36 protein-coding genes and 2 tRNA genes are annotated in these 48,709 nt (G+C 45.2%); 26 read left to right on the forward strand and 12 right to left on the reverse strand.

The genetic code is table 11. The features are described from left to right. From AC4MRV_RS14595 to AC4MRV_RS14610, 4 genes are all read left to right on the forward strand, one after another. A partial coding sequence (locus AC4MRV_RS14595) for a S1 RNA-binding domain-containing protein (RefSeq protein ID WP_491188064.1) occupies positions 1 to 335 on the forward strand: 335 nt, incomplete at its 5' end. Between the two features lie 122 nt (positions 336 to 457). Then, complete coding sequence (gene nlpI, locus AC4MRV_RS14600; RefSeq protein ID WP_491188065.1) at positions 458 to 1,375, forward strand: lipoprotein NlpI; 918 nt, start codon at positions 458 to 460, stop codon at positions 1,373 to 1,375. A gap of 103 nt (positions 1,376 to 1,478) precedes the next feature. Next, positions 1,479 to 1,889 (forward strand): MarR family winged helix-turn-helix transcriptional regulator, encoded by a 411-nt coding sequence (locus AC4MRV_RS14605; RefSeq protein WP_491188066.1) that lies wholly within the window; start codon positions 1,479 to 1,481, stop codon positions 1,887 to 1,889. Positions 1,890 to 1,931: 42 nt separating this feature from the next. Continuing rightward, the gene (locus AC4MRV_RS14610; protein WP_491188067.1) at positions 1,932 to 3,269 is read left to right on the forward strand and encodes an MATE family efflux transporter; all 1,338 of its coding nucleotides are present in this window, start codon (positions 1,932 to 1,934) and stop codon (positions 3,267 to 3,269) included. Positions 3,270 to 3,318: 49 nt separating this feature from the next. On the opposite strand, the gene AC4MRV_RS14615 is transcribed toward AC4MRV_RS14610, so the two are convergent. From AC4MRV_RS14615 to AC4MRV_RS14625, 3 genes are all read right to left on the reverse strand, one after another. Next, complete coding sequence (locus tag AC4MRV_RS14615) at positions 3,319 to 4,197, reverse strand: U32 family peptidase (RefSeq protein ID WP_491188068.1); 879 nt, start codon at positions 4,195 to 4,197, stop codon at positions 3,319 to 3,321. A 20-nt stretch (positions 4,198 to 4,217) separates the two neighbouring features. Continuing rightward, positions 4,218 to 5,231, reverse strand: coding sequence for a ubiquinone anaerobic biosynthesis protein UbiU (gene ubiU, locus AC4MRV_RS14620; RefSeq protein WP_491188069.1), 1,014 nt, complete (start codon positions 5,229 to 5,231; stop codon positions 4,218 to 4,220). A gap of 117 nt (positions 5,232 to 5,348) precedes the next feature. Further along, positions 5,349 to 7,388, reverse strand: coding sequence for a sensor domain-containing protein (locus AC4MRV_RS14625; RefSeq protein WP_491188070.1), 2,040 nt, complete (start codon positions 7,386 to 7,388; stop codon positions 5,349 to 5,351). A 198-nt stretch (positions 7,389 to 7,586) separates the two neighbouring features. Between AC4MRV_RS14625 and ubiT the strand changes: the two genes are divergently transcribed. From ubiT to truB, 10 genes are all read left to right on the forward strand, one after another. Next, a complete protein-coding gene (gene ubiT / locus AC4MRV_RS14630; protein WP_491188071.1) occupies positions 7,587 to 8,114 on the forward strand; it encodes a ubiquinone anaerobic biosynthesis accessory factor UbiT in 528 nt (175 codons plus the stop codon). Further along, the gene (locus AC4MRV_RS14635) at positions 8,098 to 8,601 is read left to right on the forward strand and encodes a GNAT family N-acetyltransferase (RefSeq protein WP_491188072.1); all 504 of its coding nucleotides are present in this window, start codon (positions 8,098 to 8,100) and stop codon (positions 8,599 to 8,601) included. The genes ubiT and AC4MRV_RS14635 overlap by 17 nt, the downstream gene beginning before the upstream one ends. A gap of 282 nt (positions 8,602 to 8,883) precedes the next feature. Further along, positions 8,884 to 9,216 (forward strand): preprotein translocase subunit SecG, encoded by a 333-nt coding sequence (gene secG, locus AC4MRV_RS14640; protein WP_005472784.1) that lies wholly within the window; start codon positions 8,884 to 8,886, stop codon positions 9,214 to 9,216. A gap of 29 nt (positions 9,217 to 9,245) precedes the next feature. Next, a tRNA-Leu gene (locus AC4MRV_RS14645) sits at positions 9,246 to 9,329 on the forward strand. Between the two features lie 56 nt (positions 9,330 to 9,385). Further along, positions 9,386 to 9,462, forward strand: a tRNA-Met gene (locus tag AC4MRV_RS14650). A 210-nt stretch (positions 9,463 to 9,672) separates the two neighbouring features. Then, complete coding sequence (gene rimP / locus AC4MRV_RS14655) at positions 9,673 to 10,128, forward strand: ribosome maturation factor RimP (RefSeq protein ID WP_491188073.1); 456 nt, start codon at positions 9,673 to 9,675, stop codon at positions 10,126 to 10,128. A gap of 24 nt (positions 10,129 to 10,152) precedes the next feature. Beyond that, positions 10,153 to 11,640 (forward strand): transcription termination factor NusA, encoded by a 1,488-nt coding sequence (nusA, locus tag AC4MRV_RS14660; protein WP_491188074.1) that lies wholly within the window; start codon positions 10,153 to 10,155, stop codon positions 11,638 to 11,640. A 22-nt stretch (positions 11,641 to 11,662) separates the two neighbouring features. After that, positions 11,663 to 14,353, forward strand: coding sequence for a translation initiation factor IF-2 (gene infB, locus AC4MRV_RS14665; protein ID WP_491188075.1), 2,691 nt, complete (start codon positions 11,663 to 11,665; stop codon positions 14,351 to 14,353). Positions 14,354 to 14,467: 114 nt separating this feature from the next. Continuing rightward, the gene (rbfA, locus tag AC4MRV_RS14670) at positions 14,468 to 14,875 is read left to right on the forward strand and encodes a 30S ribosome-binding factor RbfA (RefSeq protein ID WP_491188076.1); all 408 of its coding nucleotides are present in this window, start codon (positions 14,468 to 14,470) and stop codon (positions 14,873 to 14,875) included. Further along, positions 14,875 to 15,825: a tRNA pseudouridine(55) synthase TruB gene (gene truB / locus AC4MRV_RS14675; protein WP_491188077.1), complete on the forward strand. Its 951-nt coding sequence runs from the start codon at positions 14,875 to 14,877 to the stop codon at positions 15,823 to 15,825. The genes rbfA and truB overlap by 1 nt, the downstream gene beginning before the upstream one ends. 70 nt (positions 15,826 to 15,895) lie before the next feature. Here the strand turns inward: truB and AC4MRV_RS14680 are convergent, their stop codons facing one another. The 5 genes from AC4MRV_RS14680 to gltB (AC4MRV_RS14700) all read right to left on the reverse strand — a co-directional run bounded on the left by AC4MRV_RS14680 (position 15,896) and on the right by gltB (AC4MRV_RS14700) (position 28,771). Then, entirely contained in the window at positions 15,896 to 16,324 is a 429-nt protein-coding gene (locus AC4MRV_RS14680; protein WP_491188078.1) for a DUF1499 domain-containing protein, read from the reverse strand. Between the two features lie 103 nt (positions 16,325 to 16,427). After that, positions 16,428 to 17,840, reverse strand: a complete 1,413-nt coding sequence (locus AC4MRV_RS14685) for an FAD-dependent oxidoreductase (protein ID WP_491188079.1) — start codon at positions 17,838 to 17,840, stop codon at positions 16,428 to 16,430. 21 nt (positions 17,841 to 17,861) lie between these two features. After that, positions 17,862 to 22,325 carry a glutamate synthase large subunit gene (gene gltB / locus AC4MRV_RS14690; protein ID WP_491188080.1) on the reverse strand — a complete coding sequence of 1,488 codons (4,464 nt, stop codon included), beginning with the start codon at positions 22,323 to 22,325 and terminating at the stop codon, positions 17,862 to 17,864. Positions 22,326 to 22,754: 429 nt separating this feature from the next. Next, the gene (locus AC4MRV_RS14695) at positions 22,755 to 24,224 is read right to left on the reverse strand and encodes a glutamate synthase subunit beta (RefSeq protein ID WP_491188081.1); all 1,470 of its coding nucleotides are present in this window, start codon (positions 24,222 to 24,224) and stop codon (positions 22,755 to 22,757) included. Then, the gene (gene gltB, locus AC4MRV_RS14700; protein ID WP_491188082.1) at positions 24,224 to 28,771 is read right to left on the reverse strand and encodes a glutamate synthase large subunit; all 4,548 of its coding nucleotides are present in this window, start codon (positions 28,769 to 28,771) and stop codon (positions 24,224 to 24,226) included. Before gltB (AC4MRV_RS14700) ends, AC4MRV_RS14695 begins: the two co-directional genes overlap by 1 nt. 534 nt (positions 28,772 to 29,305) lie before the next feature. Between gltB (AC4MRV_RS14700) and mnmL the strand changes: the two genes are divergently transcribed. The 4 genes from mnmL (at position 29,306) to AC4MRV_RS14720 (ending at position 34,996) form a co-directional block, all read left to right on the forward strand. Beyond that, positions 29,306 to 30,250, forward strand: coding sequence for a tRNA modification radical SAM protein MnmL/YtqA (gene mnmL, locus AC4MRV_RS14705; RefSeq protein ID WP_491188083.1), 945 nt, complete (start codon positions 29,306 to 29,308; stop codon positions 30,248 to 30,250). 67 nt (positions 30,251 to 30,317) lie between these two features. Then, positions 30,318 to 32,069, forward strand: a complete 1,752-nt coding sequence (locus AC4MRV_RS14710) for a sensor domain-containing diguanylate cyclase (protein WP_491188084.1) — start codon at positions 30,318 to 30,320, stop codon at positions 32,067 to 32,069. Between the two features lie 115 nt (positions 32,070 to 32,184). After that, complete coding sequence (arcB, locus tag AC4MRV_RS14715; RefSeq protein WP_491188085.1) at positions 32,185 to 34,548, forward strand: aerobic respiration two-component sensor histidine kinase ArcB; 2,364 nt, start codon at positions 32,185 to 32,187, stop codon at positions 34,546 to 34,548. 1 nt (position 34,549) lies between these two features. Then, a complete protein-coding gene (locus tag AC4MRV_RS14720; RefSeq protein ID WP_491188086.1) occupies positions 34,550 to 34,996 on the forward strand; it encodes a hypothetical protein in 447 nt (148 codons plus the stop codon). A 71-nt stretch (positions 34,997 to 35,067) separates the two neighbouring features. On the opposite strand, the gene tolC is transcribed toward AC4MRV_RS14720, so the two are convergent. After that, complete coding sequence (gene tolC / locus AC4MRV_RS14725) at positions 35,068 to 36,378, reverse strand: outer membrane channel protein TolC (protein WP_491188087.1); 1,311 nt, start codon at positions 36,376 to 36,378, stop codon at positions 35,068 to 35,070. Between the two features lie 233 nt (positions 36,379 to 36,611). Between tolC and nudF the strand changes: the two genes are divergently transcribed. The 6 genes from nudF (at position 36,612) to parC (ending at position 43,512) form a co-directional block, all read left to right on the forward strand. Beyond that, entirely contained in the window at positions 36,612 to 37,241 is a 630-nt protein-coding gene (nudF, locus tag AC4MRV_RS14730; protein WP_491188088.1) for an ADP-ribose diphosphatase, read from the forward strand. Beyond that, positions 37,229 to 37,669, forward strand: coding sequence for a DUF1249 family protein (locus AC4MRV_RS14735; RefSeq protein ID WP_491188089.1), 441 nt, complete (start codon positions 37,229 to 37,231; stop codon positions 37,667 to 37,669). The genes nudF and AC4MRV_RS14735 overlap by 13 nt, the downstream gene beginning before the upstream one ends. Then, positions 37,638 to 38,498: a 3',5'-cyclic-AMP phosphodiesterase gene (gene cpdA, locus AC4MRV_RS14740; RefSeq protein WP_491188090.1), complete on the forward strand. Its 861-nt coding sequence runs from the start codon at positions 37,638 to 37,640 to the stop codon at positions 38,496 to 38,498. The genes AC4MRV_RS14735 and cpdA overlap by 32 nt, the downstream gene beginning before the upstream one ends. Before the next feature lie 9 nt (positions 38,499 to 38,507). Continuing rightward, positions 38,508 to 39,089 (forward strand): esterase YqiA, encoded by a 582-nt coding sequence (gene yqiA / locus AC4MRV_RS14745; protein ID WP_491188091.1) that lies wholly within the window; start codon positions 38,508 to 38,510, stop codon positions 39,087 to 39,089. Positions 39,090 to 39,345: 256 nt separating this feature from the next. Next, the gene (gene parE, locus AC4MRV_RS14750; RefSeq protein ID WP_491188092.1) at positions 39,346 to 41,226 is read left to right on the forward strand and encodes a DNA topoisomerase IV subunit B; all 1,881 of its coding nucleotides are present in this window, start codon (positions 39,346 to 39,348) and stop codon (positions 41,224 to 41,226) included. A 3-nt stretch (positions 41,227 to 41,229) separates the two neighbouring features. After that, positions 41,230 to 43,512 (forward strand): DNA topoisomerase IV subunit A, encoded by a 2,283-nt coding sequence (gene parC, locus AC4MRV_RS14755; protein WP_491188093.1) that lies wholly within the window; start codon positions 41,230 to 41,232, stop codon positions 43,510 to 43,512. A gap of 65 nt (positions 43,513 to 43,577) precedes the next feature. On the opposite strand, the gene degS is transcribed toward parC, so the two are convergent. The 3 genes from degS to zapG form a co-directional block, all read right to left on the reverse strand. Further along, positions 43,578 to 44,639, reverse strand: a complete 1,062-nt coding sequence (gene degS, locus AC4MRV_RS14760) for an outer membrane-stress sensor serine endopeptidase DegS (protein ID WP_491188094.1) — start codon at positions 44,637 to 44,639, stop codon at positions 43,578 to 43,580. 139 nt (positions 44,640 to 44,778) lie between these two features. Then, complete coding sequence (locus AC4MRV_RS14765; RefSeq protein ID WP_491188095.1) at positions 44,779 to 46,146, reverse strand: DegQ family serine endoprotease; 1,368 nt, start codon at positions 46,144 to 46,146, stop codon at positions 44,779 to 44,781. A gap of 120 nt (positions 46,147 to 46,266) precedes the next feature. Next, a complete protein-coding gene (gene zapG, locus AC4MRV_RS14770) occupies positions 46,267 to 46,722 on the reverse strand; it encodes a Z-ring associated protein ZapG (protein WP_491188096.1) in 456 nt (151 codons plus the stop codon). Between the two features lie 152 nt (positions 46,723 to 46,874). Here zapG and zapE point away from each other — a divergent pair, with 152 nt between their 5' ends. Both zapE and rplM read left to right on the forward strand, forming a co-directional pair. Then, positions 46,875 to 47,978: a cell division protein ZapE gene (zapE, locus tag AC4MRV_RS14775; protein WP_491188097.1), complete on the forward strand. Its 1,104-nt coding sequence runs from the start codon at positions 46,875 to 46,877 to the stop codon at positions 47,976 to 47,978. A gap of 245 nt (positions 47,979 to 48,223) precedes the next feature. Then, complete coding sequence (rplM, locus tag AC4MRV_RS14780; protein WP_038139704.1) at positions 48,224 to 48,652, forward strand: 50S ribosomal protein L13; 429 nt, start codon at positions 48,224 to 48,226, stop codon at positions 48,650 to 48,652. Positions 48,653 to 48,709 lie beyond the last annotated feature (57 nt).

Below are 48,709 nucleotides of genomic sequence, written 5' to 3' on the forward strand. Positions count from 1 at the left end.
CTGCAACTGAAGGTACAGCTGCGAAAGAAGCAATCCGTCGTATCGAAGAGATCACTGCTGAAGTTGAAGTGGGCCGTATCTACACAGGTAAAGTTGCTCGTCTAGCTGACTTCGGCGCATTCGTTACGATTCTTCCAGGTAAAGATGGTCTAGTACACATCTCTCAAATCGCTGACAAGCGCGTGGAGAAAGTGTCTGACTACCTAGCTGAAGGTCAAGAAGTTCAAGTTAAAGTACTTGAAATCGACCGCCAAGGCCGCGTTCGTCTAAGCATGAAAGAAGCAGTAGAAAAGACTGAAGAAGCAGCTGAAGAAAAACCAGCAACTGACGCTTAATTTAGTCAACAATAGGCGTATTAGCCTATTGTGCTAAAAGCATGTTATAAAGGGAGCACTACGCTCCCTTTTTTATTGCGGACTAAACTAAGCGAGTAGCTTAGCGACAGGAGTACATATTTGTGAAATGGTTTCAAACCGCAGCTATAGGCTTAACATTACTGGTTACTGCTGGCTGTGCCTCTAACTCAAGTCAAAAGGCTGAGTGGCTTTACCCGCCAATGGCGGTACCTTTGCAGGCTAGTGTGCAGCAGGAAGTACAGATTGCTCGTTTAAGCCAATTGCTTCAGCGCCCTGATTTGACGAATGAAGTACGCGCTAAGATGTTTTATGAACGGGGTAATTACTACGATAGCGTAGGCCTTAGAGATTTAGCTCGTTTAGATTACAACCAGTCTTTGGCTCTGAATCCTGCTCAACCGGACCTATTCAACTTACTTGGCGTCTATTTCACTCAAGTGGGTGAGTTTGATGCAGCCTACGATGCATTCGACTCGACGTTGGAACTTGATCCAGAAAACTCTTATGCAGCAAGAAATCGCGCGATTGCACTCTACTATGGCGATCGTATTGAGTTAGCGTTAGAAGATATGCGAAAGCATTTTGCGCAAGATCCTACGGATCCATTTCGAGCACTATGGCTTTATTTGATCCAAGCCGAAAATGAGCCAGAGGTTGCGCGCCAGCAATTGATAGAGCGCTATCAAGCTCGCGATGAGCAGTGGGGCTGGGTATTGGTTGCAATTACATTAGGTGATGTCTCTGAAGAGCAAGCATTTAAAGCGATCTTATCAGGGACACGTGATAATACTTTACTCGCTCAGCGTTTAACTGAGGCATACTTCTATTTGGGTAAGCGTTATCAAAGTGAAGGGGATTTTGCGAGCGCGATTTCGCTGTACAAACTCGCCATCTCATTTAATGTGTATGAATATGTTGAACATCGCTACGCTTTCCTTGAATTGACTAGAATTTATAATGAAGTCAAAGAGCAACAGCTCGCTAAAGCTAAGTTGGAGCAGCTACAGGCGTCTAATTAAGCCGATGAATTAGGAAGAGCCACTGTCATACAGTGGCTTTTTTTGTTGCCAAATAATCTGATTTCAATAAAATGGTTAGCCTTGCTAACTAAAAGTGAGTCTCATGAGTTTAGAAAGTTATTTAATGGAACTGGAGCGTTTTTGCGCTAAAGCATGGCGAGTGCATGCAAAAGAGGACTCGCTCTCAGGGCTTAGCTTTAATGAGTACGACTATTTAAAGCTCATTGAAGAACATCAACAAGGCATTCGTATTACCGACTTAGCGGATGAGATGAAGGTAACCAAACCATCAGCATCAAATATGGTGGCGAGGTTGGAAAAAAAAGGCTTGGTGAAGCGAGTTTCTTGTGCTGAAGATGGTCGAGCGAAGCGAGTGAAATTGACTGAACAGGTAGTCAAAGACCTTTCCTATGAACAGGTGGTATATCAACGTATTGCTGAAAAAATGGGGAAAAAGCTAACGAGTGAAGAAGTTAGTTCACTGGTCAGATTGCTAGAAAAATCTTTAAAGTAAAATTTATCTATTTAGTTAGCCTGGCTAACTTGTGGTGAGAGCATGCAAACTTCGATTTATAAACAATTTTGGCGTTATACCATTCCAACAGTAGCGGCTATGTTAGTTAATGGTCTCTATCAGGTGGTTGATGGTATTTTTATTGGACGCTATGTCGGAGCTGATGGATTAGCAGGTATTAATGTCGCTTGGCCAGTAATTGGCTCCATTCTTGGTATTGGTATGCTGATAGGTGTGGGGACGGGGGCGCTTGTCTCGATTCGTCAAGGGGAGAGTGATTCACCAGGAGCGAAGCAAATATTAGCAACCGGTATCACTTTACTGTTTGCGCTAATGCCGCTGGTATCTGGAGTATTGTTTTTCTTTGCTGAAGACTTTCTCTATTGGCAAGGTGCCGAAGGGCGTGTGTTTGAACTCGGCCTTCAGTATCTGCATATATTGATTGGGGCGTGTGCTTTTACGCTAGGCTCGATTGCTATGCCATTTTTGTTACGCAATGACGATAGTCCTAATCTGGCGACTATGCTGATGGTGGTCGGTGCCGTTATCAATATTGTGCTCGACTACCTGTTTATTGCTTGGTTGGATTGGGAACTAACTGGTGCAGCGTTAGCGACTGCTATCGCGCAGTTAGTTGTGACTGCGCTTGGATTGATTTACTTCTTCTCTGGCAAAGCCAATTTACGCCTTTGTTGGAGTGAGTTGAGGCTTAAGCTGGATGTGATACCGAAGATTTTTGCTATTGGCACTTCGAGCTTCTTTATGTACGCCTACGGTTCAATGATGGTGGCACTGCATAACGCATTGTTTGCGCAATATGGTGACCAACTGATGATTGGAGCATACGCGATCTTAGGCTATATCGTTACGGTTTATTACTTAACTGCTGAAGGAATTGCTAACGGCATGCAGCCCTTGGTTAGCTACAACCACGGCGCACGTAACCAAGATAATATTCGGAAGTTACTCAAAGTTGCGATGTCGAGCTCGGTATTAATAGGGCTAGGCTTTGTGGTGTTGCTTAACGTATTCCCAACGGAGTTTGTATCAGTATTTAATAAAGGTAACGCCCAGTTAGTGGAGCACACGGTATTGGGGATCCGCCTGCATATGTTTGCTTTGGCGTTAGATGGTTTCTTAGTTGTCGCAGGTGCGTATTATCAAGCGATTAATAAGGGCAGCAAAGCGATGTTTGTTACGGTGGGTAATATGCTGATTCAGCTTCCATTCCTATACATTATGCCGAAGTTATTTGGTGTGCCTGGGATCTGGATTGCGTATCCGCTGTCAAACATTGCCTTGAGTCTTGTGGTTATTTTGCTCCTGGTTAAGGATGTTCGTCGTTATCAAAATCAGCATACTCAGGTAGCACATGCATAGAAAAAGGGCTCTTTGAGCCCTTTTTTTAATACTCTAGATTGATATACGCCTAGATATTTTTTACTTCTAATCCAGCAAGTTGATGCCAATAGCCATTACATTGCCTGTTATTGATTGGCATCGGTTTTTGGCCTGTTTCATTGGCGCGGAAGTTATCTAACTCGGAGAAAGTATCAATACCGAGCGGGCTTAATCGAACCACATCAACTAAGCCTTTCATATTTGGTAGATCATTGATTAAGTTATAGCAATAGCCAGATTGAGTTTGAATGCCGTTTAGGTTGAACACCTTTTGGCCTTCTTGGCTGCTCACTTGAATACCGGTTGGGTACTTGATACAGCACGTCTCACAATCGTCTTTCGCTTTGTTCTCTGCTCGCGCGGTAAAGCAACGCGCAGAATAGGCGAGAGGCAGATAACCGTGGCTAAATACTTCAACCTCAAACTGACCTTTTATGCCGATATCTTCACATTGAGTAAGCACGTTGCTTAGCCATTCACGTGACAGTTCAACAGGCATACACCAGCGAGTCATCCCTTGTTTTAAGAACAGGTTTAACGTGTGGGCATTGTAGGTATTGACTGCAGGACCAACCACAAACGGTACTTTGCTTTGACTCGCCAGTTGAATTGCGGAAACATCATTGGCTTCAATGGCGAAGTCACCATTATCGATGTACTTCTTCATGATGTTGACTTCGCTTGGAGCCTCAAGCAGTGCCATGGTAGACAGCACAACTTGTTTGCCCGTTTGGCTTAGCTCTTTAGCGATATCAAACCAATGAGCAGGCTTCATTTCTCGACGCTTTGAGCAAACACTTTCACCCAGATAAATAATATCGGCTGAGCTAGATTTTGCTTGTTGATAAAAGTCTTCAACGTTTTGCTTTGGCCAGAAGTAAAGTAGTGGGCCAAGTGCGTATTTCATATTATTTTCCATCCTGACCTCTACTGCCACTTTCTATGGTAAGCGCCAAGTGTCGTTTGGGTACCTTCAGACACATTTGCTAATGTCGCGTTCCAACTTGGCTCAACTTGATAGTTTTCAGGGTTGTCGAGGTAGCGATCGATCGCTGCACGCCAGGTTCGTGTCACTTGTTCGACATAAGCAGGGCTGCGTTGACGGCCTTCAATTTTCACTGAAGCAACGTTAGCTGCAAATAGATCTGGAAGCATTGATAGGGTGTTTAAACTGGTTGGCTCTTCGAGTGCGTGGTAAGCCTTGGTTTGCTCTTCTAAATCTGCTGTGAAGCGACCCTTACATAACGTTGGGTAGCCAGCGTTTTCACCATCGCTGTAGCGATCGATGAGAATATCATTAAGGCGAGACTCTAAGCCCTTGTTTGTTTCTTGCCAACGAACGTATTTTGCTGGTGAGCAAGCCCCGACAGTGTTTGGTGATTCACCTGTCATATAAGATGATAAGTAACAACGTCCTTCAGACATAATACAAAGACTACCGAACGCAAATACTTCTAGCTCAACATCGCGGGTGATATTGCGTGACAGCTGTTTGACTTGGTGAATAGACAGCACTCGAGGGAGAACAACACGCTTTACATTGAAGTTATTCTTGTAAAAATCGATAGCTGCTACATTGGTAGCAGAAGCTTGAACGGAGAGGTGTAACTCCAAATCTGGGTGCTTACGCGCAGCATAGTCAAGAACGGCAATATCAGCCACAATCAATGCATCGACGCCATTATCGGCTGCTCGGTCTACAGCGTCAGGCCAACGTTCAAAGCCATCAGGATGAGCAAAGGTGTTAAGTGCTACGTGGATCTTTTTGTTGTGGTCGTGAACGTACTGAACTGCTTTTTCTAGCTTCTTACCAGTGAAATTTAAACCTGCAAAGTGACGGGCGTTAGTATCATCTTTAAAACCGATGTACACCGCATCTGCGCCACAATCAATGGCTGTTTTTAATGCAGGAAGGTTACCTGCAGGGCATAGGAGTTCCATTGCTCTTACCAAGACTGTCTCTTCAAAAATTGCTGAGCATTTTATGAAGAATTATGAATGGCAAATTTGATGTAAGGCAGGTTTGGGTGACTTTCTAAGTGAAATACTCACTTGGAGTTAGTTTTTGTGGCGACGGTTTTGTGCAAACAGCTCTTCAACTTCTTGTTTTGGTTGAGGGCGATAGAAGTGGAAGCCTTGAATTGAGTTACAGTTTAAGTTGGAAAGCAGTGTCGCTTGTTGCTGTGTCTCTACCCCTTCAGCCACCACGGTGAGGTTTAGGGATTTTCCGAGGTTGATGATGTTCTCGATGACAGTAACCTGCTTAGGTAGAGTATCAATGTCAGTGATAAACGCACGGTCAATCTTAAGCTCATCAAGTGGAAAACGCGCCAGATAAGATAAAGAAGAGTAACCCGTACCGAAGTCATCAATGGATAGCGAAAACCCCAGTTTCTTAATTGCATTTAGCATTTGTAATGTATGGTCACTGTCACTCATTACAGCGCTTTCCGTTAACTCAAATGTGATGCAACTAGGATCAAGTTCAGTAGAGCGGAGAAGCTTCTCCATATAATCGATGAGCTTTGGATTTCCAAATTGTTCAGGTGACAGGTTGATAGCGACTCGCCCTGGTAAAATCCCTTGCAGCTTCCAACGTTTTACTGTGCTGAATACCTCTCGCATAACCACACGGCCTAAATGTTCAATCAGGCCTGCACGCTCTGCGACAGGAATAAATGCGGCTGGACTAATGTAGCCTTCAACGGGGTGCTTCCAGCGAATAAGAGCTTCAGCACCATTGATACTGAAATCTCTTGCGTTTACTTTTGGCTGATACCAGACCTCTAACCCGTTTTGCTGTAAGGCTTTTTGCAGTTCAATTTCCAACCAAAGGCGCATACGAGCTTCTTTGTTCATTTGGTCATTGAACTTAATCAACCTGTTACGGCCGCGATCCTTTGCTTCGTACATTGCTGTATCTGCATTTTGCAGAAGAATTCGCGCGTCGTTGCCATCACCAGGGTAAGCAACGCTGCCAATTGAACAAGCTAATCGCTTACTAAAATGGTGCAGATCGAATGGTTGGTTAATCAAAGAGATGATTCTCTCAGAGAGCATCTCCGCCATGCGATTGTTTTCTGGCTCAGGCAATATCAAACCAAATTCATCTCCTCCTAAATGCCCTAATACCGCTTGTTGAGGTAAAAGGCGCTTAAGACGAGAAGAAACCTCTTTAATGACTTTATCGCCGATGTGATGGCCTAATGAATCATTGATGTTCTTAAAGTTATCAATGTCCAAGTAGAGCATGATTAATGGTGTGTCATTTTGGATCAGCTGCTCTAGCCTTTTGGTAAAACCAAAGCGGTTGTAGAGCCCGGTTAGAGAATCTATATGTGCATCTTCTTGAGCTGCATTTGAGAGTAACTTGGGTGTTGCTTCCGCATCTTGGATTAAAATCAACTGCGAGTTGCTGCCAAGTACCATGGTGGAGTCTGCATTGAGCTGCACGCGACGTTCAAATCCGCAACGAGGTCCCGTGAGGCACATTAATGGCGCCTCACCTAAGGTTGAGCCTAGTGTGTCTGAAAAGACGGTTTTGGTTTTCTCATCTACAAATAATCGAGAAAAGCTTTCACCGAGTAAATCTCTAGTGGATTCAAAACCTAGCAATCGAATAGCAGCAGGGTTGGCGGAGATTATGCAGTCATCTTCCACTAGCAATAAGCCATCTGGTAGCAAGGACGTTAAAGTTGAGAAACGTCCCTCAGACTCTTCTAAAGAACGAATAAGAATGTGTTTTTCTGATGTGTCGATGGCGTGAAAAATAACATGTTCGACACCATTCTCACCTGAAATAGGAGAGAGACTAAAGTGGAGGCTTGTCTCTATGTCGTTTCCGCTTAGAGTTACCTCTGCTTCAAGCGACTCCCCGCTAAACGTTCGCTCATAGTAAGGCTTTAACAGGCAATAGAATTGTTCGCCTAATATTTGGGAGTCGTTCATGCCGACCAGTTCATTAGGGGACAGACCCGCGATATCACAATAGCGACCATTAACCAGAGCATAGTTATGCTGGTTATCTAGGATCGCGAAAAAAAACGGACTGTTATCCGTTATTTTTGCAAACCAGTGCTGAAGTTGTTGCGATAGCATCAAGGTGTTACCGATATTCCCTAAGAGCTGTGAGTTCCATTAGGCTAGTGGATAGTCCTACCCTATTAATATAACTGGCATTGACGTGATATTAAAGAGTTAGCTGTTAACGCAGATTCTTTGATAAATAACATAAATCCACATTTGAACATCCACTATGATGGGCTATTCAAGTAAACAAGTTAACGGATAACTCGCGTGATTAACAAGATTCGCACCCAACTAGTTCAAAACGCCGCATCAATTTTGCGATCTCCAGTCCACTTATTACCGCAATCTGTACAAAAAAAAGCCTTGTTAGAAGGGCTTAAAACTGTTTTTAAAGAAGCATTAGAAGATGGTGACTTTGAGTTCTTGGAAGAAAAATGGCTCAAAGTAGAAGTGAAGGATATGCAGTTAAGTTGGTATATCAGTTATGAAGATGAGCGTTTAGTGGTTGCGGATAAACCCGTTCAGGAAGATGTAGCGTTTAGTGGCAATCTAAATGATCTAGTGCTTATAGCAGGACGCAAAGAAGACCCTGACACATTGTTCTTCCAACGTCGCCTATCGATTGAAGGGGACACGGAGCTCGGTCTCGAGGTTAAGAACTTAATGGATAGTGTTGATTTGGATTCCTTGCCAAAGGCGTTACAAAGTTTATTAAATCAACTAGCCGAGTTTGTGCAGAAAGGCTTACAATCGCCTTCGACACAAAGTGAGGTAGTAAATGCTTATTCGAACTGAAGCGCCAGCTGATATTCTAGCCGTAGACAGATTACTAAAGTCTGCATTTGAAACAGAAGCTGAAGCAGACTTAGTAATGAAGCTAAGAGAAAACGGTCACCGTTCATTGTCATTGGTGGCATCAACGGATGACGGTGAAGTTGTTGGTTATCTATTGTTTAGTCCGGTAACTTTAGATGGAGAAGATCTAAACTGGCAAGGTTTAGCTCCTCTTGCAGTAAAAGAAGAGTTTCGCTGCCAAGGTATTGCAAAACAACTGATTGAAGAGGGCATGGCATCGTTGTTTGAATTAGGTTACCCAGCATGTGTTGTGTTAGGTGACCCTGCCTATTATTCACGTTTTGGTTTTGCGGCGGCAGAGCTACACGAGATGCGCTGTATATGGGATGTGCCAAAAGGGGCGTTTCAGGTCAAAGCGTTAGCAGAAGGTGAGTTCCGTGGTCGTAGTGGATTAATTGAATATTGTTCCGAGTTCAACCAACTTTAACTTTAAGCAAGTCGCGATCTAGCTGACATAAAGTGTGAACTTAGAGTGAGTTAGCTATATATAACCTCGCAAAGCATTAGAAGAGTGCTATTTTGCCCTTTTTTTGACCGTTTGATGCTTTAGCGGTGTTTTTTTGTAAATTATCTCTTGTCAGCGTCATAGCGTTTCGCTAGTATTGCTCGGCCTTCGGAAAGGAGGTCGCTAGCCTTGTTCTAAAACCGTATTTTCATGTAAAGTTTTCGAGCGGCGCTGGCTCAACAATTTGGAACATAGGTGGAAATCATGTTTACAGTTCTACTTGTGATTTACCTGTTGGCAGCGGTTGGTGTAATCGGCCTAGTGTTGATTCAACAAGGTAAAGGCGCAGATATGGGAGCCTCATTCGGTGCAGGCGCATCAAACACAGTGTTTGGCGCAAGCGGCTCAGGTAACTTCCTAACCCGAATGACTGCAATTTTTGCAACAGTATTTTTCATCCTTAGCTTAGTGCTTGGTAATATGTCTACACATAAAACTGAGTCACAATGGGTTGACCCGACTCAAGGTCAGATCATCCAGCAAGCTGATGATGCGAGTGAAATTCCAGCCCCTCAAGGCGACGAAATTCCTCAATAAGCTATTCTAGCTTTTAGATAGATTTAGCTGCCGAGATGGTGAAATTGGTAGACACGCTAGCATGAGGTGCTAGTGCCTTAGGTGTGAGGGTTCGAGTCCCTCTCTCGGCACCATTGATTTACAAACTTGTAAAACACCTTGGAGAGCGTATAATGCTCGACAAGTCGGACGCGGGGTGGAGCAGCTTGGTAGCTCGTCGGGCTCATAACCCGAAGGTCGTCGGTTCAAATCCGGCCCCCGCAACCAAATCCTTTCAGGATTTAGGCAAGTTTGCGCAGTAGCAATACTGCGAGTTAAGCGGCATCGATATCGCTTGACGTATCAGGGTCCAGCAACAAAAAACCCCGACTTTTCGGGGTTTTTTGTTATCTAAATTTTCCGTTTTGGAAAGTTTAGTGTGTTGCTTGGAATTTAAATTGGGCTCTGAGCCCTTTTTTTGTTTCTGGAGTGGTTTAAATGACTGGTTTAGAAAGACAACTTACTGAAATGCTTGAAGCTCCTGTAGCGGCATCAGGTTATGAGTTAGTTGGATTAGAATTTATTCGCGCAGGCGAGCACTCAACGTTACGTATCTTTATTGATCACGAAAACGGCATTAACGTCGAAGATTGTGCTGAAGTTAGCCGCCAAGTAAGCGCGGTTATGGACGTTGAAGATCCAATCACAGTGGCTTACAACCTTGAAGTGTCTTCTCCTGGCTTAGAAAGACCACTTTTCAAAGCAGCGCACTATGAACAATTTATTGGTCACGAGGTAAGCCTCGTTTTGAAGATGGCTGTAGGCAACCGTCGTAAGTGGAAAGGCGTTATCCACTCAGTTGATGGTGAAACGATTTCAGTTACTGTTGATGGTAACGAAGAAGAGTTTGCGCTTAGCAACGTCTCAAAAGCGAACCTCATCCCTAAATTTTAATTAAAGTCTTAGAGGCTATTTAAAATGAGTAAAGAAATTTTAGCGGTAGTAGAAGCGGTATCGAACGAAAAAGCCGTACCTCGTGAACGTATCTTTGAAGCCCTAGAAATTGCTCTTGCAACATCTACGAAAAAGAAACACGAGATCGAAATCGATGTACGTGTTGAGATCGACCGTAAAACTGGTGAGTTCGAAACGTTCCGCCGTTGGTTGGTAGTAGAAGAAGTTGAAAATCCAACAAAAGAAATCTCTTTGGAAGCTGCTCAATATGAAGATGCAGAAATCCAATTAGGTGACTTTGTTGAAGATGATATCGAGTCAGTGACATTTGACCGCATCACAACGCAAACAGCTAAGCAAGTAATTGTACAAAAAGTACGTGAAGCTGAGCGTGCGCAAATCGTAGAACAGTTCATCGACAATGAAGGTGAGCTAGTAACAGGTGTGGTTAAGAAAGTTAACCGTGAAACTGTTGTTCTAGATTTGGGTAACAACGCTGAAGCTGTGATCCTACGTGATGACCAACTTCCTCGTGAAAACTTCCGTCCAGGTGACCGTGTTCGTGGTCTCCTGTACAAAGTTGCTCCAGAAGCTCGTGGCTTCCAGCTGTTTATCACTCGCTCTAAGCCTGAGATGCTAGCTGAACTATTCCGCGTGGAAGTGCCTGAGATCGCTGAAGAAATCATCGAACTTAAAGGTGCAGCACGTGATCCAGGTTCGCGCGCTAAGATTGCTGTGAAAACTAACGACAAGCGTATCGACCCTGTTGGTGCGTGTGTTGGTATGCGTGGTGCACGTGTACAAGCTGTATCTGGTGAGCTTGGTGGTGAGCGTATCGATATCGTGCTTTGGGACGATAACCCGGCTCAATTCGTTATCAATGCAATGGCGCCAGCAGATGTTGCATCTATCATCGTTGATGAAGACGCACACTCAATGGATATCGCTGTCGAAGCGGATAACCTAGCGCAAGCTATTGGCCGTAATGGTCAAAACGTACGTCTAGCCTCTCAGCTAACTGGTTGGGAACTAAACGTTATGACAGTAGCGGATCTTCAGAAGAAACACGCTGAAGAGTCTCAAGCTGCAATTGAAAGCTTCATGAAGCACCTAGATATTGAAGAAGATTTTGCTCAACTGCTTGTTGAAGAAGGCTTCTCAACTCTAGAAGAAGTAGCTTACGTTCCAGTAAATGAGCTACTAGAAGTTGACGGTCTTGATGAAGACCTAGTCGAAGAACTACGTAATCGTGCGAAGAATGCATTAACCACTCTTGCTCTTGCTCAAGAAGAATCTTTTGAAGGTGTTGAACCAGCAGAAGACCTACTTGGCCTTGAAGGTCTAGAGCGTGAGATGGCATTTAAGCTGGCTGCTAAAGGTGTTGCAACGCTGGAAGACCTAGCAGACCAAGGCATTGATGACCTAGAAGGTATCGAAGGCCTAACTGAAGAACGTGCGGGTGAGCTAATTATGGCAGCTCGTAACATCTGTTGGTTCGGCGAAGACGCATAATATTCAGCAAGGAGGAAGCGGCATGACACAAATTACTGTTAAGGCACTGAGTGAAGAAATTGGAACTCCAGTGGACCGCTTAATTGAACAACTTGCTGACGCTGGAATGAAGAAAGCGAGTAGTGATCAAGTTTCTGATGAAGAAAAACAGAAGCTTTTGACTCACCTTAAGAAAGAGCATGGCGACACTTCTGGTGAAGCTGAGCCTACTCGTTTAACGCTACAGCGTAAGACTCGCAGCACACTAAGCGTTAATGCTGGTGGCGGTAAGAGTAAGGATGTTCAAGTAGAAGTGCGTAAAAAGCGCACTTACGTGAAGCGCAGCACTATCGAAGACGAAGCAAAACGCGAAGCTGAGGAAGCAGCTAAGCGTGAAGCCGAAGAGCTTGCGAAACGTGAAGCTGAAGAGCAAGCGAAACGTGAAGCTGCAGAGAAAGCACAACGCGAGGCCGAAGAAAAAGCGAAGCGAGAAGCGGACGCAAAACGTGACGCTGAAGAGAAGGCAAAACGCGTACAAGCTGATAAGGCTAAGAAAGAAATGAATGCAAAGAACGCAGAAGCGAACACGCAAGCGAAGCAAGAAGCTGATGAACTGAAACGTCGTCAGGAAGAAGAAGCGAAGCGTAAAGCCGAACAAGAAGCTGCAAAGCTTGTTGAAGAAGCGCGTAAGCTAGCGGAAGAAAACGAAGCTCGCTGGAGCGAAGAAGAGAAGAAGAAGAAAGAGTTAGAGAACTCTGACTATCACGTAACGACTTCTTCTTACGCTCGTGAAGCTGAAGATGCAGCTGATCGCAAAGAAGAAGGCGGTCGTCGTAAGAAGAAGAAAAAAGCTTCTAGCAACGACGACCAAAACCGTGGTGGCCGTAATCAACGCGGTGGCAAAGGCCGTAATAACCGCGGTAAACTGGCTAAGCCTACTTCAATGCAGCAAGGCTTCGATAAAACAGCAACAGTTGCAAAAGCTGACGTTGTTATCGGTGAAACAATTGTTGTTTCTGAGCTTGCTAGCAAAATGTCTGTTAAAGCAACAGAAGTTATCAAAGTGATGATGAAGATGGGCGCTATGGCGACTATCAACCAAGTTATCGACCAAGAAACAGCACAGCTAGTTGCTGAAGAAATGGGTCACAAGGTAATCATCCGTAAAGAGAACGAGCTAGAAGAAGCGGTACTGTCAGATCGTGACAACAACGCTGAAGCAGTTCCTCGTGCTCCTGTTGTAACTATCATGGGTCACGTTGACCATGGTAAGACTTCTACACTTGACTACATCCGTAAAGCACACGTTGCTTCAGGTGAAGCAGGCGGTATCACGCAGCACATCGGTGCATACCACGTTGAGACTGACAACGGTATGATTACTTTCCTTGATACTCCTGGACACGCGGCGTTTACTGCAATGCGTGCTCGTGGTGCTCAAGCGACAGATATCGTAGTTCTAGTAGTAGCAGCAGACGATGGCGTAATGCCACAAACAATCGAAGCAATCCAGCACGCGAAAGCGGCAGGCGTACCTCTGATTGTTGCTGTGAACAAGATCGATAAAGAAGACGCGAACCCAGATAACGTTAAGAACGAGCTAGCTCAATACGACGTTATTCCTGAGGAGTGGGGCGGTGAGAACATGTTCGTTCACATCTCTGCGAAACAGGGTACAAACATCGAAGGTCTTCTAGAAACTATCCTTCTACAATCTGAAGTTCTAGAGCTTACAGCGGTTGAAGAAGGCATGGCGTCTGGTGTTGTTGTTGAATCTCGCCTAGATAAAGGTCGTGGTCCAGTTGCAACTGTACTTGTTCAGTCTGGTACTCTAAACAAAGGCGACATCGTTCTTTGTGGTCAAGAGTACGGCCGTGTTCGTGCAATGCGCGATGAAAACGGTCAAGAAGTAACAACAGCAGGTCCTTCTATCCCTGTAGAGATCTTAGGTCTTTCAGGTGTACCAGCGTCTGGTGATGAAGCAACAGTTGTACGTGATGAGCGTAAAGCTCGTGAAGTAGCGAACTACCGTCAAGGTAAATTCCGTGAAGTTAAACTAGCTCGTCAGCAGAAAGCGAAACTAGAGAACATGTTCTCTAACATGGCGGCAGGTGAAGTTGCAGAGCTGAACGTTGTTCTTAAAGCTGACGTACAGGGTTCTGTAGAAGCAATCTCTGATTCTCTACTGAAACTTTCTACTGATGAAGTTAAAGTGAACATCGTTGGTTCTGGTGTTGGTGGTATTACTGAAACTGATGCAGTACTTGCAGCGGCTTCTAACGCTATCATCCTTGGCTTTAACGTTCGTGCTGATGCAACTGCACGTCGTACAGTTGAGAACGAAAACCTAGACCTACGCTACTACTCAATCATTTACCAATTGATTGACGAAGTTAAACAAGCAATGGGCGGTATGCTTGCTCCAGAATTCAAGCAAGAGATCATTGGTCTTGCTGAAGTACGTGACGTATTTAAGTCACCTAAGCTAGGCGCAATCGCTGGTTGTATGGTAACTGAAGGTCTAATCAAGCGTAACAACCCAATCCGCGTACTACGTGATAACGTTGTTATCTACGAAGGTGAACTAGAGTCACTTCGTCGCTTTAAAGATGACGTTCAAGAAGTTAAGAACGGCTACGAATGTGGTATCGGCGTTAAGAACTACAATGATGTTCGCGTAGGTGACCAGATCGAAGTATTCGAAATCGTAGAAGTTAAACGTACTCTTGACTAATTGACTGTAATTATCGGCTTACTCATTGATGAATAAGCAATAATTGGTTGTTGAATACGCCATGGGGGGCTGGAATTAATCCATCCCCCCATTCTTTCTAATAAGAGAAAAGATATGTCAAAAGAATTTAGCCGCACGCAGCGTGTTGCACAGCAGCTGCAAAAAGAACTCGCGATGATCCTGCAGCGCGAAGTTCGTGATTCTCGCCTAGGTATGGTGACCATTTCTGATGTAGAAGTGTCACGTGACTTAGCTTACGCAAAAGTATTTGTTACTTTCCTATGCGTTGGCGAGCAAACGCCAGAATCATGCCTTGAAGCACTGCGTGAGCACGAAGCTCACATTCGTATGATGCTAGGTAAGCGCATTCGTCTACGTCTGACACCTGAAGTCCGCTTCCATTACGACAATACCTTAGTTGAAGGTATGCGTATGTCGAACCTTGTTTCTGAAGTGGTAAGCGAAGATAAGCGTAAGCAGCAAGAGTCTGGTCGCGAAGAAGACCAAGCAGGAGAAGAGTAATGGCTCGTCGTCGTAAAGGTCGTCCAATTAATGGTGTTGTCCTTCTGGATAAACCAACAGGCATTTCATCTAATGATGCGCTGCAAAAAGTAAAACGTATTTACTTTGCAGAGAAAGCAGGTCATACCGGTGCTTTGGATCCCCTAGCGACAGGTATGCTGCCAATTTGTCTGGGTGAAGCAACTAAGTTTTCTCAATTCTTGCTCGATTCAGATAAGCGTTACCGAGTGATTGCTAAGCTAGGTGAGCGTACTGATACGTCAGATTCTGATGGTGAAGTTGTTGAGACTCGCCCAGTGGATGTGTCTCTAGAGAAGCTAGAAGCATCTATCGATAAGTTCCGTGGTGAGTCTGACCAAGTACCTTCAATGTTTTCGGCATTGAAGTATCAGGGGAAACCACTGTACGAATATGCTCGTAAAGGCATTGAAGTGCCGCGTGAATCGCGCAAGATCACTGTGTACGAAATCGTACTACATCGCTTTGAGGGTGATGAAGTCGAGATGGAAGTTCACTGCTCTAAAGGGACTTACATCCGTACAATCGTCGATGACCTTGGCGAGATGCTTGGCTGTGGTGCTCACGTGACTATGCTTCGTCGTACTGGAGTAGCAAAGTATCCTTACGAGAAGATGGTAACGCTTGAACAGCTCAACGAACTGCTAGAGCAAGCTCATCGCGATGAAGTTGCGCCGAAAGAGTTACTTGATCCACTGTTGTTACCGATGGATACAGCCGTGGAAGATTTACCAGAAGTGAATCTGAATGCTGAGTTAACCAACTTAGTACAGCACGGTATGCCAGTGCAAGTATTCGGCGCGCCAGAAGGAACGCCTCTGCGTATGACTTCTGGTGAAGAGAAACTCTTTATTGGTGTGGCAGAAGTTAATGATGACGGTAAGGTTGCGCCTAAGCGCCTTGTTGTTTTCCGAGATGAAGCTGAGCAGTAATTTGCTTTCCCCGCCAATTAAAAAAACCGAAGCCTAATGCTTCGGTTTTTTGTATCTAGCCACTAAATAGCTACTCGATGAGACCGCTTTGTTTTAGTTGCTCGCGCAACTGCTCGGCGCGTTTACGATTCACGCCAAAATCTGAATAGCCAACACGTGACTCTGAGCGTACCACCAGTGTGTCACCGTCTATTTTCAATTCTAGGTCATCAACAAAGCGCATGACCTTCGAGGTACACTCGATACGTAAGTAACCCCCTTCTTTGACTGCAGTTTTCGCCCCAGGTAGTTTAAGGGCAGCTTGCTCGATACTTTCTAGGTTCGCATTTGCTGTCAGGGTATACGGGGCGAGTTGATATTTCTCGCGCTGATCTTGGGTTGAGACGCAGTTAGGTTTATCACCACATGGTGAAGCAGTACGATCCGTCATGGTTTGAACTCCTTGGCTACAGGCGGTTAAACCCAACATAGCGATGGAAAGAAGAGCTGCTTTCTTCATGTTGAATTCCTGTTTGTTATTTTGGGCTTAATTATATGTAGCGTAAGAAAAAAGGATCCAATTATCGGATCCTTTTGTGATGTTGATAGAGCTAAAAGTCGAATTAGACGTCTAGGTAGTCGAGAATACCTTCGGCTGCTTTTCGCCCTTCATCAATTGCGGTTACAACCAGATCTGAGCCGCGAACGGCATCACCACCGGCAAAGATCTTTTTATTGCTGGTCTGGAACATAAACTCTTGTTCTGATGGCGCTTGGATGCGCCCCCATTGATCGAGTTCAACGCCATAAGGTTCAAGCCAAGCCATTTTATGCGGCTGGAAACCAAATGCCATAATGACTGCATCAGCTTCAAGTATATGTTCACTGCCTTCAACCGGCTCTGGGCGACGACGTCCAGCCTCATCTGGTTCGCCAAGTGCGGTCTTAACCACCTTAACACCAGAGACTTTACCTGAACTATCCAGTTCAAGACCAAGCGGCTGAAGGTTGAACATAAAGTTAACCCCTTCTTCCTTGGCATTTTTCACCTCGCGGCGCGAGCCTGGCATATTGGCTTCATCTCGACGGTAAGCACAGATGACGTGGTCTGCATTTTGGCGAATAGAAGTACGAACACAGTCCATGGCTGTATCACCGCCACCAAGCACCACAACTTTCTTACCTTTCATATCAATGAATGGTTTGTCATCCTCTAAATCCATCACTTTATAGGTATTGGAAATGAGGAAAGGCAGCGCGTCGTAAACGCCTGGTGCATCTTCGTTCTCAAGACCTGCACGCATATTCTTATAGGTACCAACGCCAAGGAATACCGCATCGTAGTCATCGATAAGCTGCTGCATTTGGATGTCTTGACCCACTTCAGTATTAAGGCGGAACTCAACGCCCATTTCACTAAAGACTTTGCGGCGGTTCTCCATCACCCCTTTTTCGAGCTTAAATGATGGGATACCGAAGGTTAGTAGCCCGCCAACTTCTGGGTAACGGTCAAACACGACAGGCTTAACGCCGTTACGAACTAGAATATCAGCCGCCGCGAGACCAGCAGGGCCAGCACCAATAATGGCGACTTTCTTATCAGTCCATTCGACTTTCGACATGTCTGGTTTCCAGCCCATCTCAAAAGCTTTATCAGTAATGTACTTTTCAATATTACCGATCGTAACGGCACCAAAATCATCATTAAGAGTACAAGAACCTTCACACAGTCGGTCCTGTGGACATACTCGGCCACACACCTCAGGTAGGCTATTGGTTTGGTGGGATAATTCTACCGCTTCGATAATACGCCCTTCATTGGCCAGCTTTAGCCATTGAGGGATATAGTTGTGAACTGGGCATTTCCATTCACAGTAAGGGTTACCACAATCTAAACAGCGATCCGCTTGGGCTGTCGCTTGTTGCTTAGTAAAAGGTTCGTAGATTTCGACGAATTCAATCTTACGAATTTTAATTGGCTTTTTCGCAGGATCTACACGTTGTACGTCGATAAATTGGTATACGTTCTGGCTCATGATCTATACATCCTCCATGACTTACTGGGCTTGAACGCGCAGTTCTGCAGCGCTGCGACTTTGGTGACCAAGCAGAGTGTTTAGATCTGCCGCTTTTGGTTTCACCAAGTAGAACTTTGGAATCCATTCATCAAAGTTCGCCAAAATATCTTCAGCATGCACTGAGCCGGTTTCTTCTAGGTGTTCCGCAATCAGACCACGTAGATGTTCTTGGTGAATGTGTAAGTCAGATAGGGCAACTGCCTCAACTGACTCTTCATTTACGCGGCCTTGGAAGTCCTCATTCTTATCCAATACGTAAGCAAAACCACCAGTCATACCCGCACCGAAGTTAACGCCAGTAGCGCCAAGTATCGCAACAATACCACCAGTCATGTATTCACATGCGTTATCGCCAGCACCTTCAATCACGGAAATGGTGCCTGAGTTACGTACGCCGAAACGTTCACCTGCGGTACCTGCGGCAAATAACTTACCTCCGGTTGCACCGTATAGACAGGTGTTACCAATGATAGTCGCTTCATTACATTTAAATGCTGTGCCTTGGTGAGGTTTGATGACGATCTTACCACCTGCCATACCTTTACCAACGTAGTCGTTAGCATCACCAGTCAAGTAGAGCTCAACGCCGCCAGCATTCCATACACCAAAAGATTGTCCGGCAGTGCCATCTAAGTGGAGCTTAATTGGCTTGGCAGCCATACCTTGGTTGCCATAACGCTTGGCGATTTCACCAGATAGGCGCGCGCCAATTGAACGGTCGGTATTGATGACGTTATAGAAGAAGTCTGCGGATTGCTTCGCTTCCACAGCGGTTAACGCGTCTTCAATAATCTGTTGGTTGAGTTCTGCTTTATCAAACGGCGCATTAGGCTCCGTCCAGTAAACTGGGTGGCCTTGCGGTGACACAGGCGCTTCCAAGATATTTGAAAGGTCGAGTTTGCTCTGCTTGGCGGTCATCCCTTCTACTGCTTCAAGTAGATCGGTACGGCCAATTAAGTCAGTCAGTTTCTCAACACCAAGCTCAGCAAGCAGTTCACGTACTTCATCAGCTAGGCCGACAAAGTAGTTCATCACCATTTCAGGCAGGCCTTTGAAGTATTCTCTACGTAGGGTGTCATCTTGGGTTGCAACACCAGTCGCACAGTTATTTAGGTGACAGATACGTAAGAACTTACAGCCCATTGCCACCATAGGCGCAGTACCAAAGCCAAAGCTTTCTGCACCTAAGATAGCGGCTTTGACTACATCAAGACCTGTTTTTAAGCCACCATCGACTTGCAGGCGGATCTTATGGCGCAGGCCATTCGCGACTAGTGCTTGCTGAGTTTCAGCTAGACCGAGTTCCCAAGGGCTCCCCGCGTATTTTACCGAGGTCAGTGGGCTAGCAGCAGTACCACCATCATAGCCGGAGATGGTGATAAGGTCGGCATAAGCTTTGGCTACACCAGTGGCGATAGTACCAACGCCCGGCTCAGAGACCAGTTTTACCGAAACCAGAGCTTTCGGGTTTACTTGCTTAAGATCGAAGATCAGCTGGGCCAAGTCTTCAATTGAGTATATGTCGTGGTGAGGTGGCGGTGAAATTAGTGTCACGCCCTGTACTGAGTAACGAAGTTTGGCGATCTCTGCCGTTACTTTATGGCCCGGTAGCTGACCACCTTCACCAGGTTTTGCACCTTGTGCTACTTTAATTTGCAGCACGTCAGCGTTGGTTAGGTAGTGCGGCGTAACACCAAAGCGGCCAGAAGCAATCTGCTTAATGCGCGAGTTACGTTCAGTGCCAAAGCGACGTGGGTCTTCACCACCTTCACCTGAGTTCGAGTAACCACCTAAGCGGTTCATTGCAGTGGCAAGTGCTTCGTGTGCCTCTGGGCTGAGTGCACCAATAGACATGGCCGCCGAGTCGAAACGCTTAAACAATTCTGTGCTTGGTTCAATCTTCTCAAGCGGAAGAGGAGTGTCAGCCTTTTTCAGCTGCATTAAGTCACGCAGCATCGCAGTAGGGCGTTCATTTACCTGCTTAGCAAAGCTCTTGTAGTCTGATGACTCACCCGATTTGACCGCTTGTTGCAGTGTGCCGACCACATCAGGGTTGTAAGCATGGTACTCGCCACCGTGAACGTATTTGAGCAACCCACCATGTTCGATAGGTTTACGTTTAGCCCAAGCTTTACGAGATAAGTTGTAAATGTCTTGCTCGAAGTCTTCGAAGTTGGCGCCTTGAATACGTGTCGTGACACCTTTAAAACACAAGTTAACCACATCTTGGCTTAGACCAACCGCTTCAAACAATTGTGAGCAGCGGTAAGAAGCAACCGTCGAGATGCCCATCTTCGACATGATCTTATACAGACCCTTGTTGATGCCGTATTGGTAGTTCTGCATCACTTCACGGTAGCTCTTATCAATACCGCCATCATCGATCACTTTACCCAGCGCCTCGTAGGCTAGGTATGGGTAGACGGCAGTTGCACCAAAACCAAGTAAAACGGCAAATTGGTGAGGATCACGTACTGTGCCTGTTTCTGCAATGATGTTGGCATCACAGCGTAGGTTGGCATCAATAAGACGACTTTGCACCGCACCGACGGCCATCGCTGCCGGGATAGGTAGCAAGCCTTTTTTCAGATTACGGTCTGATAAAACAACCAGAACGGTACCATCTTGCACCACTTCAACCGCTTGGTCACACAGGTCTTGAATTGCTTTCTCTAGATCTTTCTCTTCAGGATCGTAGTTAATATCTAAGATTGTGCTGCGGTAATGCTGGTCATTAAGTTCGAGCAGCTGCTGCATATCAGAGTAAAGCAGAACTGGTGAGCCAAATGTCACGCGGTGGGCATGTCCATCCGTTTCACAGAAGACATTCATCTCTTGGCCAATACTGGTTGCCAGAGACATAACATGCTTCTCACGGAGCGGGTCGATTGGTGGGTTAGTGACCTGAGCAAACTTCTGGCGGAAATAGTCAGTGACTAAACGCTCTTTAGAAGAAAGTACCGCCATAGGGGTATCATCACCCATTGAACCGACAGCCTCTTGGCCCATATCACCAAGTACTCGCAGTACCTGATCGACTTCCTCGTTGCTCATTGCAAACTGTTTCTGGTAAGTCTTTAGCTGATCATCAGCGAAGCTGCGTTCACCCACTTTATCATCCGGTAATTCGGAGAATGGGGTCAGTTTATGGACGTTGTTATCCATCCATTCGCGATAAGGGTGGCGACCTTTAAGGTCATTATCAATCTCGCTCGATTGCCATAGCTTGCCGCGGCGAGTATCGACGACGAGAAGTTCACCCGGTCCGACACGGCCCTTCTCTGCGACTTCATCTGGCGCGTAATCCCAAATACCGACTTCAGAGGCGAGGGTGATAAGTTTGTCTTTAGTAATAACATAGCGGGCAGGGCGCAGGCCGTTACGGTCTAAGTTACATGCTGCATAGCGACCATCAGATAGAACAATACCAGCAGGACCATCCCAAGGCTCCATATGTTTGGAGTTAAAGTCGTAGAACGCGCGCAGATCTGGGTCCATATCAGGGTGATTTTGCCATGCGGGCGGAACCAGCATGCGCATCGCTCGGAAGATATCCATGCCACCAGCTAAGAACAGATCCAGCATGTTGTCGAGACTTGAAGAATCTGAGCCCGTTTCATTAACGAATGGCGCAGCGGTCTTGAGATCCGGTAACAGTGGCGATGAAAATTTGTAAGCACGCGCACGCGCCCATTGGCGGTTGCCTTCAATGGTATTGATTTCACCATTGTGCGCTAAGTAGCGGAACGGTTGAGCAAGTGGCCAGCGTGGTTGCGTATTGGTTGAGAAACGCTGGTGGAACAGACAGATCGCTGACTCCATTCGAAGATCGGCAAGATCTAAGTAGAAGCGTGGTAGATCCGCAGGCATACATAGCCCTTTGTAAACCATCACTTGAGTCGACAAACTACAGATATAGAAGTCACTATCATCAGTGATCTGTTTTTCAATACGTCGACGGGCAATATAGAGGCGGCGCTCAATGTCGCGCTCGCGCCAGCCCGCTGGAGCTGAGATAAAGACTTGCTGAATATTTGGCAGCGAATCTGCTGCAATTGGGCCAAGTACTGCTGAGTTAGTCGGGACTTCACGCCAACCTGAAACGGTCAAGGTCTCTTGCGCAAGTTCTTGGTTTATAACATCTTTGGCTGATTGTGCTTTAGCTGGATCTTGGTTGAAGAAAATCATACCGACAGCATATTGCTTGCCGAGGTTAAAGCCATTCTCTTCAGCGATTAAACGTAGGTAAGAGTCCGGTTTTTGTAGCAATAGGCCACAACCATCACCGGTTTTTCCATCTGCTGCGATACCGCCGCGGTGAGTCATGCGATCAAGTGCTGAAATAGCGGTACGTACCAATTTGTGGCTTGGTTCACCTTCCATGTGTGCAATCAAGCCAAATCCGCAGTTGTCTTTCTCAAGACTTGGATCATATAGAGCCATTGCAATTCTCCCTTTGCTTCACCTGTCTTCCCGACAGAACTACCAACATAATAAGGGTTGGTATATATGACTAACTATGCATTCTAATTGTTATATATCGAATAGATATGCGCTAAATATTCTTAGAATATTTAACAAAATTTGAGGAAATCATTTTCATCGACTTCACAACGTATAGGTTATTATGAAAAAGGTCAAGTTCCTGGTGGAAAATCATGTCAATGTGCGATTTACCACTTAATACGCTGTAATTGTCTATAAAATTCAGATGGTTAAGGTTTTTGTTGTTACATTTTTGCAACAAAGGGCATTTCAAGATTATAAAAAAGACCAGCACAATGTACTGGTCAAATCATAAAGTTTGGAAGGAATGATTGCTTAATTAAGACCACCTAGCATCTACTAAAAGTGTCACTAGGTGGTTTTAACTTATGCCGATAGCATTAATGAGTTCGCTTTTGCTTCTAGGTTCGAATTACCCATGAGGTAGTCATCGATAGCAATCGCACACTCTCGGCCTTCGTTGATACAACGTACAACCAGTGACTGGCCAGTACGCATATCACCTGCAGCAAAGACACCTTTTTGGTTGGTAGCAAAACCTTCAGTCGCGACGTTACCGCGCTCATCCAGCTTGATATCTAGTTGTGCTAACACACCTGTTGGTTCTGGGTGAAGGAAGCCCATTGCGAGGAACGCCATATCACATGGAATAACACGCTCGCTGCCTTCAACTTCTTTGAAGCTTGGACGCTCACCTGGCGCAGCATCTTGCCATACGATATCCGCAAGACGTAGACCTGTGACTTCACCTTTCTCGTTACCGACAAACTCTTTAGTCAGGATATTCCAATGACGATCGACACCTTCTTCGTGTGAAGTTGAGGTACGGAGAATCATTGGGTACTGAGGCCAAGGCATGTTTGCTGGGCGCTTTTCAGGTGGAATCGGCATGATTTCTACTTGAGTTACGCTTGCTGCCTTGTGGCGGTTTGATGTACCAACACAGTCAGAGCCGGTATCACCACCACCGATAACCACAACGTGCTTATCTTTAGCGTGAATTTCTTCTGTCTTTAGGTCCATGCCATTGGCGCGGCGGTTGTTTTGACCAAGGAATTCCATTGCGAAGTGAACACCTTTTAGTTCACGTCCTGGTACAGGAAGGTCGCGTGGAACCGTTGAACCGCCAGTCAGAAGTACCACATCAAACTCTTGACGTAGTTGCTGAGCATTCACATCAACGCCAATGTGTTGATTAACTTTGAACTCAACGCCCGCTTCAGCCATTAGGTTGATCTTACGATCAATCACATCCATACCCAGTTTGAAATCAGGGATACCGAAACGCAGTAGACCACCGACTTTTTCATCACGTTCAAACACAGTGACCGAGTGACCAGCACTGTTTAGCTGCTCTGCAGCTGCAAGACCTGCAGGACCAGAACCGATGATTGCGATCGTTTTACCTGTGCGTGAACGAGGCGTTTTCGGTTTTGCGTACCCTTCACGGTACGCAGTTTCTACAATGGTTTTCTCAATATTACAGATTGTGATTGGATCTTGGTTGATACCAAGAACACATGCACTTTCACATGGAGCAGGACATACGCGACCAGTGAATTCTGGGAAGTTGTTGGTTGAACTTAAGATGTTCCACGCTTCTTCCCAACTGTCACGGTAAACCGCATCGTTGAATTCAGGGATGATGTTCCCAATCGGACAACCGTTGTGACAGAAAGGAACACCACAGTCCATACAACGAGAAGCCTGAGTATTGATCTTGTCACCAAACTCTTCGTTCAGAACGAATTCTTTGTTGTTTTCAATACGAACTGATGGATCGATCTTCTGAGGAAGTTCGCGACCATGTTCTAAAAATCCAGTAGGCTTACCCATTATACTGCCTCCACTTGTTCCGTTTGTGCTTGCTCTGCTTCAGCCTTACGCTTTAGAAGTACCGCTTTGTAGTCACGCGGCATTACCTTAACCATAGAGGCTAGGCTTGCTTCAAAGTTATCAAGGAAAGACTTAGCGACTTCACTTCCTGTGAATTGAACTTGCTTGGTTAGCATCTCTTTCAGTAGTTGACGATCTTCTGCTTCGATTGGATCTAGGTCTACCAGTTCAGGGTTGAGCTTAGTTTCGAAGTCACCAGACTTATCCCAAACGTAAGCCACACCGCCACTCATACCCGCCGCAAAGTTACGGCCTGTTGAACCAAGGATTACCGCAACACCACCAGTCATGTATTCACAACCGTGGTCACCGACACCTTCAACGACTACTTTCGCACCTGAGTTACGAACACAGAAACGTTCACCAGCCATACCGCGGATGTACGACTCACCAGACGTTGCACCGTAGAAACATACGTTACCAACTACAATGTTATCTTCCGCTACGATGGTTGATTTTGTATCTGGGTAAAGGACTAGCGTACCGCCAGATAGGCCTTTGCCCCAGTAATCGTTCGCATCGCCTTCTACTTCGAACTTGACGCCCTTAGCAAGGAAAGCACCGAAAGATTGACCTGCTGAGCCGTTGAACTTAACGTTCATTGGTTGAGGTAGACCTGCGTCTTTATAAACTTTCGAGATTTCGTTCGACAGCATGGTACCCGCAGAGCGGTCGGTGTTGATGATAGGGAACTCAGCTGTTACTGCTTCACCTTTCTCAAGCGCAGGGATAGCCGCTTGAATCAACTTACGATCGAGAACTTCTTCAAGATTGTGGTTTTGCTCTGTTTGGTTGTAAACGCCATCGTCTTCACGTACTTGTTCAATGTGAAGTACAGGAGACAGATCTAGGTTCTTGTATTTCCAGTGTTTGATGTCTTCACGCACTTTCAGTTTGTGAGACTGACCTACCATCTCATCGATAGTGCGGTAGCCTAGCTCAGCCATCACTTCACGTAGACCTTCAGCCATGTACTGGAAGAAGGTCACAACGTCTTCTACGCGGCCATCAAAGCGTTCACGTAGCGTCTTGTTCTGAGTCGCGATACCAACAGGACAGGTGTTCTTATGACACTTACGCATCATGATACAGCCTTCAACAACGAGAGCTGCTGTAGCGACACCCCATTCCTCAGCGCCAAGTAGTGTTGCGACTGCTAGGTCGCGCGGTGTTTTCATCTGACCATCAGACTGAACGACGATACGGTTACGTAGACCATTCTTCAGTAGAGTTTGATGCGTTTCCGCTAGACCAAGCTCCCATGGAAGACCTGTGTGACGGATAGATGACATAGGTGATGCACCTGTACCGCCATCAAAACCTGCGATAAGAACAACGTCAGCTTTCGCTTTTGCTACACCTGATGCGATCGTACCTACGCCAGCTTCCGATACTAGCTTCACGTTGACACGGCCAGCGCGGTTAGCGTTCTTCAAGTCGTAGATTAGCTGAGCCAAATCTTCGATTGAGTAGATATCGTGGTGCGGTGGTGGCGAGATTAGACCTACGCCCGGAGTCGAGTGACGTGTTGCACCGATCCAGTCATCAACCTTATCACCTGGTAGCTGACCACCTTCACCTGGTTTCGCACCTTGAGCCATCTTGATCTGTAGCTCATCAGCGTTAGTTAGGTAGTAAGACGTTACACCGAAGCGGCCTGAAGCAACCTGTTTGATTGCAGAGCGTTCCCAATCACCGTTTTCTTTGCGTTCGAAACGAGTTGGGTCTTCACCGCCTTCACCAGAGTTCGACTTCGCGCCGATGCGGTTCATCGCAACTGCTAGTGTTGAGTGCGCTTCGTAAGAGATAGAACCGAAGGACATTGCACCTGTCGCGAAACGCTTAAGGATGTTTTCGATTGGTTCTACTTCTTCTAGCGGGATTGAACCTGCTGGGTTCTTAACAAAGTCTAGTTGGCTACGTAGCGTTGCTGCGTTATCGCCTTGGTCGTCTACCGCTTTCGCGTATTTCTTGAACTGAGCGTAGTCTTTGTTGCGCGTTGATTCTTGTAGTAGTGAGATAGTCTCAGGGTTAAACAGGTGTTTTTCACCACGCTGTTTCCACTGGTAAACACCACCCACATCAAGCACTTGTACTGGGATTTCACGAGTCGGGAAGCCGATACGGTGACGTACTAGAACTTCCTTAGCGATATCATCGATCGTTAGACCTTGGATACGTGAAACTGTACCTGTGAAGTACTTATCAACCACAGACTTGCTGATACCCAATGCTTCGAAGATCTGTGCACCGTGGTAAGACTGCAGTGTTGAAATACCCATCTTCGAGAAGATCTTCAGAAGACCGCCATTGATTGACTTACGGTAGTTTTCGAACAGCTCGCGAATGTTTGTTTCCGGATCAAGCTTCTTCGTACGCTGCAGGTCAACCATAGTTTCGATAACTAGGTATGGGTTCACTGCGTTTGCGCCGTAACCGATCAGAGTTGCGAAGTGGTGCGTCTCACGAGCATCACCAGTCTCAACCACAATGTCACACTTCGCACGTAGACCCTTACGGATTAGGTGGTGGTGAACTGCGCCAACCGCCAGCATTGCTGGGATTGCAGCGTGGTTCGAGTTAACCGCGCGGTCTGTTAGAAGGATGATTGAGTAACCATCGATAACGGCATCTTCTGCGTACTGACAGATACGCTTAAGTGCACGCTCTAGTTTGCCTTCGTCTTCACTTGCTTGGAATACGATGTCTAGTGTCTTAGCTTGAAGGTGCTCGTTGTCGATAGCACGTAGCTTCTCAAGTTCAGAGTTAGAGAGAACTGGAGACTCAAGCTCTACTTTTTGACAGTGCTCTGGTGACTCAGCAAGCAGGTTCTGATCTTTACCTAGGTAAGTGTTCAGAGACATAACCATACGCTCACGAATCGGGTCGATTGGCGGGTTAGTTACCTGAGCAAACAGCTGCTTAAAGTAGTTTGATAGATGTTGTGACTGGTGCGAAAGAATCGCTAGTGGCCAGTCGGCACCCATTGCAGAAAGTGGCTCTTTGCCATCTTTCGCCATCGGTACAATGATTTCGTTAACTTCTTCCGAGCTGACACCAAACGCTTGCTGCTTGTGCAGTAGCTTCTCTGGTGAAGGCTGGCTGAATTCGTTGCTCGCATCTGGCAGTTTCTTCAGGCTCAGTAGGTTCTCTTCAACCCACTTCTCGTAAGGCTGTGCTGATGCAATGCCGTCTTTCACTTCTTCATCAGAGATGATGCGACCTTGCTCTAGGTCAGCGACGAAGATACGACCTGGTTGTAGACGACCACGGAACTCAACGTTCTCTGGTTCAATTTCAACAACACCAGACTCTGAAGCCATTACTAGGAAGTCATCTTTGGTCACTGTGTAGCGAGAAGGGCGCAGACCGTTACGGTCAAGAGTTGCACCTACTTGAACACCATCAGTGAAACATACCGATGCTGGGCCATCCCATGGTTCCATTACGTTCGCGTGGTACTGGTAGAACGCGCGACGAGTTGGATCCATGTTTTTGTTTTCTTGCCATGCTTCAGGGATCATCATCATCAACGCATGTGGCAGGCTGCGACCAGATAGAACTAGGAGCTCAAGTGCCATATCGAAGTTAGATGAATCAGATGCGCCTTCTTGACAGATAGGCAGTAGCATGTCGATCTCTGCTTGAGTAAACAAGTCAGATTCGATGATTGCTTCACGAGCTTTCATCCAGTTCAGGTTGCCGCGAACTGTATTGATTTCACCATTGTGAGCAATGTAACGGAAAGGCTGAGCCAGGCGCCAGCGAGGGAATGTATTGGTAGAGAAGCGAGAGTGAACAAGCGCTAGCGCACTCACCATCGTTGGATTCTGTAGATCTAAGAAGTACTGTGGTACTTGCTCTGTGGTTAGCTGACCTTTGTACACCACTGTCTTGTAAGACATTGAGTTGATGTAGAAGTCATCGCCAATGTTTGAAACGCTCTCAAGACAAACACGCACGGTGTAGTTACGTAATACGTATAGCTTACGTTCCAGTTCTTCAGGTGTAATGCCTGGTCCACCAGATACAAAAACGTGTTCAAACTGAGGTTCAGTGCTCAGTGGATCTGCACCAATCATTGAGTTGTCAGTTGGCAGAACGCGGTAGCCAATTACGTCTAGTTCAAGGCGTTTGGCATTACGTTCTAGAATATCGCGACATTGTGCTCGTTTGTGTTCATCTTTTGGAAAAAGAACAACACCAACACCGTATTTCTCAAAAGAAGGCAGCTTAATACCAAGCTTAACGGCTTCTTCTAATAGAAATTCATGAGGTTTTTGTAGCAAGATACCGGCACCGTCACCTGAGCAAGGGTCACACCCTTGACCGCCACGGTGTTCCATACGAGCAAGCATATCCAATGCTTGAGTAACTACTGCGTGTGATTTGCGGTTTTTAAGGTGAGCAACAAAACCGATACCACAAGCGTCATGCTCCAGTTCTGGAGTATAAAGACCCTGTGATCTTTGCTCTCTATCTACCATGGATACATCCTTCCAGTTCAAATAGGCGCAATTTGGCTAGTCGAAACTAGTTCTACGTCCTGTCCTTTATTTTTATGATTCGAAGTCAGCTTAGATTGATGACTTTGATTCCATTCCGTATCTCGCAGGAAAAATATTGCGAGAAAAACAATCCTTGGTGATTTCCCTGTTTTTTGTATCACTATTTAGTGATTTATATAGGTGGGAGTGGGGAAATACCGACGTTTTAGTAATTGATCGTGTAATTAAATACACAAAAAAAACTAAAATCTGAAAGTATCCTACAATTTTGTCAGCTCGAAATGCAATCAAAAATCGCCTCTGTTGCTCAATTTTTTCGTAGTTTAAATGAATAATATGTTTAACTTTTACGTAACATTCGGCTTGAGGCACGTATTTAATGCATGTTTATTGACTTTGCTTAACTCGTCTCTTGTTTGAAAAGGCTACATTACGTTATTTGATATTTTCAAAACTGTAATTAAATTACAAAGATCGCAATGATATTCATTCTCATCGTTTTAAAGGGGAAATATGCAGTTACATGAGCTGGTTAACACCATCGGCCAAGATCTCCAACGTCGTTATGGAGAAAAGGTACATAAGCTGACCTTGCATGGTGGTTTTAGCTGCCCTAATCGTGATGGCACAATAGGCCGCGGTGGCTGCACATTCTGTAATGTTGCCTCTTTTGCTGATGAGCAGGCCCAGATTAAGAGTATTCATGAGCAGTTGACAGATCGTGCAGGTGAAATACAACGTGCTAAAAAGTACCTTGCTTATTTTCAGGCATATACGAGTACTTATGCTGAGGTCCAAGTCCTAAAGAATATGTATGAGGAAGCCCTTAAAGCGGCGGATATTGTCGGCTTGTGCGTTGGTACTCGTCCAGACTGCGTACCCGACGCAGTATTAGATCTGCTTTCTGAGTATGTTGAACAAGGCTATGAAATTTGGCTTGAACTAGGTTTACAAACTGCAAACAACCAAACGCTGAAGCGGATCAATCGTGGTCATGATTTTGAATGCTATGCCGAAATTACCCAACGAGCTCGAGCCTTAGGCATCAAGGTATGTACTCATTTGATTGTCGGACTACCTAAAGAAACTCGGGCTGATAACGTAGAAACGCTTACTAAGGTTTTAGACGTGGGAACCGATGGCATTAAGTTACACGGTTTACATATTGTCGAAGGCAGCACGATGGCGAAGGCTTGGAAAGCGGGACGACTGGAAGCGCCTGAGCTTGAAGAATATGTCTCGATTGCGAGTGAACTGATTAGAATGACTCCTCCAGACGTTATCTTTCATCGTGTCTCGTCAGCTGCACGTCGACCAACATTACTCTCACCGTTGTGGTGTGAGAATCGTTGGCTGGCAATGACAGAGATTGGCCGAGCGCTAAATCGTGAAGGGGCGCAAGGATCATCAATAAATCAATCGTTTATATATACAAAGCCATTATTAAAAGCAGAATAACTGTCTATAAGCTGATATCTTTGTATCCTTATAGGATGAGTTGTTAGCTTTTGGCATGAGAGATTAGATGGATCAAGTATTGGTATGGTTATGGGACGCCTCCCACGGACATGGCTTTGATCTAATAGTCATCTTGCTGTCTATCTTGGTGGTTGCCAATATTTATGCTCGCTTTCAAAAGCACTTAGAGCAAGTTTTACTCAGCTCTCCCTCTGCAGCTTTGCTTATTGATACAAGTAGTGCCGAGCTTCTTCTCGCCAATTCGTTAGCTAAGCAATTACTCGGTGTTCGCAAGGTAGGAAAGTCGTATTTTTTACCTCAAAAAGTCACGCAACAAGAGTTAAAACTTCTCATCGAAAAACTCGATAAGAGTGACTCTTCTCAGATCTATGCTTCCCAGTGGAGTATTTCTAAACATACGCAAATTAAGCTCGATGTAACAGGAAGAAAGACTGTTTTCAGAGGCAGAAGGGTTTGGTTTGTTAGTTTGCTACCACATCAGGATACGCCCCAAGAAAAGCTAGCTGAAATGCAGTCGTTGCGTATCTATAAGAGTGCGTTTGATCATTTGTCTGAACTCGTATTTATTAAAAATGTAGAGGGAGAAGTGGTCTCTGCCAATCGAGCTTTTCAACGCTTTTGGCAAAACCGCTTTGAAGAGGGGGCCGCTGATATTGAGGGTATTATTGAAGGCCGAGCAAGTAAACGTCGTTGGACTACAACGCCTGACGGAAGAAGCTGCTTATTGGAAAGTAATCAGACAGTATTGTTGTCTCCTGAAGGAAAAAAAATAGGCTCACTAGGCATTAGTCATGATGTGACAGATTGGCATAATATGCAGCGCAATTTACGTGATGAAATGGAAAAGCGTAAAGATACTGAAGTTGCGTTAGCACAGAGAGATACGATATTGCAAAATATCTTAGAGTCTTCCCCGGATTCTATCGGTATTTTTAACGAAAATATGGTTTATCAAGCGTGCAATAAACCCTTCGTTACGGCATTAGGTATTTCTGATGTTGACGACCTAATCGGTAAGCGGCTGCAAGATGTAATTCCGAATGAAAGCTACCGCCGCTTGTCTGAAACGGACAATAAGGTTTTATACGAAGGTAAGTCATTACGCTATATTGATCGAGTCGTCAGCAGTAATGGTGAATCCACTTGGTATGATGTGGTGAAATCGCCATTTAGAGATCCTGCATCTGGCACTAATGGTGTGCTGATAATGGCTCGCGATGTGTCTGAACGTTATTTGGCGGAGCAAAGACTAGAAGAGGCGAACCTCGAACTGGAGCGATTAAGCTTTATCGACGGGTTAACTCAAATTTCTAATCGTCGTCGGTTTGATGAGCAGTTAGAAACGTTATGGAATATTCATATTCGTGAGAAGCAGCCACTAACGGTTATGTTATGCGATATAGATTTCTTTAAAGGTTTCAATGATTTTTATGGGCACCAGAAAGGCGATGAGGCATTAATCAAAGTTGCCGAAGTGTTTGAGCACGTGTTGCCTCGTTCAAGTGATTGCGTCGCGCGATACGGCGGTGAAGAGTTTGGTTTTATTCTGCCAAACACGACAGTCGAAGGTGCGAAAAAAGTAGCGGATCGAATTCACCAAGGCGTTGCTCAACTGGCCATTGCTCACCAAGCCTCGGAAGTTTCTTCCATTGTCACAGCCAGTGTTGGCCTCGTATCCATTGTCCCTCAACCTTATGATAACAGTGACTCTATAGTGGCTTTAGCTGATAGCGCTCTCTATCAAGCTAAGGCAAACGGCCGCAATCAAACTTGTGTACATCACACATCCAATAATTAACTCTGCTCGGTACGGGATTCTTTTCGCTGTTAGTTTGGAAAACAGGTAATATTGTTACACTTCTCAATCTATTGATTAGACTCAGTATTGCCCTTGTTTCCATTCGGAGCGTTAGATGAAGCCGATAAAAAACCTCGCCCAATATTATGTAGATTTGCTCGTTAAACTGGGCATATTGCGTTTTTCCATCTTACTTGCTTTGGCGTTGGTCGCTTTAGCTGTTGTTGTACAAGTCGGTATTACGTTGGTTTTAAGTGGCCATGTGGATGATATTGATATTGTTCGATCTGTTTTCTTTGGTCTCCTAATCACACCTTGGGCAGTGTACTTCCTTTCTGTTGTAGTCGATCAGCTAGAGGAATCTCGTCAGCGTTTGTCTAAATTGGTTTCTAAGCTCAAAGATATGCGCTCACGAGATCAAGAGCTTAATAACAAGTTGCAGCAGAATATCGCCAAACTAAACCAAGAAATTGAAGAGCGCATCAAAGCAGAAGAAGCTCGCGAAGAAGCGATGAAAGACCTAGAGAATGAGGTTTATCAGCGTGAGAGAACTCAGTTGGAGCTAGCTGAGCGAACGGCGTTGCTGCGTTCGTTTATCGATGCGTCACCAGATTTGATCTACTACAGAAATGCAGATGGCGTATTCTCTGGTTGTAACCGCGCGATGGAAGAGCTTACCGGCAAGAAAGAGAGTCAGCTGGTGGGGCTAACGCCTTGGGATGTCTACAGCAAGGAAGTTGCCCAGCAAATTGTGGATACTGATGAAAAAGTTTTTTCTGATAATCAGGCGCTGACGTATGAACAGTGGCTTGAATACCCAGACGGTCATAAGAATTACTTCGAACTGCGTAAGGTTCCTTTTTACAGCAAAGATGGTCGTCATTTGGGGTTAGTCGGGTTTGGTCGCGACATTACCGAACGTAAGCGTCATGAAGAATCTTTAGAAAAAGCCAGTCGTGACAAAACCACCTTTATTTCGACGATCAGTCATGAGTTAAGAACACCGCTCAATGGTATTGTTGGCTTGAGTCGGATGTTGCTCGACACTCAGTTGAATGAAGAGCAGCGTCATCAGATGCAGACTATTAATGTTAGTGCCATAACGTTGGGCAATATCTTTAACGATATCATCGATATGGATAAGTTTGACCGCAGAAAATTAGAGCTTTATCCATCGGCACTGAATTTTGAAAACTTTGTTGCGGAGTTAGAGAGTATCTCGGCATTAATGGCGTCACAAAAAGGATTACGTTTTGATTTAGAGCGCTTAAGTACTTTGCCTTCTGAGATTGAGGTGGATGCAACGCGCTTGCGACAAGTGTTGTGGAATTTGATCAGCAACGCGATGAAATTCACCAAAGAAGGTGGCGTGGTGATGACTGTTAGTGCAGAGGTTGAAGATAAGTTTGCCAACATCACCATGGAAGTAGAAGACAGTGGTATTGGTATTCCAGAATCGGAACTCGATAAAATTTTTGCTATGTACTATCAAGTGAAATCTGGAAAAGATAACTTGCATGCTGTTGGTACAGGTATTGGTTTAGCGGTGTCTAAGCAACTGATCAATATGATGGATGGCGATATTTCTGTGACTAGCGAAGAGGGTTTTGGTAGTACCTTTACGGTGACCATACGCGTACCGCTTGCCGAGGAACAAGAATCTGTGGCTGTAGAGCCAGCAGAGCAGAAAGAGCTCAACATTTTTATGGTTGAAGACATAGAGCTCAATATTACGGTAGCCCGCTCTTTGCTTGAAAGTATGGGACATGAGGTTTCTGTTGCGATGACAGGGCAAGATGCCATCGAGATGTTTGACCCTGAGCTGTATGATTTGGTGTTCTTAGACATACAGTTACCAGACATGACAGGATTTGATGTCGCAGACTTCTTCCGTAAAACCTATAAAGATCTCCCACCGCTGGTGGCATTGACAGCCAATGTGTTGAAAAACAAAGCAGAGTACTTAGAGAAAGGGATGGATGATGCGATTAGTAAGCCCCTTTCAGTGACGGATGTTCATAATGTTATCGCTAAGTTTACGAATGACCATCATGAACCAGTAAAAGCAGAGCCTATTCTGCAACCAGCAGATGAGGTGGAGAGTAGTGAGATATATGCTCGCTTGCTCGACCTCGATATGCTTGAGTCGTATGTCGGAATTGTTGGGGCTGCGCCTGTTTTGGACAGTATTACTATGTTTGAAGAGATGATGCCTGGGTATTTGCAATTGCTGGATTCCAACATGACAGCGAAGCATCAAGAAGGGATTGTTTCAGAAGCGCATAAAATAAAGGGGGCAGCAGGCTCGATTGGCCTGAAACACATTCAAAGTGTCGCACAAAAAGCACAATCTCCAGATTTACCTGCTTGGTGGGAAAATATCGACGATTGGGTAGAAGAAATGAAGAACGAGTATCAGTATGATATACAAGTACTGAAAGAGTGGTTAGAGAGTCAAACTCCGCAACAAGGATCATAGAATGAAAAAACTCGCTCTGCTGTCGCTAGGTGCAGCACTTATGGTTGGCTGTGTAAGCGAACCGATGGTCTGGGAACAGACAAATACGACGCAAATTGCTCAGTCAACAATTGAGTTAAAGAGCAATCTTTGGGTTAATAAGATGCCAACGATTGGGGCTGTACAAGACAGTACTCTGCATGGTGCTCTGTACCTTGAGTCCGATAAGGTATTACCTGCACAATTAGATATTGAGAGTATATCTATCAAACAAGATGACGAAATATGGACGATTGATGGCGACTTACTGGATCTGAGAACGCACAACGAAAGTCAGTGGGAAGTCGCGTTTGTATGGCAGTTTGAATTAAACCCAGAGCGTCCAGTCGATGTTGCTGTGCAAATGAATGTCGACAATAAGCTACAGTGGCTTGTTGAGAAGAATGTGAAAATAGATACGGTCTACTAATGCTATCGCAGTTAGTTTTCGTAAATAAAAAGAGCAGGCATCAAGCCTGCTCTTTTAGTTCGTATTCTGGATTATTTTTTCGCAGTTTTTAAACCTGCGTTGATATCCATAATATCTTGCTCACTTAGTGTTCCAACCGCTTGGCGAAGCTGAAGTTCACTTAGAATGTAATCATAGCGAGCATTTGACAGGTTCTTATTCGCATCGTACAGACGGCGTGTTGAATCAAGAACATCAACAATAGTTCGAGTACCTACATCAAAACCAGCTTCTGTTGCTTCTAGAGCCGATTCTGCTGAAACCACGGTTTGTTCGTAGGCACGTAGCGCACCGATAGAAGCACTGATGTTGTTGTTAAATGCGCGAACATCTTTCACAACACTGCGGTATTGCGCCTCTAAGTCTTGGCTAGCTGCGACATAGCTGTACTCAGCTTGCTTCGTTTGCGAGCTAATATTACCACCCGTGTATAGTGGTACGGCTAGGTTAATGCCTACGTTGAAGTCAGAGTTATCGCCAACGTAACTTGCGTTATCGTTGCGCTCATCACCGTAGTTATACCCACCATCAAGCGTTAGGGATGGTAAATGCCCTGAACTTGCTAATGAAATTTGATCTTTTGCAACATCTTGAGCAATTCGAGCTGATAGTAGGCTCAAGTTTTTCTGTTGCGCTTCTTCAATCATCTGGTTAATTGGCGTTGAATTGCGGCTAGCAGAGAAGCGTTTTGTATCAAGCACATCTAAGTTTGAATGTTCTTGGCCAGTAATCTCGCGCAAACCTTCGTAGCTATTAATCAAGCTGTTTTCAGCCAATACTTCATCAGCGAGAACTGCATCGTATTGTGCTTGGGCATCGTGAACGTCAGTGATTGCTGACAGACCCACTTCAAAACGCTGCTTCGTTTGCTCAAGTTGGCGACCTACTGCTGCCTTTTCGGCTTGAACAAATTCTAGGTTGTCTTGAGCTCGCAATACATCAAAGTAAGCTTGAGCAACACGTAGAATAAGTGCTTGTTGAACTGCCGCATAGGAAGCATCTGCTTGTCGTGCTGTTTTCTCTGACACGTCTAATGTTAACCAGCTTGAGCGCTTGTACAGTTCTTGCGAGAAGTTAATACCAGCGGTTAGCTTGTCGCTATCGCGAGGGTCTAAGTCGCTACGATTAATGTTGTAACCAGCAGTTAATGTGATTTGTGGTAGTAGCGTCGCGCGACTAGAAGTTACTGCTTCAAACGCTGCATCACGCTGCGCAGCGGCACTGAGTAGTGTCGGATCGTTTTCTTTCGCTTGGTTGTAGATGTCGGCTAGCGTATCAGCAAAAGCGTTAGTGCTCATGCTTCCTAGAGCTGCGCTGATAAATAGTGGAAGCAGTTTCTTCATAGGTCCTATTCCTGCCAAAAGATGAAAAAGGTTACTCGTCAAGAGTTTAACCCATACTGATGTTAATTCATGCAAAACTTTGCAAATTTTTACACTTAACTATCCACTTGTGCAATATATTTAATTATTCAATTTAACTCAGAATATAAAAATTATATAAAAAGTTGAGCCAGGTCCTTGGAAGTTAAGCTTTTGTCTGAGTAAACTATAAGATTCACTCAGCGAGGTGCCAAATGCAACCATCTGACAAGCAACAGGGTGAGTTTACTCCCCAAGATGTGGAAATAATCTCAAAAGAGACACTGTTTAAGGGTTTCTTTAGCATGGTCAAATACCGTTTTCGACATAAATTATTCGAAGGCGGCTGGAGCCAACCGCTTGATCGAGAAATGTTTGAGCGTGGTCATGCTGCGGCAATGTTACCTTATGATCCTACTTCTGATCAGGTCGTGATTATCGAACAAATTCGCGTGGGAGCATTAGAGCATGCTTCCCCTTGGCAGATGGAAATTGTAGCTGGCATTATTGATCGTGGTGAAAGTGCAGAAGATGTCGTTCGTCGAGAAGCCATAGAAGAGGCTGGAATTGAGGTGACGTCACTGGAGAAAGTGACATCTTATTATCCTTCTTCAGGTGGCTGTTCAGAAAGGTTGGATGTCTACGTCGGAAAGGTAGATGCGACAACCGCGCACGGCGTTCATGGTTTAGACTATGAAGGTGAAGATATACGTGTCCATGTCATTAGTCGTGAAGAGGCTTATGAGTGGGTAACAAATGGTAAGTTTGAAAATGGTGCTTCGATCATTGCGCTGCAATGGTTACAACTGAATCACCAACGTTTAAGAAGCGAATGGCACAAGTAGCAGTTAAAAAGCCGTATCATGTTGATTTATCTGAACTGATGCGCACTTATGAAACAAATTATGCGAAGCTCAACGCTCTCATTCCAAGCAATGCGAGTGTAGGGGATGTTCGCTGCTATCAAGCTGCTAATATGACGTATCAAATTCAAGTGGGCGAAGTCACAAAGTACACAACTTTGGTCGATATTTGTCAAAGCGATGACGTTCCAGTATTTCCATTACCGAGAATGTCTGTCAGGCTCTACCACGACGCTCGCGTAGCAGAAGTCTTTGAATGTGAGCATTTAAAGCGAGTCAATGCTCGTTATGAATACCCAAATGACAAAATGGTTCAACAGGATGAAAAAGCACAATTGAACCGATTTTTGGGCGATTGGTTAACGTTTTGTCTACGGCATGGTATCAGCCGGACGCCGATCAATATTTAGGTTTGAAATTTTGAAAGTAACGTCAAACTCTTCAGATAGCAGTATTAAGCTGCTCCAAATTACTGACACCCATCTGTTTGAAGCGACAGATGGTAGTTTGTTGAGTGTCAACACCGGCGAGAGTTTTAAAGCGGTAGTTCAAGAAGTGATTGAGCAGCAGCGTGACTACGATGCCGTGTTGGCTACTGGTGATATTTCTCAAGATCACAGTGAAGCTTCTTACCAATGCTTTGAACGCGGAATTGCGCCATTGGTAAAGCCATGTTTTTGGTTGCCAGGGAATCATGACTATAAACCGAACATGACGTCGGTGATCCCCTCTCAGCAGATACAGCAGGTTGAACATGTTTTATTAGGCGATCATTGGCAGATGATTTTGTTGGACTCTCAAGTTGTGGGCGTTCCCCATGGTCGCTTGAGTGATCAACAATTGGCTCTTCTTGATGCCAAACTGACTGAGTATGCGGATAAGCACACCTTAGTGTTGCTACATCACCACCCAATTTTAGTTGGTAGTGCTTGGCTAGATCAGCACACATTAAAAGACGCTGAAGATTTTTGGCAAGTGGTTGAAAAGCATAGTAACGTCAATGCGGTATTGTGTGGTCACGTCCATCAAGATATGAATGTGATGCACAATGGGGTTCAAGTGATGGCTACGCCATCTACCTGTGTGCAGTTTAAGCCAAATTCGGATGACTTCGCATTGGATACCTTGTCTCCGGGGTGGAGAGAGTTAGAGCTTAAAGCCAATGGCCAATTAGTAACTACGGTGCATCGCCTTCCTGCCGGATGCTTTCAGCCGGACTTCAACTCAGCAGGCTATTAAGGGATACTAATGAAACCGTCACTCCTTTTGTATATCCATGGTTTTAACAGTTCGCCACTATCACATAAAGCGAATGTGATGAAAGCATATTGCGAACAGTTGAGACCGGACATAAAAGTGCTGGTTCCTCAGTTACCTTGTTTCCCAGAGCTCGCAGCAAACTTGTTGTTGAGTATTGTCGAGCAATATAAAGATGATTACCGGATTGGTTTAGTCGGCAGTTCACTGGGTGGTTACATGTCTATGTGGCTAAATAATCGATATGGCTTTCGTGCTGTGGTTGTTAACCCTGCGGTTAAGCCTTATGAATTATTGGCTGATTACCTCGGTGAGCAAGTTAACCCGTACACCAATGAAAAGTATCTTCTGGAAGAGCAACACATTGATGAACTGATAGCACTGGATACACCGACAATTCGAGATACATCCGATTTTTGGCTACTTCAGCAAGAAGAAGATGAGGTACTCGACTATCGACAAGCCGTGAGTAAGTTTGCCGGTGCTAAACAAACGGTAGAAGCGGGAGGGGATCATAGTTTTGTGGACTTTGAACGCTACCCAGAAAAAATCATTAATTTCTTACAACTCTAGAACCTTCCTGTGCAGGAACTTATCATCTTGAACACATTTTGATAGTTTCATTGAGGGAAGAGTCATAAATTTACCCGTTACTTACTTATCTCGCTTGACATCAATACGTCTCTTCCAGACTATGTTTCACTTATGCTGAGCAGGATGCAAAGCGATTAGAGTTTGCTCGTTTTTTCGATTTTTTAATCAATTAGCTAGAGCTTAGTATCCCGCCTGCTTGGCTACCCTTTTATTCTTTATATAGATATTCCGTATTATGACTGAACAATATAATGCGAAAGACCTCTCGGTTCTTGAAGGTCTCGACCCTGTACGACACCGTCCTGGTATGTATACCGAAACGGAGCGACCAAATCACCTTGCACAAGAAGTTATCGATAACTCGGTGGATGAGGCTCTTGCGGGGCATGCGAAAAAAATCAAAGTCATTCTTCATGCCGACCAATCTCTCGAAGTGATTGATGATGGTCGTGGTATGCCAGTTGATATTCACCCAGAGAAAGGTATCTCGGGTGTTGAACTTATCCTAACTAAGCTACACGCTGGTGGTAAGTTCTCAAACGATAACTATAAGTTTTCAGGTGGTCTACACGGGGTAGGTATCTCGGTAGTAAACGCCCTCTCAAAACGTGTTGAAGTGACAGTAAAACGTGGCGGTGAAATTCACGAAATCGCTTTTGAAGGCGGTAATGCAGTGACAGAATTGACGGTAACAGGCACATGTGGCCACCGCAATACTGGTACTTCGGTGCATTTCTGGCCAGACGAAAAATACTTCGACAGCCATAAATTCTCAGCATTGCGCTTAGTGAATAACTTACGAGCGAAAGCGGTTCTTTGCCCAGGCCTAGAAATCATCTTTAGTGACAAGGTGAATAACGAAGAGCATAAGTGGTATTACGAAGACGGTCTGAAAGACTATCTAGCTGAAGGTGTGAAAGGCTACGAAGTTCTTCCAGCTGAACCTTATATCGGTGAGTTTACCGCGGATACTGAAATGGCGACGTGGGCGGTGATCTGGCAGCCAGAAGGCGGTGAGATGATCACCGAAAGTTACGTTAACTTAGTCCCAACTAAGCAAGGTGGTACTCACGTTAATGGTCTACGCCAAGGTCTACTTGATGCGATGCGTGAGTTCTGTGAGTTCCGTAACTTGCTGCCACGTGGTGTTAAGCTAACTGGTGATGATATCTTTGACCGCTGTTCTTATGTTTTATCAGTGAAGATGCAAGATCCTCAGTTTGCGGGTCAAACTAAAGAGCGTCTTTCATCTCGTCAAACCGCAGCGTTTGTTTCTGGTGTGGTTAAAGATGCCTTCAGCTTGTGGTTAAACGAAAAACCGCAACTTGCTGAACAGTTGGCAGAAGTGTGTATCGCTAACGCTCACCGTCGTATGCGCGCAAGTAAGAAAGTTGTGCGTAAGAAGGTGGCATCAGGCCCAGCCCTGCCAGGTAAGCTAACGGACTGTTCAGTACAAGATTTAAATCGCACTGAAATCTTCTTTGTCGAGGGTGACTCGGCAGGCGGCTCAGCAAAGCAGGCCCGTGATCGTGAGTTCCAAGCGGTGATGCCACTGCGTGGTAAGATCTTAAACACGTGGGAAGTCTCTGCTGACCAAGTACTTGCTTCTCAAGAAGTGCACGATATTTCAGTTGCGCTCGGTATCGACCCTGATAACGACAACCTCGATGGCTTGCGTTACGGAAAAATCTGTATCCTTGCCGATGCGGACTCGGATGGTCTTCACATCGCGACGCTATTATGTGCTCTGTTCACGCGTCACTTCCGTGCGCTAGTGGAAGCGGGTCATATCTATGTTGCAATGCCTCCTCTGTATCGTATCGACTGTGGCAAAGAAGTTTTCTATGCCCTAGATGATGATGAGAAAGAGGGCATCTTAGAGCGCCTATCGAAGAAAAAAGCCAAAATCAACGTGCAGCGATTCAAAGGTCTGGGTGAGATGAACCCACTTCAGCTGCGTGAAACAACCATGGATCCAAATACTCGTCGTCTGGTTCAGTTAACTATTGATGACAATGAGCAGACTATGGAAATGATGGATATGTTGCTAGGTAAGAAGCGTGCGGATGACCGCCGTAACTGGCTGCAATCTAACGGTGATATGGCAGAGGTTTAATGAATGTCTAGTGAGATTACATACGATGGCGTTGAACAGTTGCCGATGCGCAAGTTCACTGAAGACGCTTATCTGAATTACTCAATGTACGTAATTATGGACCGCGCGTTGCCATACATTGGCGATGGTTTGAAGCCGGTTCAACGACGTATTATTTACGCAATGTCGGAGCTTGGTCTCTCGGCTGCGGCAAAATACAAGAAATCAGCACGTACTGTTGGTGACGTGTTAGGTAAGTACCATCCACATGGCGATTCAGCGTGTTATGAAGCGATGGTATTAATGGCACAACCATTCTCTTACCGTTACCCATTAGTAGACGGTCAAGGTAACTGGGGTGCGCCAGACGATCCTAAATCTTTCGCCGCGATGCGTTATACCGAAGCGAAACTGTCTAAGTTTGCTGAAGTACTGCTAGGTGAACTTGGCCAAGGTACGGTCGAGTGGCAGCCTAACTTTGACGGCACAATGAAAGAGCCGCAAATGTTACCTGCGCGCCTACCGCACATTCTCCTGAATGGTGTTACTGGTATCGCCGTAGGTATGGCTACCGATATTCCGCCTCACAACGTGCGTGAAGTGGCCGATGCTGCGATTCACTTGATCGATCATCCAAAAGCAGAACTGCCGGATGTGATGAACTTTGTTCAAGGCCCTGATTACCCGACCGAAGCAGAAATTATTTCTCCGAAAGCGGATCTTGAAAAGATCTACCGCACTGGTCGCGGCAGTATTAAGATGCGTGCGGTTTGGCATAAAGAAGGCTCTGATATTGTTATCACTGCTTTGCCACACCAAGTGTCGGGCGCGAAATTGCTAGAGCAGATCGCAAACCAAATGCGCGCGAAAAAGCTGCCAATGGTAGATGATCTCCGTGATGAATCGGATCACGAGAACCCAACGCGTATTGTTGTTGTGCCTCGTTCAAACCGAATCGACTGTGATCAGTTGATGAACCACCTGTTTGCGTCAACGGATCTAGAGAAAAACTTCCGTGTAAACCTGAACATGATTGGTCTCGACAATCGCCCACAGGTTAAAGGTCTAGTACAGATCCTATCTGAGTGGATTGAGTTCCGTCGCACTACAGTACGTCGTCGTCTACAACATCGCCTAGATAAGGTAATGGCACGTCTGCACATCCTTGAAGGTTTGTTGGTTGCGTATCTAAATCTTGATGAAGTCATTGAGATCATCCGCACTGAAGATGATCCTAAAGCGGTCTTGATGGCGCGCTTTGGTATTACCGAAATTCAAGCGGATGCGATTCTAGATACCAAACTTCGCCATTTAGCTAAGCTAGAGGAGATGAAGATCCGTGGCGAGCAAGATGAGCTTGAAAAAGAGCGTGAGAAGCTAGAGAAGCTACTTGGCTCTGAGCGTCGTATGAACACGCTACTGAAGAAAGAGATTCAAGCTGATGCTGATAAGTACGGTGATGACCGTCGTTCTCCTCTGGTTGAACGTGCTGAAGCGAAAGCTCTTACTGAGCGCGACCTAGTGCCAAGTGAACCAATTACCGTTGTTCTATCAGAGAAAGGTTGGATTCGTCACGCGAAAGGGCATGACGTTGATGCTGAAGGATTAAACTACAAGTCTGGTGACAAATACCTTGCTCATGCGCGCGGTAAGAGTAACCAACAGGCGGTATTCCTTGGCAGTGATGGACGAAGCTATTCACTTGAATCGCACTCGTTGCCATCGGCAAGAAGCCAAGGTGAACCTATTACTGGTCGCTTAAATATTACTGCAGGCAGCGCAGTTCGCCAGGTGCTCATGGGTGAAGAAGAGCAGTTGTGGTTGATTGGTTCCGATGCCGGTTATGGCTTTGTTTGTAAAGGCAGCGACTTGTTGTCTAAGAACAAGAGCGGTAAAGCATTGGTGACTTTACCTGCGAATTCTGAAGTGATGGCTCCAGATGCGATTGCGGATCTAGACTCGGATGAAATTGTAGCGATTACTAACCAAGGGCGTATGTTGTTGTTCCCAATTAAAGATCTTCCTCAACTTGCTAAAGGTAAGGGAAATAAGATCATTAATATCCCAGCAGCGAAAGCCAAAGAGCGTGAAGAAATTCTGTCTCACCTAATTGCTGTGCCTAGAGGTGCGACACTTACGCTATATGCAGGTAAACGCAAGTTGGGCTTGAAGCCAAACGATTTAGATAACTTCCGCGGTGAGCGCGGTCGCCGTGGTGGGCTATTGCCACGAGGCTTGCAACGAGTCACTCGAATAGAGGTAGAAGACTCATCCATTGACACGAGTCACGAAGATAGCGCTGAATAATAAAAATCCCATGCATTGCATGGGATTTTTTTGTGGCTATAACGCCTGACCTATAGCTTGGACGCTTAGCGAGTATCTTCAGCAATCGTGACTGATAGTGTTTTCTCTTTGCCTTTTCTCAGAATAAGTACGTCGACGACAGTGCCAGGCCTTAGCTCAGTGACAATGTCTAACACGCTTTGCCGGCCATTTATTTTTTGGTCATCGATTTTTAAGATGATGTCTTGAGCTTCGAATCCTGCATTAGCAGCAGGACCGTTCGGATCTACACCCAATACGACAATCCCACCTAGGTGCTCATTACCTAACAGCCTCGAGGTAACAGAATTAATATCTTGGCCATCAATGCCAATGTATCCACGAATCACACGGCCATCAGCGATGATCTTCTGCATAATTTTGTTGGCGAGAGTATATGGAATCGCGAAAGAGATACCGTAGGTTTCCAACTCAGTAGCTTGTTGGAAGGAAGCGGTGTTGATACCAACGAGTTCTCCGCGTGTATTAACCAATGCGCCACCAGAGTTACCCTCATTTATCGCAGCATCCGTTTGAATAAATGCTTGTCTACCATCGGCACTAATAGAGGAGCGGCCCGTAGCGGAAATGATTCCGAAAGTCGTTGTTTGTCCTAGGTTGTAAGGGTTACCGATAGCTAACACTATGTCACCGACTTTAGGTGCATAGTTGGGATTTAGTGGAATGACAGGGAGGTTAGAGCCTTCTACGCGTAAAATTGCTATATCGGTTCGTCGATCTTTACCAACTAATTGGGCTGCAGCGACTCGACCATCTTGTAGGGCAACGATGATTTGATCTGCCTGAGCGACTACATGATAGTTGGTAATGATGTAGCCTTTTTCACTAACAATAACACCAGAACCCAACCCTTGGGTTAAGAGCTTTGAGCGATCGGCTTCAGTGTATTTTCGGCTATAAATATTGACGACGGCAGGTGCTGCATTCCGCACTGCGTGATTAAATGAAATTTGTTGTTGACCGCTATCTTCCGACTGTTTTGATGGGGTCGGTGGCAAGATATTGCTTCGTAGCGAAGGCAATGCGAGCAGCAATAAAGCTGCAGTGGCAAGCCCTAAGCCTACGGAACGCAATACAAATTGCAGCATACTGTCCTCGTCTAGCGTCTGATGGAGATAAGTTGCTGAAGAATAGCACTAGATGGGGCAATAATAAAAGGACAGTAGACTTTCCCACTGTCCTTTCAGTGTGAGTTCGCGTTTTTCTACTCACTTACAAGTTTTATGATTAACGGATTACGAGATACAAAGTGCGGTCACCTCGCTGAATGTTAAGCGCTAGAACTCCAGGTTGCTTCTCTACCACTTTACGGAATTGCGCAAGATTCTTAACGCGTTTGCGGTTAACTCCAATAATGATGTCACCTTCCTCTAGCTGATAAGCGGCAGCGTTTGATCCCGCTTGTACCGATGTCACTTTTACGCCTTGTACAGCGTCACTCGAGTTAGTGTTGGATAGTTCTGCACCAGATAAGCCTTCGTGTAACTTGTCTGCGGTTGCTTTTGCGTTTTGCATTTCACCCAGTGTTACATCGAATTGTTTCTGCTTGCCATCACGGATGACACCAAGTTCAATCTTCTTACCTGCTCCTAATGTGGCAACCTTCGCGCGTAATTCGCTAAAGGACGTAATTGCTTTACCATTAATGGAAGTAATTACATCACCAGCCTCAAGCCCAGCTTTATCTGCGGCACTGTCGGGAACTACTTGGCTAACAAAAGCCCCTTTACTTGATTCGTAGCCCAATGCCTCTGCTAGCTCCGAGGTTATTTCGCCTCCTTGGACACCTAGCATTCCTCGTTTAACCTCACCAAACTCTAAAATTTGGTCGGTAAGATTAGTCATCATATTGGATGGGATCGCAAAGCCAATCCCGACATTACCACCGTTGGGACCCAAAATTGCTGTATTGATACCAATCAGTTCACCATTTAGGTTAACTAAAGCGCCACCTGAGTTACCGCTATTGATCGCTGCATCAGTTTGAATGAAGTTTTCAAAATTTTCTAAGTTAAGTCCGCTTCGACCGAGCGCAGACACTATGCCAGATGTGACCGTTTGACCTAAACCGAACGGGTTACCAATAGCTACACTGAAATCACCAACGCGTAGCTTGTCTGAATCGGCGATTTTGATTTCCGTTAAATTCTTCGCTTCTTCCAGTTTAAGTAAAGCGACATCAGACATCTGATCGCCACCAACCATCTCGGCGTCATACTCTCTACCATCATGTAACTTGACACGAATCTTCTCTGCACCATTGATGACGTGATAGTTAGTTACAACATAGCCTTGCTTGGCATTGATGATGACCCCGGATCCTAATCCGCGAAATGGACGTTCTTGCAGTTGCTCTGTAGGAAAGTCAGGCCCAAAGAAGAAACGAAATTGCTCAGGAATATTTTGCTTGGAGACTTGAGTGCCTTCCACTGAAATACTGACAACAGCTGGTGTAACTTTCTCAAGCATGGGAGCCAAGCTTGGTAGCTGCTCGCCATTAACAGAAAGGGGCAATGCTGCGGTTGCAGGCATTGGTGTGATGATTGAACTTAAGCTTAATGATAGGACGGTTAATGCAAGCAAAGGTTTTTTCATCTGATAACTCCTACTTAGTTAAGGTCTTAAATCTTATATTTGATTGAAAAATAAAAGATCAAGTGACGCTCGTGAGAGTTATGACTCAAAAACCTTTGCAAAGTTCAGCAATTTTTGTGCTTATGATGCCTTTGCTGTTACCGCTTGTTCAGAATCGAGGATCTCTTTCTTCTCTTCTTTTAACAAACCGGTCGCACCTGATGCGTAGTCCTTTGGTGCTTCATTAGACGCATCATTTATGGAGTCTTCTGTTACCAGCTCGGGTTTGCTCTGCTCAGCCACTTTCTTGTTGAAAGGGTTGTCTTGTTCAGGAATGTTTGGCAGTAACTCAGAAGACGTTTTCGTCATGTGTTGGTAAAGCTTAGTGTATTCTTTACCAAGAGAATCGAGCATTTCTGCGGTTTGAGCAAAGTGATCAGCAAGATCTTGCTTTTGCTGCTCTAACTCAAACTTCGCTGTTTCTAATTCTTTTTGGGTGCTTTTTTGTTTCTTATATCCAGGTGTCGTTAGACGAGAAATGATGACACCTAACAGAGTTCCAACAAGCAAACCAACTAGGGCGTAAATCCAAGGCATATTAGCTCCTTATCGTTGTTATTTAACATGTTTATTACTGGTTAGTTACACATGTTCGTTCGACATGGTACTATGAGACCATCAGCCAATAAAGAAAAATGCATGTGCTCTACATAGCAGTTTCAACTCTTCTTCTGTAGGTCCTCGAAGTCATGACGCCCTTAGATATTTATAAAAAAGACATAAAAGAGCATGGTTTTCAGCAAGATGACGCTCAGCTTCAAGCCGTCACCGCTCTAGATACGCTTTATCATCAGTTTGTTCAGTATGTGAATACTCCCATTGAAAAGGTTACGGGGTGGAAAAGCTGGTTTGGGAAAAAGCCCGAGCTGCCAGTTGCACCTCAAGGGCTTTATTTCTGGGGGGGCGTTGGCCGTGGTAAGACTTATCTAATGGACACATTTTTTGATGCTCTCCCATCAGATAAAAAAATGCGCGTCCACTTTCACCGTTTTATGTATCGAGTACATGATGAATTAAACGCGCTTGGTGATGTTAATGATCCTTTAGAGTTGGTCGCCGATACCTTCAAAGCGGAAGCTGAGATCATCTGTTTTGATGAGTTTTTTGTATCGGATATCACCGATGCAATGATTTTAGGTACCTTATTCCAAGCGTTGTTTGCTCGCGGTGTTGTCTTAGTTGCGACGTCTAATATCCCGCCTGAAGATCTGTACCGAAATGGTTTGCAACGTGCTCGCTTCTTACCTGCGATTAAACTGATTCAAGAAAACTGCATCGTGCTTAATGTCGATAGTGGTATTGATTATCGTCTTCGTACTCTCGAACAGGCAGAGATTTATCACCATCCGCTTGATGAACAAGCAAGTAAGAACCTTCATCGTTATTTCGAACAGTTAGTTGGAGAAGATCGAAAGGGAGAACAGGTAATAGACATCAACCATCGCCAATTGGATGTGGTTGAAACCTCTGAAGGCGTTTTGCATGCGACGTTTAGTCAGCTGTGTCAGACGCCTCGCAGTCAAAATGATTATATAGAGTTGTCTAGAATCTACCATACGGTACTGCTGGCTGATGTAAAGCAGATGGATAGGACTATTGATGATGCTGCACGTCGTTTTATAGCCTTGGTGGATGAATTTTATGAGAGAAATGTGAAGCTAATAATCTCGGCAGAGGTAGCATTGGAAGAGCTTTATACCAATGGGCTGTTAGAGTTCGAATTCAAACGTTGCCAATCTCGTTTGATTGAAATGCAGAGCCACGACTATTTGGCAAAAGAGCATTTGGCGTAAAGATATTCGAGTTTCGGTACAGATTGAAAAAAAATGAATTTTTTGCCTAAAAAGAGGTGATTTTTTCAACTGACTTCTCTATAATCCTGCGACCCACCGTTACTGCAGACCTTGATTATCGAAGGTATTTCGACATAACGGGTCGAGAGTGCCAACCACTCGAAGGGGTGTTGACTGGACTCTTAGTCAGTGGGAGCGAAAGCTCCTTAAGTGTAAATTTAAATAATTAACGGGTTATTATTAGCATGAAAACTTTCGTTGCTAAACCAGAAACTGTAAAACGCGACTGGTACGTTGTAGACGCTGAAGGTAAAACTCTTGGCCGTCTAGCAAGTGAAATTGCATCTCGCCTACGTGGCAAACACAAAGCTGAATACACTCCACACTGTGACACTGGTGATTACATCATCGTTGTTAACGCGGAGAAAGTTACTGTAACTGGTAACAAAGCTAAAGGTAAGATTTACTACCGTCACTCTGAATTCCCAGGTGGTCTTAAGTCAATCAGCTTCGAGAAGCTAATTGATCGTAAGCCTGAGATGGCTCTTGAGCTAGCAGTTAAAGGTATGCTACCACGTGGTCCTCTAGGCCGTGCTATGTACCGTAAGCTGAAAGTTTACGCTGGCGCTGAGCACAACCATGTTGCTCAACAACCACAAGTACTAGACATCTAATCGGGGATTTCGAAAATGGCAGAGAATCAATACTACGGCACTGGCCGTCGCAAAAGC

The organism is Vibrio sp., from assembly GCF_984391705.1.

What these genes read in the sequence shown, in the direction of transcription:
- AC4MRV_RS14605 (WP_491188066.1), top strand. Translation starts at nt 1,479, where the DNA reads ATGAGTTTAGAAAGTTATTTAATGGAACTGGAGCGTTTTTGCGCTAAA.
- AC4MRV_RS14610 (WP_491188067.1), top strand. Translation starts at nt 1,932, where the DNA reads ATGCAAACTTCGATTTATAAACAATTTTGGCGTTATACCATTCCAACA.
- AC4MRV_RS14615 (WP_491188068.1), bottom strand. Translation starts at nt 4,197, where the DNA reads ATGAAATACGCACTTGGCCCACTACTTTACTTCTGGCCAAAGCAAAAC.
- ubiU (WP_491188069.1), bottom strand. Translation starts at nt 5,231, where the DNA reads ATGGAACTCCTATGCCCTGCAGGTAACCTTCCTGCATTAAAAACAGCC.
- AC4MRV_RS14625 (WP_491188070.1), bottom strand. Translation starts at nt 7,388, where the DNA reads ATGCTATCGCAACAACTTCAGCACTGGTTTGCAAAAATAACGGATAAC.
- AC4MRV_RS14635 (WP_491188072.1), top strand. Translation starts at nt 8,098, where the DNA reads ATGCTTATTCGAACTGAAGCGCCAGCTGATATTCTAGCCGTAGACAGA.
- secG (WP_005472784.1), top strand. Translation starts at nt 8,884, where the DNA reads ATGTTTACAGTTCTACTTGTGATTTACCTGTTGGCAGCGGTTGGTGTA.
- rimP (WP_491188073.1), top strand. Translation starts at nt 9,673, where the DNA reads ATGACTGGTTTAGAAAGACAACTTACTGAAATGCTTGAAGCTCCTGTA.
- nusA (WP_491188074.1), top strand. Translation starts at nt 10,153, where the DNA reads ATGAGTAAAGAAATTTTAGCGGTAGTAGAAGCGGTATCGAACGAAAAA.
- infB (WP_491188075.1), top strand. Translation starts at nt 11,663, where the DNA reads ATGACACAAATTACTGTTAAGGCACTGAGTGAAGAAATTGGAACTCCA.
- rbfA (WP_491188076.1), top strand. Translation starts at nt 14,468, where the DNA reads ATGTCAAAAGAATTTAGCCGCACGCAGCGTGTTGCACAGCAGCTGCAA.
- truB (WP_491188077.1), top strand. Translation starts at nt 14,875, where the DNA reads ATGGCTCGTCGTCGTAAAGGTCGTCCAATTAATGGTGTTGTCCTTCTG.
- AC4MRV_RS14680 (WP_491188078.1), bottom strand. Translation starts at nt 16,324, where the DNA reads ATGAAGAAAGCAGCTCTTCTTTCCATCGCTATGTTGGGTTTAACCGCC.
- AC4MRV_RS14685 (WP_491188079.1), bottom strand. Translation starts at nt 17,840, where the DNA reads ATGAGCCAGAACGTATACCAATTTATCGACGTACAACGTGTAGATCCT.
- gltB (WP_491188080.1), bottom strand. Translation starts at nt 22,325, where the DNA reads ATGGCTCTATATGATCCAAGTCTTGAGAAAGACAACTGCGGATTTGGC.
- AC4MRV_RS14695 (WP_491188081.1), bottom strand. Translation starts at nt 24,224, where the DNA reads ATGGGTAAGCCTACTGGATTTTTAGAACATGGTCGCGAACTTCCTCAG.
- gltB (WP_491188082.1), bottom strand. Translation starts at nt 28,771, where the DNA reads ATGGTAGATAGAGAGCAAAGATCACAGGGTCTTTATACTCCAGAACTG.
- mnmL (WP_491188083.1), top strand. Translation starts at nt 29,306, where the DNA reads ATGCAGTTACATGAGCTGGTTAACACCATCGGCCAAGATCTCCAACGT.
- AC4MRV_RS14710 (WP_491188084.1), top strand. Translation starts at nt 30,318, where the DNA reads ATGGATCAAGTATTGGTATGGTTATGGGACGCCTCCCACGGACATGGC.
- arcB (WP_491188085.1), top strand. Translation starts at nt 32,185, where the DNA reads ATGAAGCCGATAAAAAACCTCGCCCAATATTATGTAGATTTGCTCGTT.
- AC4MRV_RS14720 (WP_491188086.1), top strand. Translation starts at nt 34,550, where the DNA reads ATGAAAAAACTCGCTCTGCTGTCGCTAGGTGCAGCACTTATGGTTGGC.
- tolC (WP_491188087.1), bottom strand. Translation starts at nt 36,378, where the DNA reads ATGAAGAAACTGCTTCCACTATTTATCAGCGCAGCTCTAGGAAGCATG.
- nudF (WP_491188088.1), top strand. Translation starts at nt 36,612, where the DNA reads ATGCAACCATCTGACAAGCAACAGGGTGAGTTTACTCCCCAAGATGTG.
- AC4MRV_RS14735 (WP_491188089.1), top strand. Translation starts at nt 37,229, where the DNA reads ATGGCACAAGTAGCAGTTAAAAAGCCGTATCATGTTGATTTATCTGAA.
- cpdA (WP_491188090.1), top strand. Translation starts at nt 37,638, where the DNA reads ATGGTATCAGCCGGACGCCGATCAATATTTAGGTTTGAAATTTTGAAA.
- yqiA (WP_491188091.1), top strand. Translation starts at nt 38,508, where the DNA reads ATGAAACCGTCACTCCTTTTGTATATCCATGGTTTTAACAGTTCGCCA.
- parE (WP_491188092.1), top strand. Translation starts at nt 39,346, where the DNA reads ATGACTGAACAATATAATGCGAAAGACCTCTCGGTTCTTGAAGGTCTC.
- parC (WP_491188093.1), top strand. Translation starts at nt 41,230, where the DNA reads ATGTCTAGTGAGATTACATACGATGGCGTTGAACAGTTGCCGATGCGC.
- degS (WP_491188094.1), bottom strand. Translation starts at nt 44,639, where the DNA reads ATGCTGCAATTTGTATTGCGTTCCGTAGGCTTAGGGCTTGCCACTGCA.
- AC4MRV_RS14765 (WP_491188095.1), bottom strand. Translation starts at nt 46,146, where the DNA reads ATGAAAAAACCTTTGCTTGCATTAACCGTCCTATCATTAAGCTTAAGT.
- zapG (WP_491188096.1), bottom strand. Translation starts at nt 46,722, where the DNA reads ATGCCTTGGATTTACGCCCTAGTTGGTTTGCTTGTTGGAACTCTGTTA.
- zapE (WP_491188097.1), top strand. Translation starts at nt 46,875, where the DNA reads ATGACGCCCTTAGATATTTATAAAAAAGACATAAAAGAGCATGGTTTT.
- rplM (WP_038139704.1), top strand. Translation starts at nt 48,224, where the DNA reads ATGAAAACTTTCGTTGCTAAACCAGAAACTGTAAAACGCGACTGGTAC.